Origin of the sequence: Acidaminobacter sp. JC074, assembly GCF_022496765.1 — a bacterium.
In the GTDB taxonomy this organism is placed as follows: domain Bacteria; phylum Bacillota; class Clostridia; order Peptostreptococcales; family Acidaminobacteraceae; genus JABXKX01.
This window is the reverse complement of record NZ_VANV01000032.1, coordinates 1-52,825: the sequence shown is the minus strand read 5'-3', so window position 1 is coordinate 52,825 and position 52,825 is coordinate 1. Positions and strand designations below refer to the sequence as shown.

The following is a 52,825-nucleotide window of genomic DNA, read 5'->3' as shown; positions in this document are numbered from 1 at the left end:
GTTATAGAAGTTATGTGCACTTTCGAAACAGAATACTCATCACACAAGGAATGCTAAAACTAAAAGCGGTTTAAGACTATTAGCCCTAAACCGCAATTACATTTAAATTTGTGAATTACTCTCCACCAACACTATTTGACAAAGAGCCAATAAAAAAAGAGTCTACTAGAAGTAGACTACAGTTGTTTGACAATTAATTTGATAGCGGTTCTTTCTTCGCCGCCAATTGTTATATCCGTAAATGCTGGTATAATAGCAATTTCTATACCTGAAGGTGACAAGAATCCTCTTGCAATAGCGACTGCCTTGATCGATTGATTGATAGCACCTGCACCGACTGCTTGTATTTCAGCAACTTGTTTCTCCCTGATGACACCTGCCAATGCGCCTGCAACAGAATTAGGGCTTGACTTAGATGATACTTTTAAAACGTCCATTATAATGCCTCCTTACTATAAAGTATAGTGTTTCAATTATTTAGTATATTATCACTATTAATTTGTTACCCACATACTTTATGTGTAAACAAATAAAAAGCCAAAAATGGCTTTTTATCTATAAATGCATTATTTTGCATAGTTTACATGTCTTGTTTCACGGATCATATGAATTTTAATATGACCAGGATATTCAAGTTCTTCTTCTACTTGTTTCTTAATATCTCTTGCTAATAATACCATATCATCATCAGTAATTTTATCTGGCATAACCATGATTCTGATTTCTCTACCAGCTTGAATAGCGTATGAATAATCAACGCCTGCTTTATCATTTGCAATCTTCTCTAATGATTCTAATCTGTTAACATAGTTTTCTAATGTCTCACGACGAGCACCCGGTCTAGCTGCTGAAATAGCATCTGCTGCAGTAACAAGTACAGCTTCAATTGTTTCAGGCTCATAATCACCATGGTGTGTACTCATAGCATGGATAACATGCTTAGATTCTTTGTATTTCTTAAGTAGGTTCATACCGATTTCGATGTGTGTACCTTCGATTTCGTGGTCAACTGCCTTACCGATATCATGTAATAAACCAGCTCTCTTAGCAAGTCTTGCATCTGCACCAATTTCTGCAGCCATAATGCCAGCTAAGTAAGCAACTTCTTGTGAATGCTTTAAAACATTCTGGCCATAAGATGTTCTGAACTTCAGACGACCAATTAGTTTAACAAGCTCTGGATGTAGGTTATGGATACCAACATCAAATGTTGCGTTTTCACCCTCTTGTTTGATTTGAGCATCAATTTCCTTTTGAGCCTTGTTAACCATTTCTTCAATTCTTGCAGGATGTATTCTACCATCTACAATTAACTTCTCTAAAGCAACTCTTGCAACTTCACGTCTGATTGGATCAAACGATGAAAGAATAACCGCTTCAGGTGTGTCATCAATGATTAAATCTACACCAGTTAATGTTTCTAATGCACGAATGTTTCTACCTTCTCTACCAATGATTCGACCTTTCATCTCATCGTTAGGTAAGTTTACAACTGATACAGTTGTTTCAGCAACATGGTCTGCTGCACATTTTTGAATCGCGAATGATAGGATGTTTTTAGCATTTTTCTCTGCTTCTTCCTTAGCACGTGATTCAATGTCTTTCATCATCACGATAGAATCATGACGAATGTCTTTTTCAACTTCATTAAGTAGTTGAGTCTTTGCTTCATCTCTTGTTAAACCTGAAATTCTTTCAAGTTCAGTCATTTGAATCTGATGTAGTCTCTCAACTTCCTCTTTTTTCTCATTTGTTTCTTTGATTTTTCTTTGAATTTGATCTTCTTTTTTATCAATAGAGTTAAGTTTCTTTTCTAGATTCTCTTCTCTTTGAATTTGTCTTCTCTCAGCTCTTGAAATTTCATTACGACGTTCTTTAATTTCTTTATCTAAATCAACTCTAGCCTTATGAACTTCATCTTTTGCCTCGATGATCATTTCTTTTTTAGCAGCTTCTGCTCTAAGTCTTGCTGTTTTCACAATCTCTTGAGCCTTATCCTCAGCGCTGCCAATTTGTTTTTCTGCAACTTTTTTCCTTATAACGTAGCCAACTCCGGTTCCGATAACAATACCAGCAACAGGAAGGCCGAACATCAATATTTGATTATCGATTGCATCCACCTCCAAATCTATATTAAATTGTGGGACAAATCCCTATATCTATTCGCCTTAAATGGCTGTAAAATTTAAATAATAAATTATTGTGTAAATTCACATAAAAAGATATATACCAATTCTTTTATATTTTATCTCTTTTAATGTCCAATGTCAAGATAGTTTGAAATAATAGAAAAGTCTCAAAGCGAGTAATTTCAATACTTAAGACTAAAAGGACCTAAAAAAAAGAATCGAGCTAGGCTCGACTCTTACAATTACTCATTTTCAGACGTTTCGCCTGATATATTATAAAATGTTCGTATTTTTTCTTCAAGTTCTTCTAGTAGTATAGGATTGTCATTTAAGAACTTCTTCACATTCTCACGACCCTGTCCAAGTCTTTGCTCATTATAGCTAAACCAAGAACCAGCCTTTTTAACGATTTCAGCGTTTACAGCGGAATCTAAAACACTACCTTCTCTAGAGATACCAACACCATACATGATGTCAAACTCAGCTTGTTTAAATGGTGGTGCAACTTTGTTTTTAACAACTTTCACTTTTACACGGTTACCAACAATTTCACTGTCTTGCTTAATTGATTCAATTCTTCTAATATCTAAACGAACAGAAGCATAGAATTTAAGTGCATTACCACCTGTTGTTGTTTCAGGATTACCGAACATAACACCAATTTTCATTCTTAACTGGTTGATAAATACAACACATGTATTCGATTTTCTGATGATACCTGTCAGTTTTCTTAGGGCCTGTGACATCAGTCTCGCTTGAAGACCCATATGACTGTCACCCATTTCACCAGTAATCTCAGCTTTAGGTACAAGTGCAGCAACCGAGTCAATAACAATTAAGTCAATAGCACTTGATCTTACAAGAGCGTCAACGATTTCAAGAGCTTGCTCACCAGTATCTGGTTGAGAAACGATTAAGTTATCTACATCAACACCAATGGCCTTAGCATATACTGGATCTAATGCATGCTCGGCATCTATAAATGCAGCCACACCACCAGCTTTTTGAGCTTCAGCAATCGCATGAAGTGTTAAAGTTGTCTTACCTGAAGATTCAGGTCCATATATTTCTACAACTCTACCACGTGGTAAACCACCTGTACCAAGAGCAATGTCAAGTTCCATTGAACCCGTTGAAATAGTCTCTACATGAAGTTTGTTGTCTTCATCACCTAGTCTCATGATAGAACCTTTACCAAATTGTTTTTCTATTTGTCCTAATACATTATTTATTGCTTTCGATTTATCATTCATTTAATGTCTCCTTTTCGCGAACGTTTGTTCTAATTAAGTATAAAACATATTACAAACATCGTCAAGTATTTTATTTAATACTATTTTACATAATTTTACAATTTAATACAAGCTTTTAATGTGATTTAAAATCATAGACATGCTAGATAAAAGTGATCTTTTGCGTATGACAAAACGGTCACCTGTAAATTGATACTTCTTAACAGTTACTTGATCCTTTACTTTAATACCGATATAAACCAAACCGACAGGTTTTTCTTCAGAACCACCTGAAGGTCCTGCAATACCTGTTACGGCCAAACAAACATCCGAACCTGTTTGAGCGTACACCCCTTCAACCATTTCTCTACATGTTTCAGGGCTAACAGCGCCATAAGTCTCTAAAGTGGTCTTTGAAACACCGATCATGTCCTCTTTTGCCTGATTGCTGTAGGTGATATAAGATCTATCAAAGAAATTTGAGGCACCAGGGAAATTAACAAACTCCGAGGCAATCATACCACCCGTACAAGATTCTGCAAGAGAAAGTGATAAATCATGCGACATAAGGGCCTCTATGGTATAGTCTACAATTGATTTTTCTCCATAACCAATAATATAGTCACCTAAACGGTCTTTTATTCTTTGGACAGTTGGCTCTAGTAGTTCTTTAGCCTGTTCTTCATTTTCTGCAGAAGCAGTGACTCTTAGACTGACTTGGCCAATATTTGCATAAATCGCAATGGTTGGATTGGTTTGTTCAGAGATGATATCATCAATCTTATTTTCAGCAGTCGATTCACCAATACCGAACAAGTTGATATATTCAGATACAATAGCCATTTGGCTTTTGTCTTTTAAAAATGCTTTTAAACTCTTTTCAAACATATGACGCATTTCACGAGGCGGTCCAGGTAGTGCAGCCACATATTTACCATCATTTTCACTAATAAATCCAGGCGCTGTGCCTTTTTCGTTATACATAACAATGGCATTTTCAGGTAGATAAGACTGTATGACATTGTTTTCAGTCATTTTGACATTAAAGCTTTTAAATCTTTCAAGCATCATGTCATGGGCTTTCTGGTCAAGAACCAGTTTTTTATCCATGACAGAGGCGATGGTTTCTTTAGTCAGATCATCTTGGGTAGGACCTAGTCCTCCAGTTGTAATGACCATATCTGAAACAGAGAGTAAAAACTCAAGTGTTTGTTTTAAACGTTCAGGGTTATCACCTATGGTCAAGTGGTATCTGACACCATGACCTAGTTGGTTAATTGCCTTTGACAGTTCTGTAGCATTGGTATTTAAAGTTTTTCCCATAAGAAGTTCTGTACCAACTGCTAATATAGAAATATTCATAAAACCTCCAAAAAAACTCGGCCTAGACCGAGTGATTAGTTTTCTTTTAAAACTTCTTTATTCTTAAGGATATAATCCAAGCCAGATAAAATTGTTAATATGGCACAAAGATATAAGAAGAATTGATCGACTGGGATATTTAAGCTGTTAAATGGGAAGTTGCCAAAACACAATAAAATGATAGCAATCATTTGAGTTGTAGTTTTGTATTTTCCAAGCTTACCAGCTGCTATGACAATACCTTCAGATGCTGCAATAGCCCTAAAGATAGAAACAATGAATTCTCTAGCTAGAATAACAATTACAATCCATGATGGAACAATCTGTAGTTCTACCAAACAGATAAAAGCTGACATCACCAAGAGCTTATCAGCTAATGGATCCATAAATTTACCGAATTTAGTCACTAAGTTTCTGCTTCTTGCGATATAACCATCAAGGAAATCTGTAATAGAAGCAAGTATAAAAATGCCTCCTGCGATTGCCATGTTTGTAGGATCTCCCTTTAAGAGAAAAAATACAAAGAATGGAATCATAATTACACGTAATAATGTTAGTCTATTTGCTAGATTCATTTGCAAGCCCTCCAATTAAATCATACTCCATGAAATCATTAATTTCAACAGATACAATTTCACCAATTTCAATACTTTCTTTGGTGTTGATATATACTTGACCATCAATTTCTGGCGCATCAAATCGTGCACGGCCCATATATACATCTTCATCTTGAATCTTCTCTTCTACAAGTACTTCTATGACTTTACCCATATAGTTACCATTGTTGTTTAAAGAGATGCCTTGTTGAAGCTCTAATATACCAGCTTGTCTTTCAAGCTTAATGTCCTCATCAACTTGATCTTTCATTCTACCAGCAGGTGTACCATCTTGTTTTGAATAAGAGAAGACACCTAGGCGACCGAACTTCATTTCCTCTATGAAATTGTAAAGATCCTTGTACTCTTCATCCGTTTCACCTGGGAAGCCTACAATTAGAGTTGTACGAATCATCATGTCTGGAATGGCTTTTCTGAATTCCTCCATAACGCTTCTAATCTGTTCTTGTGATGTTCTTCTATTCATACGCTTTAAAACGCTGTTAGAAGCGTGTTGGATAGGCATATCGATGTAGTTGATCAGCTTATCTTCTTTTGCAAAAGTTTGAATAAGCTCAGTGTCGATTTCATCTGGATATGCATACATAACACGAACCCACTGTAAGTTTTCGATTTTACAAATCTCACTTAAGAGTTCAGCCAATCTGTTTTTACCGTATAGGTCCTTACCATATCTAATGGTATCTTGTGCGATAACAATCAATTCTTTAGCACCTGAAGCTACCAGCTTTTTAGCCTCTTCTACAATGTCTTCAAAGTGACGTGATCTGTATTTACCCCTTAATTGTGGAATGATACAGTAAGTACAATTGTTGTCACAGCCCTCTGATATTTTTAAGTAAGCTGTATACGAAGGTGTTGTTTTTACACGAGGTAGGTTTTCAGGTATTAAAATATCAATATCACCAATATTTACAATTGGATCATGACCTGATTCATATTCCTCTATGGCTTTAACGATTAATGGGAACTTTGTTGTTCCAATAAAGATATCTACCTCAGGCAGTTCACTCTTAAGTTCATCTGCATATCTTTCTACTAAGCAACCTGCAACAATAAAGATTTCACATTTTGCTTCTTCTTTTAAAGTCATAAAATCTGTGATTGTCATAATCGATTCCTCTTTAGCAGATTCGATAAAACCACATGTATTGATAATGATAATCTCAGCCTCTTCTGGATATTCTGCAATTCCATAGCTGTCCTTGCTTAGGAGACCTAACATCATCTCTGAGTCGATTTGATTTTTAGGACATCCTAAAGTTTCTATATATACTTTGCGCATTTAAATTCCTTTCTTATAAATATCAAGTATACTTTGTGTTGCTTCATTTATGTTTTTATACTCAATGACATGATCGTAATCATATTTATTTATAGAGTATTGATACATTGGGTCATAATAATCAACCAAGAGGTAATCAACAATCGGTGCCAATTGATTTTTAGATACATAATCAATCAACTCATCAGCCTTTTGGTTGCTGATTCTTTTTCTAAGTTTGTTAATAGCTGTTACCAGGTCCCCATGGTCTCTGTTCTCACCATAATCGTCTATAAGATTTTGTACCCTGTTTTCTACAGAAGTATTGATGAGTATATGTTTGCCTTTTTCAAGTTGTTGCATACAGATTTCTGGAATCAAAACGGTTCCCACACGTCTAGATTCACTTTCTATAAAAATATAGTCAGACTTAGCCGTCATAATGGCATGGAAAACAAGTTCTTCAAAGTACTTTTGAGAAGGTGGTTCTTTTGAAAATAGTATATTACCAAATACTGAGCCTGCATTTTGTGCAAGTGCTTCATAGTTGATGATATCTAAGCCTTCTTGTTTAAGAGCTTCTAGGATACGTGTTTTACCAACACCAGTGTGGCCATGAAGGGTCACAAATGATTTTTTATCAAATAAGTGCTCCAAGTGATCTAATACGTATTGTCTGTGGCCTTTCATGCCACCTTTAAGTCGATAGATTTCTACATCCAGTGCGTTCATTAAGTCACATATAGATTGACTTCTCATACCACCTCTTTGGCAGTAAATGATGACACGGTCATAAGCTTCAGATAATTCTATGAGTCTATGACCAATTTTTTCAATTCGCGTTGAAATATAAGTCATGCCAAGCTTCTTGGCTGCAGTTGTTGATTCTTGTTTATATGTTGTGCCTATATGGCTTCGTTCTTCATTTGTAAAAAGCGGGATATTGATAGCGCCGAAAATGTGATTTTCTTCATATTCCTTTGGCGACCGAACATCGACAATTACTTGATGTACATCTTCATATATTGCTTTATTGGATACAAGTCCAGTCATTTTTACCTCTACATTGTTTCATATTCTGATTTACTTATGAGTACTTCTCTTGGTTTACTACCCATTGAAGGACCGACAATCCCTCTATCCTCCATCTCATCAACGAGACGCGCCGCTCTATTATAACCTATTTTAAACTTTCTTTGAAGCATAGAAATAGAGGCTTGTTCCATTTCTACAACCAATTTAATAGCCGATGCTAAATGTTCGTCGTCTTCACTTGCGTCGTCTGAAGTTGAAATATTAGCACTCACATTTGAAAGGAATGATTCATCGTATGAAAATACTTTAAACTGATTCTTAACAGCATCCACAATGGATTCTACTTCCTCGTCACTGATAAATGCACCCTGAACACGTTGTGGCTTTGTAGAACCAACAGGGTAATAAAGCATATCCCCTTTACCTAGTAATTTTTCGGCTCCAGACATATCTATAATCGTTCTTGAGTCAATAGCCGATGATACAGCAAATGCGACTCTAGATGGAATATTAGCCTTTATAACACCTGTGATGACATCTACAGATGGTCTCTGTGTGGCTACAATTAAATGGATACCAGCAGCTCTTGCCATTTGAGCAAGTCTACAGATGGCATCTTCCACCTGATTAGGTGCTACCATCATTAAGTCAGCCAACTCATCTATAATAACAACAATTTGCGGCATAAACAAGCTTTTATCTTCACCAAAACGTTTATTAAAGCCTTTTATGTCTCTAACACCATGTTCAGCAAATGAATTGTAACGACGTGTCATCTCTTGTACTGCCCAGTTAAGGGCTACTGAAGCCTTCTTAGGATCTGTTACAACAGGTAAAATTAAGTGAGGTATACCATTGTAGGTATTTAACTCTACTACCTTAGGGTCAATCATAAGAAACTTAACTTCATCAGGCTTTGCATTTAAGAGAATAGAGGTAATGATGGTATTGACACATACCGATTTACCTGAACCCGTTGCACCAGCAATTAGCATATGAGGCATTTTTCCTAAATCCGCTATTATTGGCGTACCTGCAATATTCTTACCAAGACCAACACTTAACTTGGCATCGTTGTTTTCAAACTGATCTGTCTCTAGGACTTCTCTTAGAGTAACCAGTGATGTTTGATCATTAGGGACTTCTATACCAACGGCTGCTTTACCAGGTACTGCAGCGATACGTACTTGCTGAGTCGCCAGGTTAAGGGCAATATCATCACTTAGGTTGGTGATCTTACTCATCTTGGTACCCGGCTTTAATTGAATTTCATAACGCGTTATAGCAGGACCCTTTGAAATAGAAATTACTTTTGCATCCACATTGAAGTTTTCAAGGATCTCTTCTAGGTGTTTGGCCTTTTCATAGACAGCAGACTTGTCTTCGCTGTTTAAAGTCGTGTTTTTATTTAAGAGTTTAACAGAAGGAATCTTGTAATTTTCAAATTCCAGTAAAACACTTTCGTTCATATGTTTTTCTATAGCCGCATCTGGTATCTTACTTTCTTCATGTTGAGTTTCAGAAGCCTTTGGCTTAACACCAGTAATCTGGTCAAACATAGAGACTTGGTCTTGTTCTTCTCTAGATAGAGGTGTACCATTTTCAAATATATCATCCTCATGTGTGACGATGATACCTTCTCGACCCTCACTTGCCTTTATAAACTCTTGGTCAAAACTGCTGGTCTTTTCTTCTGTAGCCGGTACATCTAAGGTATTGAAAGCCTCTAACTCCTCTTGAGAAGGTATATCATTTTCTTCCATAGGTGCCATATCAGGCATATCAACTATGCTTGCATCTGTGAAATCTTCAAAGGACTCTTCTTCATAGGCCTTTTGGATATTTTCTTCAACTAATGTACCAAATCCTGTGATTGGAATATCTAACTCTTCTTCAGGAATACTTAGATCCTGGTGGTTGTCAAAGATATCAGGAGATGATTCGATGATCTGATTTTGCTCAAAGTTTTCATCAAAGGCATAACCAGATGTATCGAAAATATCGTAGTCTTTTTCCATAGGTGGTTTTTTAGCTGCTTCAAGAATCTCTTCTTTGGTTGGTACGGAAGTTTTCTTAAAGAGCTTATCCACTAAAGATTTAGTCGGTGACTGCATAAACATGGCATCGTATTCTTCTAATGAACGTTTATGGGCTTCTTCTTCTTGCTTAAGTTTCTTATCTACCTTTTCTAAAGCCTTGGTGAGCTTTTCAGAAGACCTGTCTTCAATCTCTGCTTCTCTTTTTAGTCTGATTTTTTCTTCTTCTTTTAATCGTTCTTCTTCTAGCTTTTCAGATTCCTTTAGATATTCCTCTTTAGCTTTCTTCTTGATTTCTCGATTTTCTTTCATGCTATTTCTACTGTCATGGTACTTGTTCTTGATCCATTCAAGTAGATTGACATTTGTAATCAAAATGAATGAGATGGTCCATAACATAGCAATGACTACTAAGAGGCCAACACGACCAATTAATGAAATAAAGAGTTTACCAATTAAGGAACCGATTAGACCTGATCCTATTAGTTCAATGCCACTTAGGTAAGTGTCTTGTAAAGATGATAGTTTTAATAAACTGATACCTGGTTCTATATACTTGGTATTTAGAACATCGTAATTAAGGATATTTACAATAAATAAAATACTTAAAAATAATAAAATAAGTCCTACTATAGTCTTTACCCTATAAGCTATTAAACGATTGTTTATCTTATAGAAAAGCGCTAAAAATATAATATATGGTAAGGCATAACCTGCATATGAAAAAAGTCCGAAATAAATGTTTTGTATAAACTCACCTAAAAAACCTATAAGCTGCGTATGTAGGCCTAAAATAGATAAGACTGTAAAGCCTATGAGGCCTATAAGCTTTATTTCATAATAGTTTACATTTTTGCCTGTAGCTTTTTTGTTAGTTTTCTTACTTGTATTCTTAGCTGGTGCTTTAGATTTTGCTGTGGTTTTCTTACTTGTTGATTTTTTTTGTGTCGCCATATTACCTCCAATATCAAACTTAATTATACCATATATAGTGATTTCTTAAAACAAAGATACAAAATAAAGGAAGTCAAAAAAAACAGCCTTAGCTGTTTTTAGATTTGATTGATAATAATTCTACTGTAAATCTTTCTACAGTCATCTTTTTATTCTCTCCTAAAAGACATAGACCATAGTAGACATCATCCTCTAAAGGAATAATCAGATTTTCAAACTTTCTTTGTCTGTTGACAAAATCAATGTACATATGGTTTTCTTGATAGAAAGCTTTTAAGGTCTGTCGTTTGATGTCATCTGCTTCATCCACTAACTTTTCTTTTAGTTCAGCCAGTGCAATTTGTCTCTTTTCAAGTAAAGACGGATAAGCTTCTACATAAGCTTCCCAAATATCTTTGGTCTCATCTAAATGCTCTCTAATGATGTTTAGAACATAATCCATACGTTCCATGTCTTTTTTTTCTGCTTCTTTTCTTAAATCTCTTTTAAGATTTTTTGATACTTTTAATTTTAATTTCATGACGCCTCTAATCTATTAATGCTGTAATTTCTAAAGAATGATCTTTTGCTAAATCTACAAAAGCATCATCCACCTTAACAAGGGGTCTATAAGGTTCGGCCTTGTTGACCATGACCACTTCCCCGATTGTACCATTATTGAGTTTAACGGTTGTGCCGACATAGAAATTACTGATGTTTGACAAGAAGACATTCACAGCTACCGGATCTAGGTAACCGAAGGAATACTCCATGATCAGTCTCGCCACTTGGAAGGGAGACATTTTTGATCTGTAAACTCTATTAGAAGTCATGGCACTGTAAACATCTGCAACCGCAATGATTCTACCAAACTGGTGGATTTCATCCTCTCTTAATCTGTTAGGATAACCATTGCCGTCAAACTTCTCATGGTGTTGATAAACACCATATAATATTTCATCTGAAAAACCCTTGCCGTTTTTTAAAAGCAAGTAACCTAAAGTAGAATGTGTCTTCATAACTTTAAATTCTTCTTCAGTCAATCTATCCGGTTTCTTTAAAATTTCATCAGGAATGTTACACTTGCCTATATCGTGTAAGAGTCCTGCGGTTGCTAAATCATTGATGGTGTCCTGTGGCAGGTTGAGCCACTTACCCAATAAGGCAGCAGACATGGATACCGTTACTGAATGGTCATAAGTGTATTCATCGCAGGCCTCTATTTGCCATAGGCTTTTTGCAAGAATTTGATTGTTTTTTACTTGTTCAAGCATAGGTGTTAAGAGATCAGATATTTCATCAGCAACCACTTGTTTACCGAATTTTACATTGTTAAAAAGATTTTTAAAGGATGTAACCGTATCCTTATAAGTCGCTTGAACGGTGTTGTCAACTTTTAAAACCTTCTTTTTACCTTCTATGCTCTTTTCATAAATGGCCACATCAAAAACATCCATTTTATCCAATAGATCCATAATGCTTTCATTTATAACACTACCACTGGCCACAACCATAACATCGAAGTTATTATAGATGTCTTCACCAATGACCATGCCTTGTTCTACTTCATGCAAAAGTAGTCTTCGCATACAGCCTCCTGCTAGTTCTCATTTGTATTTTTCTCAAAATGCTGATAATCCTTGATACTTTTCCACTCTCCACCCCAGGTCCATCCCCTTGATGTAAAGGCTTCATAACAGGCATCACCTATCTGAATCATACCTTTTTCATCCAATGACCTATCAGCATATCTTTCACCTTCTAGAGGCTGAACAGAACTTGAGCTGACATAAGGGTTTTGTAAAGGATTGATATCTATGGCCATACCAAAGGCATGGTTTGAAAGTTTTTTACTACCAGCTATGTATCTGAAATTGAAAGCCGATGAATTGTTGTCTATCATTGATAGGTTGTCATCTGCTTGATACTCATCTACTAGTTTTATTTTTTCTATTGGATATTTTGCGTCATACAAGTCTTTAAAAATGTCTATGACTTCTTGAGCTAGGGACGCATGAACGATGAGTTCGCCATAATGTCTCTTGTTATCAAATCCCCAATAGGATACTTTAAGATACCTTAAATCTTCAATTTCTATATAGTCATTCTCCTTGTAAGAGAGCGTGTTAATTCTATTATAGATGATGTCATCTATTTTGTTAACAGTAAATACCTTTTCGAATGTTTTTCCTTCAAATTCTGGGATAATTTCCTTTTCTTCTGGAATGGTTACCCGAATAACTTTTTTTTCAACAGGTGGTTCTTCATCAAGTGGTACCTGTTGTACCTGATCGTAGATGATCATGGTGATTAAGGAGGAAATCATTAGAAAAAATACAATTTGTGCTTTTTTCATTAAAACCACCTTTTTATAAATGGTATGTCTTTTAAGGCAACTACTTTAAATGCCAGCATTAAAATGCCGTATATAAAACCGCCTGAAAGAATTCCTATGAACGTACCTATTATACCAGAAATAGAGGAAACAATCACGTAAACAATTGCTGCCATGATTAGACTAGACACCATAGGTACCATAACCATGTATTTTATATCCACTTTAAAGCCGGCTTTGATACAAGAAAGTAGGTTTAAGACCACTACAATGCCATAAGCAAGACACGTTCCTAGTGCAGCACCATGAATGTTGAGTGACGGTAGGCCCAATAAGACAAAAGTGGCTACAAACTTTAAAAGAACACCAAGGTACATGTTTCTAACTGTTGTTTTTTCAAGTTTATAGGCTTGCAAAATAGCTGTAAGGCCCATATTAATCATCATAAATATTACACTGATGCTTGCAATGTTCATCAAGTAATGGTCTGTAGGCAGTGTTGAGTAAAAGAGGTGGAATAAGTCCCTTCCAACGATAAACAAACCAAGGCCACTTGGTATGGCAATTGAAACAATCATAATCATAGCAGACCGCATTCTTGTTGCCATATAAGCCTTGCCATAGTTTTTAGCAGCAACTATATTTGGTAAGGCATTTAAGCTGATGGCAATGGCTATGGCCAGTGGAATGCTTGTAATGGTATTTATAGAGGATAAGATACCGTTGTAAGTCAGTATGTCTGCAGATGTAAAGCCGATACCAGATAAACGTGACTGTACCAATAAACCATCTATAAAACCCATCATATTGGCACCCAGTGCTGATATGGTGATAGGTAAAGAAGCCCTGAAAAGCTCACTTCTAATGTCTTTTTTATTGTTCTGAGATATGGTTACATTTAAGATTTTATGTGTCCTCTTATGATGTATATAGAGGCATATAAAGCCTGTCATGGCACCTGCTGTTGTACCAAAGGTTGCTCCGGCTGCACCAAGAGGTATAGAAAATTGAATAAGTATAAGTGTCAAACCCAGTCCGAGTATCAGTCGGCCGATGCCATCAGCAAATTGCTGTATGGCTAAAGGTGTCATTTCCTGTAAGCCTTGATGATAACCCTTATAAGTAGTTGTAAGTGCTAAAAATATAGGCGCTGGTAATAAGGCCATATAAGCATAGATGACCTCTTTTGGCCAAACAGTTTGTGTTAGAATCGGTCCCATCACAATCAGAATAAGAGTGACGATAAGTCCATACTGAACCATAAAGCTTCTTGAAACTTTTAAAATTTTAGTCCTATAAACGTCAGAATCTGTTTCTGAAACCATTCTTGCTATAACAACTGATGGTGCTGCAATCATGGCTATTATAGGTGCAAAAAACTGTATTGGAAAAGTAAAGATACCATTACCGACAGCACCAATGATTTTGGTCATTGGAATCCTAAAGAATATCCCTATGAATTTGGATATGATGCTGATAAGGGTTAAAAAAATGGCACCTGATAGTATTGACTTCTTCATAAAAAGACCTCCTCTAAAAATATAACAAAATTTTGCATTGTTTACAATAAAACTAGATGTTTATGTTATAATTTAGTGAAGGGAGATATTATGTTATTATTAGTTATTTTACTAGTCTTGATGGCTGTTTTAGGACTGGTTGTCCACTATTCACGACAAGTTGTGTATCCAAAGGTCCTAACCCATGATTATGTCAAGAATTATGAGTTTGAAAATAAAACTTACGATCCTCTTATTTTTGATCAATTAACTGAAGAGGATATTAAAATTCAGACCTATTACGGCTATAAGTTAAAAGGCAAATTGTATTTACAAGATAAACCTGACAAGTTTGTTCTTATGTGTCATGGTATTACATCTAATTACGATGGTATGAAAAAATACTGTGAAATCTACATTAAAAATGGTTACTCTATCTTGTTATACGATCATAGAAATCATGGCTTTAGCGATAGAAACTATACGACCTTTGGCTATTATGAGAAAAAAGACGCTAAGTCTTGTATTGATTATTTAATGAAAAGATTTGATGAGCCTAAGGTTGGTGTCCATGGTGAATCTATGGGGGCTGCAACTGCCTTGCAACTTTCAACAATAGATTCAAGAGTCAGCTTTTGTGTTGAAGATTGTGGTTATTCTAACCTCTTTGATTTGATGAAATTCAGGTCTTCTGAAGACCATCATCCCCTATTATCTATGATTACTCCACTAGCCAATCAATACATAAAAATGTTTTACAGGTTTTCATTCCAAGATGCCAGTGTGATTCATTCCATGAACAAGATCACCTGTCCTGTTATGTTTATACATGGTGAAGAAGATATGTATGTACCCTATTACATGGTCCATGATCTGTATGAAGCATTTGATGGCAAGAAGGCCCTCTACAGCGTTGAAGGTGCAAGACATGCTGTTTCAATCAACAAGAACCGTGTAAAATACCATGAAGAAGTTCAGAAATTCTTAGATGAATATGTCAATGAGTAAAGGCCTACCAGATGGTAGACCTTTTTTTATAAATCAAATTCCTCATGTAATACTTTAACAGCTGTTTGAGCATCGTCTTTTCCTACTAGGAAAGAAATTGTTGTATTGGAATCTGTAGATTGCAGTATTTCTATATCCGATTTTGTCAGAGCAAATACCGTTCTTTTGATGATGCCAGGCACAACATGGATCTTATAGCCAACAACAGTCAACTTAGAACATTCCTCTGAGTAAGAATACTTTAATGAAAGATCTTCTAAGATCTTGGTTAAATCATCGATACGCTTTTGAGCAACGGTAAAGATTTTTCTATCTTGTGTAAAGTTGATCATGTCCATGGCAATCTGATGATCCTCAAGGGCATTTAATAAAGCTTCACTCTTTGAGCCTTCTTCTTCTATGTTTACCTGAATGACATTGTCATGGCTTGTGATGGCTGTAATGAGTTTTTTACTTTCCTTAAGCATAGCCTTTAACTGAGCTTCATCTGCAATTACCGTTCCTTCTGCAGATGAAAAAGTATTTTTGATAACAAGGGGTTTTCTTGCCCTTCTTGCAATAGCAACCGCATTGTGGTCTACTACCTTAGCACCGTATACAGCCATTTGGTAGATTTCATCATATGTAACAGACTCAAGGACATTTGCCTTTTCAACAATTCTAGGATCTGCCGTCATAATCCCGTCTACATCTGTGTAGATTTCAATCAATTCAGCATTTAAAGCCTCTCCAAGAGCAGCAGCCGTAGTATCACTACCACCACGTCCTAAAGTGGTGATATCACCTTCAGAGTCCATACCTTGGAAACCAGCTACTACAACAACTTTGTTTTTACCTAGAAAGTGAAGAATTCTTTCAGGATTGATGTTGACGATATTGGCAGAATTGAAGTTAGACGTTGTCAAAATCCCCGCCTGAAAGCCAGTAAGAGCAACAGCATCAATACCGTGGAACTTAAGTGTGTTAGCAAGGACAACCGATGAAATGGTTTCACCACATGACATAAGCATATCCATCTCTCTTGGGTTTGCCTCTATACCGATACCGTTGACCATATTGATGAGTGTATCAGTTGCATAAGGAGCACCATTTCTACCAATGGCAGAAACAACCAAGACAACTTGTTTATCTTTCTTAATCATTGATTTTACATTATTGATGATCATCTCTCTTGATGATTCAGTTCTTACAGATGTACCACCATATTTTTGAACAACTATACTCATTATTACTTACCAGTAGATCCGAATCCACCTGCTCCTCTCTTTGTATCATTTAAAGTCTCTTCTGCCTGCCATTCAACCATGCCATGTGCAGCTAAAACAAACTGTGCAACTCTTTCACCGTGTTCGATTGTAAAGGCTTCATTTGATAAGTTGATCATAGGAATCTTTACTTCTCCCCTGTAATCACTGTCAATTGTACCTACACAATTGATAAGTGATAAACCATGTTTTATAGCCATACCACTTCTTGGTCTGATTTGACCTTCATAGCCCATAGGAATCTCCATAAAAAGACCTGTTGGGATGAGTTTTCTTTCCATTGGTTGTAAGGTAATTGGTTCTTCTAGGTTGGCTCTTAAGTCCATACCTGCAGATCCAGCAGTCTCATAAGATGGTAGTGGATTCTTAGATCGATTAATTACTTTAACAAGTTGTTTCATGTTCTCCTCCTAAAATTTCTATGCATTTATTTAATATTGATTCATTTACCCTTCCAACAAGTGCTAAGGCAGGTAAGTTGGTAAATAACTTTTTAATGAGTGCATCAACTTTTTCATTTGTAACACCATTGATTTCTTCTTCAACTTGTTCAGGTGTACGTATTTTTGTATGAAACAGACAACCTTTACCTGTTAAGTTCATATAGGCTTCTGTACCTTCTAAATCTAAGATATAATTGCCCTTTAACTGTTCTTTGGCTCGGTTTAACTCTTCTATTGTAACACCATTTAAAAGAAGATCTGAAATTTCTTTTTTAACAAGATAACAGACACGCTCTAAATTAGAAACATGCATGCTTGCGTAGACTGAAAATAAACCTGATGCTTCATATTGGGTAACATAAGAGTTAATGGTATAAGTTAAGCCTTCAGCTTCACGAATGTTCTGAAATAAGCGTGAACTGACACTCGCACCTAAAATATTGTTTAAAACAGCCAAGGTAAAAACATCTGTACTTGCATAAGGCATACCTTCATAAGCAACTTCTAAATGTACCTGTTCAATATCTCTTTTAATAAAGTCAGCTCCAGCATAAAAAGCATGACTGTGTGGATTTGGGATATGTTTAGAAGATTCTAACGTAAAAGCGTCTTCTAAAAGACCTATTACTTGGTCATGATCATAAGAACCAGCAATTGAGATGATCATGTTATCTGTTGTATAGAACTTTTTCATATGTTCTAGAATCATAGCCTTATCAAAATGCTCCAAAGTTGATTGGTTGCCTAGGATAGGTCTTGATAAGGAACCGTCTTTATAGATGGTTTTGGCTATCAAATCATATGAAACATCATCTGGTGTATCCTCAGCCATCATAATTTCATCTAAAACAACTGTTTTTTCCTTCTGAATGTCTGATTCATCCAGTAGTGGATTCATAATCATGTCAGCAAGTACCTTAATTGGTATATCGATATGCTGGTCTAATACTTTAGAATGAAAACATGTACATTCTTTAGATGTAAATGCGTTTAAATCGCCGCCTACTGAGTCAAATAACTCAGCTATGTCTCTTGCGCTGTAATGCTTGGTGCCCTTAAAGAGCATGTGTTCTATAAAGTGTGAAAGACCATTTGTTTTGGAATCCTCATCTATAGAACCGGTCTTTACCCAAAGACCGATAGAAACAGATCTATATTGAGAAAGTGGCGTTAAAATTACCTTCATGCCATTTCTCAAAGTGTGTGTTGTATACATACATCACTTCCTTCTTTTAATATTCAATAACCTATTATATCAGAACACCATAAAAAAATACAACCATTAAGGTTGTATTCTCGTAATTAATATTATTAAAGTGATGACGATGAGCAGTCCGATATAAAAGTGGACAGGTTTTAACCGTTTACCCAAGTCATATCTTCTTCTTTTTTCAGCCAAACGCTTGTTTTTATCCTTACGTTTTTCAGCTTCAAGCTTTTTACGCTCAGCATCTTCCTTGGCCTTATTAAAGTCTACCACATCGCCCATTATTTCACCTATTCTTCTGATTTCTTTTCTTCAGTCTTTTTCTCTTCAGCATCCTTTAAAAGAACTTTTCTAGAAAGATTTACTCTACCTTGCTTGTCAATCTCAGTTACCTTAACAGTAATTTGATCACCAACCTTGAAGTGGTCTTCAATCTTTTCAATTCTCTTAGTATCTAATTGAGAAATATGGCACATACCATCTTTACCTGGTAATAACTCAACGAAAGCACCAAACTTCATGATACGAACGATTTTACCAGTGTATACTTCACCAACTTCGATGTCTTTAACGATCGCTTCAATACGCTTCTTAGCTTCTTCGCCACCCTTGCCATCTACTGCTGTGATTAATACTAAACCTTCATCAGTAATTTCAATCTTAACATCACATTCAGTTGTGATCTTAGTGATAACTTTACCACCTGGTCCAATAACGTCTCTGATCTTATCAGGATGGATTTGCATGCTAAATACTCTAGGAGCGTATGGAGACATTTCTTCTCTTGCTTCTGAGATTTCCTTATCCATTTCGTTAAGGATGAATAATCTACCTTTTCTAGCTTGCTCTAAAGCATTCTCTAAAAGTTCTCTAGATAAACCATCAATTTTAATATCCATTTGGATAGCAGTCATACCATCTTTAGTACCAGCAGCTTTAAAGTCCATGTCGCCCATGAAGTCTTCTACTGCTTGGATATCACTTAAGATAGCGATCTTGTCGTCTAACTGCATAAGACCCATAGCAATACCAGCAACAGGTGCTTTAGTAGGTACACCAGCATCCATTAATGACATAGATGAACCACAAATTGAAGCCATTGAAGATGAACCGTTACAAGTAACAATCTCAGATACTAAACGAATAGCATATGGGAATTCTTCTTCACTTGGAAGGACTGGTACTAATGCTCTTTCAGCTAAGGCACCGTGACCGATTGCTCTTCTGTTAGGACCTCTCATGAAACCAGTCTCACCTACTGCAAATGGTGGGAAGTTATAGTGGTGCATGTATCTCTTAGTTTCTTCAATACCTAAACCATCAATTCTTTGCGCTTCAGATAAAGCACCTACAGATGTGATTGTTAAAGCCTGAGTAACACCTCTTGAGAATAATGCAGAACCATGTGTTCTAGCTAATAATGAAGTTTCACATTCGATTGGTCTTACTTCATCATGAGCACGGCCATCAGGTCTCTTACCTTCTTGAATGATCATCTTTCTTACAGTTTCTTTTTCAATTTTCTTAAAGAAACCAGCAATTTCTCTTTCTCTTTCAGGGTAATCTTCAGCAAGGTGTGCTAACAAGTCTGACTTGATAGTATCTACTGCCTTGTTTCTTTCTTTTTTACCTTGAACTCTAATAGCTTCATTCATTTTGTCATATGCAAAATCAAAACAAGCTTTCTTTAATTCTTCGTCAACAACGATTTCTGGAACTTCCATCTTTTCTTTACCAGATTCAGCCTTGATCATATCAATGAACTTAACAAGTTCTTTAATAGCTTCATGACCGAACATGATACCTTCTAAGATTTCTTCTTCTGATAAAATATCAGCGCCAGCTTCAACCATTACGATTGCTTCTTCAGTACCAGCTACTGTTAAGTTAAGTCTAGATCTTTCCATTTGCTCAACAGTTGGGTTGATCACATATTGACCATCAACGTAACCTACTACAACACCAGCGATAGTTGCTTCAAATGGAATATCTGATACAGCAATCGCTAAAGATGCAGCTGTAATAGCAATTGATTCAGGTGCGTTGTCTTGCTCTACTGATAATACAGATACAATTAATTGTACTTCATTGAAGAAACCATCTGGGAACATAGGTCTCATTGGTCTGTCAATTAGACGAGCATTTAAGATTGCCTTTTCAGATGGACGACCTTCTCTTTTAACAAAGCCTCCTGGAATCTTACCTACTGAATACATTTTCTCTTCATAATCCACACTTAGTGGGAAGAAGTCAATACCTTCTCTCGGTTTAGCTGAAGCAGTTGCTGAAGCAAGTACTGCAGTATCGCCGTAACGTACAATTGCAGAACCGCTTGATAAGTTAGCCACACGACCTAATTCTACTACAAAAGGTCTGCCGCCAAGTGTCGTTTCATACACTTTAATATTTCTTTTCATAAATCCTCCTTGAGAGCTGTTCTCTCATCAAATACTGGATTAGAATTTATCCTACTTACTCTAAAAAACACTTATACACATAAGTCCTCTTTACAATAAGTAGGTCTCACTCCAGTGAGATTGTACAAATAAATTCTAATCACTCCAATTATTATAACATAATTAGGGCAGATAACAAACCAAATCATCCAATATTTACCCTAATTAAAACATAAACAAACAGAAAAAGAGCGCTAAGCGCTCTAGTAGTCATTATCTTCTTAATCCAAGTCTAGAGATTAACTCTCTGTATCTATTTACGTCTTTACCTTTAACGTAAGCAAGAAGGTTTCTTCTTTGACCAACCATCTTTAAAAGACCTGCTCTTGAGTGGTGATCTTTCTTGTGGATCTTTAAATGCTCGTTTAAGTCATTAATCTTGTAAGTTAATAACGCAACTTGAACCTCTGCAGAACCAGTGTCGCCTTCTTTTGTTTTGAATTCTTCAATAATTTCCAATTTCTTTTCTTTAGTAATCATGCTAAAGCACCTCCATAATAATATATGCCATAAGCCAGGAACAACGTCGGTGATTCGAGAGTCTTAGCAAATGGTCGACTTAAAGTCTATCACACTTACATTCTTTTGTAAATATTATAGACCAAAAAATTCTCTTGTTAATTGTACATCAGATTCTATCTTTTCTATCAAAGCATCAAGAGAGTCAAATCTGATTTCTTTTCTTATAAAACGTATAAATAAAACATCCAAAGTTTCGCCATACAGATCGCCATCAAAATCTAAAATATAGGTTTCAATGTTAAAGTCAGTTTGGTTAAAGGTTGGATTAAATCCAACATTGGTAACACTAGGATAAACCTTTTTATCAATAATGGTTTCTGTCATGTAAACCCCAGGTCTAAGCACACTCATTTCATAGTCCGTCTTTAGGTTTACTGTAGGAAAACCAAGTTTTCTCCCCATGTGTTTACCATGAATAACCTTGCCTCTGATGTCATATTTTCTGCCTAAAAGCTCATTTGCAGAAGCGACTTGACCACTTAAAAGATGTTGCCTGATAAGTGTTGATGAAATCAAAATACCATCTTTTCTGATAGGATCAATGATTTCAAGTTCATAGCCATATTCTGCTTGATACTGCTTAAGCATATTGACACAGCCCTTGGCATTTTTACCAAATCGGTAATCATAGCCTACTATGATATGCTTGGCATTGATGTTTTTTAGTACAATATCTACTAAAAAGACTTCTGCCTGCATATTGAGTTGAGTCTCATCAAAAGGCACCATAATCAATATGTCTACACCAAGCTTCTTAATAATAGATATTTTCTGCTCAGGTGTGATCAACCTTTTAGGTGTTTCTACATCAGAAAGCTCTTTAGGATGATTCGAAAAGGTATAAACAACACTTTGTAAGCCCTTTTCTTTTGCGGTTTTAACCACCTTTTCAATAACCTTTTTATGTGCTATATGAACACCATCGAAGGTCCCTAATGCGACAACTGATGGTTCTAATTTGAATTCACTTAGAGAACGAATGACTTTCATCTCTACCTCTTAATATCAAATAGTTTAGTTACCCTTAATGCACCATCTGTAAATTGTGACAGTGCAAGAAATCTGTCTTGATTATATACCAATACATGCTCACCATCTTCGAAGTTAAAATCTACATAGCGCATCAAGTCAATTTTAACACCATTTTGAATCAGTTCCTTTGCCTTATTAGATACATGAACAGATTTTTTGAAGCCTAAAGACAAATCAATGGGCCTCATGCACTCTTTTAAACTTAAACCGAGTGACTTTACTTCCTCGATAGTCAGACTGTCAGCCTTGTTGAACTGACCACTACCTGTTCTTTCAAGTCCTGTCATATGTGCAAGCGTGTTTAATTTCTTACCAATATCTGTACATAGTGTTCTGATATAAGTCCCTTTGGCACATACAACTGTAAAAGTTGCCTCATGACCATTAATGACAATATCGCAAATATCATAAATTGTACGTATTCTTGGCTTTCTTTCAACTATTTTACCTTGTCGAGCAAGTTCATAAAGCTTCTTGCCATTGACTTTTAAAGCTGAATACATAGGTGGTATTTGCTCAATATCTCCTATGAATGATCGAATAGCCTTTATATAATCTTCATCCGTCACAGAAACAGGCTTGGTTTCTATGACTTCTCCCCAACAATCTTCTGTGTCCGTTGCAGCACCCAGTATCATTGAAGCCCTGTAGATCTTTCTATCATTTTGAATAAAATCTACGATTTTTGTTGCTCTTCCCACACAAATGGGCAAAACGCCAGTAGCCATAGGATCCAAAGTCCCAGTATGACCCACTTTTTTTGTATTTAAAGCCTTTCTTACAATGGCTACAACATCATGGGATGTCATATTTTGTGGCTTATAAATATTTAAAACACCATCCATTTACAACCGACTCTCAATTTCCTTAATTATAGTTTGTTCAGCTTCCTGTAAGTTCATGTTAAGTGTACAACCAGCTGCTCTAATATGGCCGCCACCACCAAATAACAATGAAATTTCAGAAACATCTAAATAAGATTTAGATCGCATGCTGACTTTTATTTCCTTATCAGATATTTCTTTTAGAAGTACTGAAACTTCTATACCAGAAATATCACGTCCTGCTTCAACAATACCGTCACTATGATACATTTCACATTCAAGTTCACCTAACATAGTCTGAGTCACTTTTAACAAAGCCATTTTATTTTGACCATGTAACTCAATACCAGACAAGGCGTTAGACTTTAAGATCACCTTTTTAAGTTCTTGATTAGAAAAGATCTCTTGACTGATTTTTTCAAAGTCAAAGCCTGTTTCAAATATACGAGCAGCGACTTTTAATGTTTCACTGGTCGTATTAGAATATCTAAACTCGCCAGTATCGGTCACTATAGATGTATAAAGACCAATGGCATCGTTTGTATCTATTTTATAGTCGATTTCTTCATATAAGCCAAATAAAAGCTCTCCAACAGAAGAAACCATTTTTACAATATTGGTATCACCAAAGTAAGCATTGGTCTTATGGTGGTCGATAACAAGGAGATGAGAACATCTACTCAATACCTCATCCGTTGTACCTGCACGGTCTTTGCTGGATGTATCTAAGATAATACCATAGTCATAAGTACCACTTACCTGATCACTTTTGATCATATTGTCTTTTTTTAAGAATAAATAGTTGCTTGGAATCAAATCATCCATAATAATATGGTGTTCAATGCCATGTCTATCTAAGCAGTGAGATAAAGTAAAAGAAGATCCCAAACAGTCACCATCTGGTGACTGATGTGGGATAATCAAACATTTACCTTGAGAAGATAGAATTTCTTTTAGAATATTATTCTTCATCCTCTTCCTCTAATTCAATGTCATATTCGTCCTCGTCAGGTACTTTGACCTCATTAAGGATTTTTTGAATATGCATAGCATTTTCTACTGAATCATCTTCTTTGAAGATAGGTTCAGGTGTATATCTAAGATCGATATTTTTTCCGATTTCGTTTCTGATGAAACCTTTAGCTCTGTTAAGTGCCTCTACAGTTTCTGCACGATTCGCATTTGGATCATAAACACTAATATAGATGTAAGTAAATCTTAAATCCTTAGTTGTTTTTACATCTGTTACAGAAGCAAATCTAGAAATACGCGGATCTTTTAAACCGCCTCTAATAAGAAGGTCACTTACCACTTTTCTGATTTCTTCCGAAATTCTTCTATTTCTAGTAGATCCCATTTATGCTCACCTCTTTCTAAAGGCCTTGCCTTATGATTTTCTTTTGATTTCTACCATTTCGAAGGCCTCGATGATATCGCCCTCTTTCATATCGTTATAGTTCTCGAAGCTGATACCACACTCAAAACCTTTTTGAACTTCTTTAACGTCGTCCTTGAAACGCTTAAGTGATGCAATCTTACCTTCGTGTATAACAATACCTTCTCTAACAAGTCTGAACTCAGCATTACGAGTAACTTTACCTGTTAATACATAAGCACCAGCAATTGTACCAACGTTAGGTACCTTGATTAACTGACGTACTTCAATAGAACCGATAACTTCTTCTTTGTACTCAGGATCTAACATACCGATTAAGGCATCCTTAACATCGTTGATAGCCTCGTAGATAATTCTATAAGTCTTTAACTCAACACCTTCACGTTGAGCAATACCTTCAACCATGATTGTTGGTCTAACGTTGAAACCGATGATAATCGCATCAGAAGCTGATGCTAATAATACATCTGATTCAGTGATTGTACCAACAGAAGAACGGATGACATTTACAGTTACTTCTTCGTTAGATAAGTTCTTTAATGACGTCTTAAGTGCTTCTAGTGAACCTTGAACATCTGCCTTAAGGACAATCTTGATTTCCTTCATTTGACCTGCTTGAATTCTATCAAATAGATCTTCAAGAGTAACATGTGAAGGTGTATCTTTAAGAAGCTCGTTACGCTCGTTAACAGACTTCTTCTCAGCAATCTTTCTTGCAACTCTATCATCTTCAGCAACAAAGAATCTATCACCAGCCACTGGTACTTCACTTAAACMAGTGATTTCTACTCCTGTAGATGGACCAGCTGTTTTGGTTCTCTTGCCTAAATGGTTGTACATTGCTCTAACTCTACCGAAAGTAGAACCACATACAATTGAGTTACCAACTTCTAATGTACCATTTTGTACAAGTAAAGTTGCAACAACACCACGGCCTTTATCAACTCTAGCGTCGATGATTGTACCGTTAGCATCTCTATTTGGATTTGCTTTTAATTCTAATACTTCAGCTTGAAGTAAGATCATTTCTAATAATGTATCGATGTTTAACTTCTTAAGAGCTGATACCTCTACAGAAATTACATCACCACCCCAGTCTTCAACAAGTACGCCATGCTCAGAAAGCTCAGACTTTACTTGATCAGGGTTGTTACCAACCTTATCAATCTTGTTGATGGCAACGATGATTGGTACACCAGCAGCCTTAGCATGGTCTATTGCCTCAATTGTTTGTGGCATAACACCATCATCTGCAGCAACAACAAGAACAGCAATATCTGTAACTTGAGCACCACGGGCTCTTAATGTTGTGAAGGCCTCATGACCCGGTGTATCTAAGAATACGATTCTTTGATCGTTAATAACTGCTTCAGATGCACCGATATGCTGAGTGATACCACCCGCTTCTTTATCTGTTACAGCAGATTCTCTAATCGCATCTAGTAATGAAGTTTTACCATGGTCAACGTGACCCATAACAGTTACAACTGGTGGTCTTGTTTCAGTTGCTTCTTCTTCATCATCTTCAAAGTACTTTTCAACCATTACTTCAGCTTCATCAACTGGTACTAAAAGCTTAGCAGGAATGTCATATTCCATGGCAATTAATTCAGCTGTTTCAAAAGCAATTTCTTGGTTAAGGTTAGCCATGATACCAGTAGCCATTAACTTCATAATGATGTCAGCAGAAGATTTGCCTAACATTTCAGCGAAGTCACCTACAGTAACTAGCTCAGGAATCATTAAGTTACCTTCAGCATCATAGTACTGAGAAGTATCAACTGCCTTAACTTCCTTCTTCTTCTTTTTACCCTTAACTTTTTTACTGAACTTATCTTCTAATGAAGCATTGTGATCATAACGCTTCTTATCTTTTTTCTTCTTAGACTTATTATAAGTGTTCTTCTTATCAGGATTAGTCGCAGGTGCAGCAGATGCAATCTTTTGAATATCCTTCTTAATATCGTTTGGCTTATTATAAGGCTTGTTTTGAGCTGGTCTAGATTGGTTGTTTCTAGACTGATTGTTTCTATTGTCTCTAGACTGGTTGTTTCTGTTGTCTCTAGACTGGTTGTTTCTGTTGTCTCTAGACTGGTTGTTTCTGTTGTCTCTAGACTGRTTGTTTCTGTTGTCTCTAGATTGGTTGTTTCTGTTGTCTCTAGACTGGTTGTTTCTGTTGTCTCTAGACTGGTTGTTTCTGTTGTCTCTAGACTGGTTGTTTCTGTTATCTCTAGATTGGTTGTTTCTGTTATCTCTAGATTGTGTGTTTTGAGAAGGCTTTTGTTCAGTCTTTTGAACTGGCTTCTCCTCCACCTTTGGTGCTGGCTTTGGTTGCTCTACCTTTTTAGGTGGTTTTACTGGTGCTTTTTCTGGAACAGAAGACTTAATCGCTTCAAGTTTTTCAAAGTGAGCAGGCTTTGGTGCCTTTCTTTGATTGTTCTTGTTTTGAGATCTGTTCTTTTGGAAGTCACTCTTTCTTTTAGGTCTATTTACCTTAGGTGTACCTACAGTCCAGCTTGTTTTCTTTTTCTTTGGCTGTTCTTCAGCTGTATCCTTAGTAAATATCTTTTTAATCATAGCCACTTCATTATCTTCTAATGTAGACATATGATTGTTTACTTCTATTTTCATATCTTCAAGTTTAGTAATAATATCTTTACTTGAAATGTTAAGTTCTTTTGCTACTTGATAAACTCTTATCTTTGACAATTCTACTCCTCACTTTCTTTAGTCAGGGCTGTTTGTCATCTCCTCATAGATTTTTCGAAGTTCACGAGAAAACTTTTTATTGGAAATACCGTAAACAGCTCTATTATACTTACCTATCGCGTGAGATAGACTTTCTCTGCTTCCCCATATGATATAAGGGACTTGAAAGCGTGTCGATAATTGAACAAAACGTGATTTGGTATTTTCTGAAGCATCTTCGGCAATGATAACCAGTGAAATCTTCTTCTTTGGAATATAGAGTTCCAAAGTGTTTTCTCCACTCATAAGATTGCCTGACTTTTGTGCAAAGCCCATCATTGTAAGAAACTTATTTTGCATCTTCAAGCTCCTTACGCATGCTTTCATATACCTCTTCTTCGATTTTTGTCTGTAATGCTCTTTCTAAAGCCTTTCTTTTATAAGCTTTTTCATAACATTCAAGTGATTTACAGATATAAGCACCACGTCCGTTTGCTTTCCCTGTTAAATCCATAAAAATCTCACCGTCTTTATTTTTAACAACACGAATTAATTCGCGCTTGTCCTTTTGTTCATTACATCCCAAACACTTTCTTAAAGGAACTTTTCTAGTTTTCATTAGAATATCTCCCTATTGGAAATCAAATTCAGCTTCTAAATCAAATTCGTCGCCTAAGTCGATTTCACCTGAATTAACCGCTTCTTTAAATTGAGTTTCACTCTTGATATCGATTTTCCAACCTGTAAGCTTGGCAGCTAAACGTACGTTTTGGCCTTCTTTACCAATTGCCAATGATAATTGGTAATCTGGTACAACCACTAGTGCCGCTTTTTCTTCGTCACTGTACAATACTTTTTCAACCTTTGAAGGTCTTAAAGCATTGGCAATGTACTCAACTGGGTCATCTGACCATTCAATGATATCAATTTTTTCATCGTTTAATTCATCAACGATGTTTTGTACTCTAGTACCTTTTGTACCAACACATGAACCTACTGGATCGATGTCTTCGTTTACTGAGAATACTGCAAGTTTCGTTCTTGAACCTGCTTCTCTAGAAATACCACGAATTTCAACAATACCGTCTCTGATTTCTGGTACTTCAAGTTCAAATAATCTTCTGATAAAACCAGGATGCGTTCTAGAAACTAAAACTTGTGGACCTTTTGTCGTATTCTTAACTTCAAGAATAAATGACTTAATACGGCCACCTTGGTCATATCTGTCTGTAGACATTTGCTCACTCGGTAATAAAATGGCTTCTGTTCTACCTAAGTTGATGTGAACAACACCCTTTGATACTCTTTGGACAGTACCATTTACGATTTCAGATTCTCTGTTAGAGAACTCTTCAAAAATTAGATTTCTTTCTGCTTCTCTAATTCTTTGAACAACGACTTGCTTAGCAGTTAATGCAGCAATTCTACCGAAGTTATTTGGTGTAACCTCTACGTCCATGAAATCGCCTACTTCATAGATTGGGTTTGTTTTCTTTGCTTCTTCAACAATTACCTGAATTTTATCATCTTCAAAGTCATCATCTTCTACAACGATGTATCTTGCAAATACTTGGTACTCACCTGTTTCTCTATCCATATTTACAATAACATTTTGAGCTGTTTCACTAAAGTTCTTTTTATAAGCTGTAATTAATGCAGCTTCGATTGTTTCGAATAAGATATCTTTAGAGATGCCTTTTTCTTTTTCAATCTGATCCAAAGCGTTTAATAATTCGCTTGACACTGTTTTCCCTCCTTTATAATTGAATAACTGGCTTGATTAATGAAATTTTATCCTTTGGAATTACAACAACTTCATTGCCAATATCTATACTTACATTATTATCTTCAAGTCCAAGTAAAATACCTTCAACGATTTTTCTACCATTGATTGGTGAGTATAGTTTTGCTTGCACTTCTTTGCCTTGATTTCTTTCATAATCCTTTGGCTTCTTTAAAGGTCTCTCAAGACCTGGAGATGAAATCTCTAAGAAATAGTTTTCTTTGATTGGATCAAGTTCATCTATTTTAAGATTTAAGTGATCACTTACTAATTTGCAATCATCTAAAGAAATCTTTTCTTCGCCTTTGTCAATGAATACACGTAAATATCTGTGTTGGCCTTCTTTGACAAACTCTACATCTACTAATTCCATGTCATGGTCTTTTAGAAAATCAGTTACAATTTCTTCAACCAGCTGGGTTACGCTCTTTTTCGCCATATGTCCTCCTTTATTCAGTTGTAAAATATACGTATAAAGAGTGGGCCAAAACCCACTCTTTTAAAATAATACCTTATATTCGTGTATATTATAGCATAATAATTAACATCATGCAAACTACTGATTTCGTTTTAATCTCTTTTCGGCCTTCTTTTCTTTTCTTACATAGTCTCTTACTAAGTCTATGGTCTTGGTGTTAACAAAGAACATAGTCAATACTGATGCAAGCGGTACTAAGAAACTTAGTGCCATTTGTGAAGCAGATAAGAGTATGGTCAATATGAAGTAAACATACAAACCTGGTTGCATGTTGTAGAAAATGATCTTGAACTTTCTGTCTCTAGACAGTTCAAAGTCATGTCTCTTAAGCAGTGAACGCATGACAAAGTAAACAACTAAATAGTACATAGCGAACAAGAACAAACTTGTTAAACCAGAAAACTGTAACATCATGCCTTTGTTGACATAGTTTTCATTTAAGAAATGATAGATGCTTTCTGTTGTATCAAAGTCTTTTGTATAACCAGATAAATCGTAGTTATAAATACCACCCTTAACACTTAAGATTGCAAAATCATCAGCTACGTAAACAACCATATTTTTCTGTTTGAAGCCCAAAAGTTCCTTAGTTTCAGTTGAATACTCTCTATCTTCATTTAAAGCAAGTTCATAGGTGTTGTTGCTATCGATAATGATTCTATAGTTGACATCATCTTTTGTGATAGCTTTATCAAGTACCTTTGACTGCTCTAATACAAGCTTACTGTCTAGAAACTGAATATTTACTGTATCATCAGGTGAAACAGTCCAAGGTGAAACTTCACCTTCTTCTAATTCTTCAAAGTCTATGATTTCTTCATAAGTCGTGTTAGAGATCAAATCATAGTATGGATCAAAGCTAGACTGAATAAAGTCTGGTGTTTGAATGGTCCCCATATAAGTGAGAATCGTAAATGCTATAAACATTGGTATAACAAATAGCACAGCTAATAGTTTTGGCTCTTTAAAATAGTCTCTAAAAAGATCGTATTTAAAGATGCACTGGTAGTATCTTTTTAAGTAGTTAATTAATTTCTTCATGTCATCCTCCTGTAAATAAAGATACCATAAGAGACCTTAAAAAACCAGTTATTCTTTAATTGGAGAAAGGATTAATGTGATGATTGTACCCTTATCTAGTTCTGATTTAACTTCTAGTTCACCCTTATGTTGATTAACGATCCATTTGGCAATAGACAGTCCCAGACCGTGACCGCCGCTTTCTTTAGAACGTGATTTATCCACACGGTAGAAACGGTTGAAAATATTGGCCATGTCTTCTTTGCTGATACCAATACCATTGTCTTCTATTTCAATGTATATTTTGTTCTTCATTATAAATGAGTTGATGTAGATTGTACCACCATCGGGCGTATACTTAACGGCGTTATCTACAAAAATACGAATAGCCTGCTTAAGTGATTCTCGGTCTGCAGTAATTGTCTTTACATCATTGATGCGATTAGTCACAGTATGATTAGAATCTATCATGATGGTCTCTTTGGTGATTTCATCAATCAGGTCATTTAGAGCAAATGGTTTAAATTCAAGTTCTAATATACCCTTATCAGCCTTAGCCAATAAAAGAAGTTTCTCAGTAAGACGCTTCATGTTTTTAGATTCAGACTTGATGGCTTCAATGGACTCATCTAAAATAGCTCCGTCTGCCTTGCCCCACCTGTCAAGCATGTTGATATAACCTTGGATGACTGAAATTGGTGTTCTAAGTTCATGTGATGCATCTGAAGTAAAACGGTTTTGCGTTTCATAGGAGTTTTCTATACGATCAAGCATTTCATTAAATGTTGTAGCCAGCTCCTTTAACTCATCATGAATACCTGTTACATTCAGCCTTCTGTCCATATCATTTGCGTTGATTTCCTGAACGATCTGTGTCATTTCATTGATTGGACTGACCAGTTCTCTTGATGCCTTAGTACCAAATGAAACACATATGAGTATGGCGGCCATATCGAAAATAATCAATAAGACAATTAGAACATCTCTAAAGAATTGAATGTCTTCAATTTTACCCTGTTCCTGTAGGACCAGTACATAGTCAATCCCTAAGTAAAATGCGACTGATAGAGAAACGACCGTTAAAATAATCAAGACCATAAATACAAATGACAATTTAAAGGATAAAGAAAACCTAAACAAACGTTTTATAGACTTCTTTTGCTGTCCGATGATAGAGTCTTCAAGCTCAATCTTCATTTGTTTGCCAAATTTCATTCTCTTTCGGCTTTTATAGTATTTCTTGCTCTTATGAATTTCATCCTTGGTATAAGAATGAGAAGTAGGATTTACGTCTTTTTTACTTGACTTAGGATCCTCAAGAATCTCATGGTCTTCATGCGTAAAGTTTTCTTTACTAGGATCTAAGGTAACTTCAACAGGATCTATTTCAACTTCTTCTAGAATAGGCATAACTTCAACTGAATCATTAAGATCATCTTCCTCGATGTTTTCCTGACTAGGCTTTGAATCATCTTGATCTATAGATATGGTTTCAATATCTTCAAGAAGGTCACCAGTATTAATATCTTCTATTGTAGAATCTAGCTCAGTGTGGCTTAAAGATTCATTTTCATGTGCTGACTCAAACGTTTTCTCTACAAAGTCTAACTCTATATCCTTTTCTTCTGGTGTGATAGTCTGAACTTGATCAAAAGAAGAAAGTTGGTCCATAGACTCTGAAGTATCATCAAGCTTATTTTTCTTGTCACTGTGTCTTTGATCGGCCTCTTCATACTTTTTCTGTATGTTCTTCTTTGTCTTTTCGATAATAGAGTTTTTATAGTTATTTTGATTGTTTAAATAATCATCTATATTAAAGTTCTTAACTTTGGATTCTATTTTTTCATCAAATTCTTTAGATCTTTTAGCGCGTTCTTCAGGCGTTAGGGTACGTGTCATCTTAGGCATCTTATTATCAATGACTTTATTGACACGGTCAAATAAGGCATCGTAATCATAATCAGCTACCTTTTCTACATTGTCTAAGACTTTCTTTGCTACAGAATAGGTTTTATCTGAAAACGCCTGGTCAAATGCCTTTGCACGCTTTTCATTTTCTTCATCTCTTATCTTCTTGTTCTTAGCAGACTTATTTTTTGTAAAGCCCATGAACATATAATTAATAAAATTTTTACTCATCTTTAATGGTATAACCTACCCCTCTTACAGTATGGATGAGTTTAACTTTGTACTTGTCATCTATCTTAGATCTTAAGTATCTGATATACACATCCACAACATTGGTATCTCCGTAATAGCTATAACCCCAAACTTTTTCTAGTATCTGGTCTCTATTTAAAACAAGATTTCTATTTTGAATCAAACACTTTAAAAGATCAAACTCTTTTTTCGTGAGTTGAATCAGTTCGCCATCGTATTTGGCTTCAAAAGTCAGTTCGTCTAAGCTGAGTTTACCAACATTCAAGGTATCATGTTTGTTGGCACCTAACTTGACTTTTCTCTTTAAAATAACTCTGATTCTAGCCAGTAATTCTTCTATTTCAAAAGGTTTAGTCATATAGTCTTCTGCACCCATGTCAAGACCCATAACCTTGTCCATGGTCTGGTCTCTTGCAGTTAATAAAATAACCGGGATATCAGAAACTTCTCTTAAACGTCTTAAAACCTCAATACCATTCATCTTAGGTAACATGATATCTAGAATCACCAAAGAAGCATCTGTTTCCTTGGCCATCTCTAAACCCTTACGACCATCAAATGCTACTTCTACTTCATAACCCTCGTATTTTAACTCTAATTCCACAAATCTTGAAATCTTTACTTCATCTTCTATTAGTAATATCTTTTCTTTCATCTCAGTCTCCTTTTTTCCTTATAATTATAACTTATATTGCATGTGGATAAAAGGAAAAAGAGGCCTACTTAATAGACCTATGCTTTAACCTCATCTGACATTTCATCATCTTCTTTTACTTCATTTACTTTCTCTTTAAAAGTATCAGCGACGTTTTGACCAAGATCAGCTGCCTTGTTAAGAACAGAATTGACACAGTCAGATTTGTTATCTTTTCTTACAACCTTAAAGCGATTACCAGTTAACATACCAACAACTAAAATTGCGGCTGCTACAGGGAATGCAAATACGGCTGCAATCAGTGTAATGGTCAATGAGATATCAAAGACAACTCTTTGATTGTTGTACATAACCACTCTTGTTTCATTTAATGAATCTAAAACTGACTTTGAAGTCTGTACAAATTCATCAGCATTGGCCTTGTACTTTTCCTTACGCTCTTTAGCACGTTCTTTTTCACTAGCTCTAGCCTGCTCTTTTTTAATTCTATCGTAAATGGTCTTGTCTTCACTTTCTAAAGCGATGATGGCATCAATCATATTGCCGTTTGATTTTTCTAGTGCTTCCTTTGCCTCTTGATATGAAACGTTTGCTCTTTCTCTTAAAGAATCAATTTGTTCTAATGTAATGTTCATAATTTCCTCCTTCGTATCTTACACTTTAGATAATAAAGCATGGTGATTAATGGGTATTTAGAGCAATATTAAAAGAAGATTAGAAAATACTGTTTTCACTTTAATAAAAAGAGATTATAATAGACCCTAAAGGGGGAAACTTACATGGAAATAAATAAGAAGTATATTATGGACTCTATGGTGACACTTCTAACAACACCAAGTCCAACTGGAGACACAGAAGCTGCAATTGACTTTGTAGACGAAAAATTCAAGGGTCTTGGTATTGAAACAAGACGTACAGTAAAAAATGCTTTGATAGCGACGATACCTGGTGAAGACGATTCTAAACACCGTCTTTTATCTGCACATGTAGACACATTAGGTGCGATGGTTAAAGAGATTAAAGCCAATGGTAGACTTAAGGTTACACAAATTGGTGGTTATGCTTGGAACTCTATTGAAGGTGAATATTGTACCATTTCAACTGATGAGAACGGTGAATTTACAGGTACCATTTTATTAAGCCAAGCATCTACGCATGTTCATGGTGGTAAAGTAGGCGATCAAAAACGTACGGGTGACAACATTGAAATTCGTATTGATGAAAAAGTAAAAAATAAAAAAGACGTTGAAGACCTAGGTATTCAAGTTGGGGACTTTGTTTATTTAGATACTAGAACAGATGTCACTGAAAGTGGTTTTGTTAAGTCAAGACATTTAGATGATAAGGCTTGTGTGGCTTGCCTACTTGGTATGGCTGAACACCTGGTAACCAATAAGATTAAACCTAAATACACAACTCATTTTTATATTTCAAACTATGAAGAAGTTGGACACGGTTCTTCTGCTGCTATTCCAGAAAAGACATTTGAGTTTTTAGCTGTGGATATGGCTGCACCTGGTGATGGTCAAACATCAACAGAATATGCTGTTACAATTTGTGCAAAAGATTCATCTGGTCCTTATGACTTAGAAATGAAAAGAAGACTTGCTAAATTGGCTAAGGACAATGAACTGGATTATGTGATTGATATTTATCCATTCTACGGATCGGATGCAAGTGCTGCCCTTAGAGCTGGTTGGGAAGTTAAACATGGTCTAATTGGCCCAGGTGTAGATGCTTCTCACTCTTATGAGAGACTTCATGAAGATTCTATAGAGGCAACTGTTAAATTAGGTATTTTATATATTACAAATTAAAGGTGATGATTCACCTTTTCTTTTTTTACCTTGTATTGTCAGAATATTCGGGTTAATATAGATAAAAGGAGGCTTTATGGAGCATTTATTTTCGCATATTGGCGTGAGAGTTTTTATTGTTGATCAGCAAAATCGACTCTTGCTAGTTAAACATACAGTAACGAATGAGGATACTGAGTTTTGGATATTACCAGGTGGCGGTTTAGAGGAAAATGAATATTCCTGGGACGCAGCCATACGTGAAGTAAAAGAAGAAACCAATCTGGATATCAAAGTTGTCGACCTACTCTACACTTTAGAAGAAAAGACAGAGTGTGGTTTAAGATGCACCAACTACTTTTTAGGTGAAGTAACAGGTGGTGAAATAAATTTAGGTATGGATCCTGAATTTGACGAAGACAATCAAGTGCTTTCTGATGTAAGATATTTTACTCAAGATGAAATCAAAGACCTATGTCGTGTTTATCCTGAAATCATAAAAGATGAATTCTGGGACACGCTTGAAGACTACATGCCTAAGTACAAAATATGGAGAAAACGCCCTTCTAAAGGGTTTGGAAAATAGTTATCCTTCTGGGATAGCTTTTTTTAGTTAAAAAAAAAAGCCTCACATATATGAGGCGATTCTTATTGAACTTTTACAATCCAGCCTTCTGGTGCTTCAACGTCACCTGATTGGATACCACATAATGTGTCGTAAAGTTTCTTAGTTACAGGACCTACTTCTGTTTCACTATGGAAAACAGTCATATTGCCTTTGTAGTCAATACCGCCAATTGGTGTAATGACTGCAGCAGTACCACAAGCACCTGCTTCGATAAACTCGTCAATTTTCGCAATTTCACAATCTCTTTCAATAACATTCATCTTTAAGTAATTCTCAGCGATGTGCATTAAAGAGTATTTCGTGATACTTGGAAGAATTGAAGGTGACTTTGGTGTGATGAACTCATTGTTCTTAGTAATACCAAAGAAGTTTGCTGCCCCTACTTCTTCTATTTTTGTATGTGTTGCTGGATCAAGGTAAATACAGTCTGCAAATCCTCTCTCAACAGCTTTCTCATGAGCTAGTAAACTACCTGCGTAGTTACCACCAACCTTTGCTGCACCTGTACCGTATGGAGCTGCTCTGTCAAATTCAGAAATTGTGAAGTTAACTGGCGCCATACCACCTTTGAAGTAAGGACCTACTGGTACTGCAAATACAGAGAAAATAAATTCTGGTGCAGGTTTAACACCAAGGTTGTCACCAACACCAATAATAAATGGTCTTAGGTATAATGTTGCACCAGTACCGTAAGGAGGTACAAAATGCTCATTAGCTTTTACAACCTGAACGCATGCATCAATAAATCTATCTACTGGGAACTCAGGCATCATAATTCTGTTACAAGAATCAATCATACGCTTGGCATTTTGATCTGGTCTAAATAATTGGATACCACCATCTTTAGTACGGTAAGCCTTTAAACCTTCAAAACACTGTTGTCCATAATGTAGAGATGTTGAAGCTTCGCTAATTGTTAGATTGTTGTCTTCTACAAGTTGACCGTCATCCCACTTGCCATCCTTGTAACGAGAGATATATCTAAAGTCTGTCTTTATGTAAGAAAAACCTAATGCTCCCCAATCTAAATCTACCTTTTTACTCATAATAGTCCTCCCATAACGTATTCTTGCTATGAAAAAAGTATTGCCCAAAGATATTCTACCATAATTATTCACCTTTTTGTATACAAATTAAAATATTTTCACCTGTAAATACTTTATAGTATGACCTTAAACTAAGGATTTATGAGGGTTTCTGGTGTATATAAATATGTATGAATATGCAAAAGAAGTAGTGATTATACACTACTTCACATCAAGTAAGTCTTGACTGATACCAAGAGTTTCTTTATATATCCTTTCCACAGCCAAGCCAAAATATTCAGATGAATAAGTTCTTGCCTTATCCAGGGCATTTTTAGATAAGTAGTGATTAACCAGTTCATCTTCTAAAATACCCGATAGGATTTCAGGTAACTCGTCGTCGTCATAGAAAAAACGTCCGTTGATACCATCATCAATGGTTTCATCTAAATTGGTATCGTACTTGGCAACCACTGGCTTTTTAGCAGCCATGGCTTCTATATAAGTCAGACCCTGAGTTTCTGACAAGGAAGCAGATACAAATACATCTGCCAGTTGGTAATAGAGGCCTACTTGGTCCCATGGTACCTTACCTGTGAAGAACACTTTTTCTTCTACAGCAAGTGATTTAGCTAACTCTCTTAACGCTTGTCTTTCAGGTCCGTCACCAACAATAACGATATTAGCATGAGGCGACTTTTCAAGTGTCTCTGGCAATGACTTGATCAAGACATCAATGGACTTTTCTTTGGCCAGTCTACCGACAAATAAGATGATCTTATCTTTTTTATCAAGACCGATAGAGGTCTTAAGTTTCATAACCTGGTCAGATTTAAATCTTCTGTAATCAAAAGGTTTTAAGTCCACCCCTGTTGGAATAACATTGATGTTTTTCTTAAATCCATAGGCTGAAAGCTTTTCTTCTACTTTTCCAGTAGGCACTATAACATTGTCTACTGTATTACAGATAAAACACGATAATTTACGTGTGATTTTTTTAGCTGTTTTATCAAACCTTCTAGGTGCTATATAATGTGTATAGTCTTCATACATTGTATGATAGGTATGCACTAGGGGAATATCAAGCTGTTTGGCAACGATTCTTGCAAAAGCACATAAGGTAAACTCTGTTTGTGTATGAATGATATCAAGCTTAAGTGACTTGATTTCCTTCATAATTTTATGGCTGTAAAACTGCCCTACCCTAAAGTTTGGTAAGATGGCAAATGGTATAGATTTAAGTCTGATGACATTAGGCTGATCTTCAGTAAGTTTAGGATCCGATACTGTAATGATATAGACGCGGTGGCCTAATCTCTCTAACTCATTTTTTAGTGTTTGTGTTGAAATAACAACACCATTTATTTGTGGATAATAAGCATCTGTAAAAATACCGATATTCATGATTAACTCCTTGCAAAACTTGTCTTTGAAGATAACATCCATATGCCACCGACAAACATCCATAGATAATAAGTGATGATACGCCATAATAATATGGCTGGTACAATTAGCTTTGGTAAAAAGAACATACCAAATATAATGTAAAAGCCGCCTTCAGCACCACCTGAACCGCCCGGCATAGGTATAAATGACGTTACCATAAGTACAAAGGCTGTTGCGGCGATGATGTTGATAACTGGTACCCCTGATAGGCCAAAGCCCTTATATAGGAAATATGGTACGGTGAAGTAAGATGTCAGCTGTAAAATTGTTAATAAGATGATCTTAATCATCAATCCTTTATGATTTTTCATTAAAGTTATTTGATTATGAAAGTCCTCCATATGATGGATGACCTTTGACTGGGCTTTATCTATATCCTTGATAAGTTTAAGCTTATATAATACATTGATAAGAAAAAATATGATTTTCTTGTTTGAGTTTCTGGCAAAGCTGATAAAGAGCAAACCTGAAATAACGAGTAAATTGATACCAAAACCCAGTATAACCAGTGAAAAAATATTGTTGACTTCCGATATAAAAAACTTGCCTTTGATAATTAATAAAATAGCGGCATATAAGACCAAAACACTTTGATAGATGATAAATTTACTCATTAAAATAGATGAACCGATACCAACTGACACTTTAATCTTATTTAAAAGTAGTAATTGGGCTGGCTGTCCACCAGTTGCAAATGGTGTGATACCTGAAAAAAACTGACCAATCATAGATACCCTGAGAGAGTCTTTAAAGGCCCTCTTTTCATAGAGTTGATTGATTAGAGTATGTACAATACCAGATTCTATTAACCAGTAGATACATATAAATACAAAAGCAGTTAAAAGCCAGCCCTTATTAATGCCTGATAAGGCATTTATCACATTTAGATATTGTCCCGATGTGTATAAATAAATGGTGGCTCCTATTATGAATAGAAAACTAATAATCAACCAAAACTGATTTTTTTTCATATGTCTCTTCCTTACTTAGTCTGTTATATAGTTTTTTCCAAGAGTTCAAGACATGTTGTCTTGAATAGAATATTGAACCTGCTCTAGACATGTCTACTGCTTCCTTGTAATACTTTTTATCAAATGACAGTTGATTGATGATAGCAGAGAATGAATTGATACAGTCTCCTTTTAAGTAGTAACCCTCTAAGATAACTTCATAAATATCTAAGTCTCTTAATAATATTGGCTTGCCAACACTCATAGACTCTAGTATGGCCATTGGAAATAGCTCACTGTAAGAAGGCATAAAGAGTAGATCTGACATATTATAAATATCATTCATATCTTTTCTGTCTATAATGCCTAAAAACTTTACATTTTCAGGAGGATTTTCTACCATCTCCTTTAACTCTGAATAACCGTCAGTAATAGCACCAAAGGAAAAACCACCTGCCCATATAAAAGTTTTATCTGAATTTCTCTTAGCAATATCTATAAAATCAACAACGCCCTTACGTGTTTGAACTTGTCCAACACCAAGTACAACAAAATCCTCAGGATAAATGCCATAAGCTTCTTTTAATTTAATAATCTCTTCTTTTGACTTAGCATAAAACTTTTCTTCTGATACAAAGTTAGGAATGTAGTCAACCTTATTTCTATCCACACCATGGGCTTCCAGTAAATCTATGAAATAAGGATTAACCGTTACTAGGTAATCCATCTTTTTATAGAAAGAAACGATGTATGCATCAAAGATCTTTCTTATAGGTTTTGGTAGTTTGATAGAACCACTGATTGTTTCTGGTAGGAAATGAACATAACCTAAATGAACGGGTTTCTTTGAAAATGTAGCTCTTAAGTAATGTTTTAAATCGATTGTATGGTAATGGTTGATATGGCCATCTGACTTGCTGTTTATTTCTATATTGTAATCGTGTAGTTCCTTTACTAATGCAACTTGTTCTAAGTAAGCTGAACCTACACCCTGTCCTTTAACTTTATCTGCACTTGATAACATATTGATAATTTTCATAACGAACCTCTCTTTCTAAATACATTCTATACAAGCTATATGAATGTATTCTTATATCAAGGTTAATATTAGATTAATCAATTCTTACGAAAATCTTACAAAACGAAAGAAATGTGCTGCCATAGTTAACAATATAGTTGATTTTAAATAAAAAAAGAACCTCTCATTAGAGAAGTTCTGTAATTGAATCTATTATATTTTGATAGAAGTTGAGCAATTCGTCGCCAAATAAGGCAAGAGCACCAATGACACCAATAATTACAAGTGATATTAGAAATACATATTCTACAAGTGCTACTCCCTTGTCATTCTTTAACATGGAATCACCTCTTTCTTCATCTATAGACTTGTACAATTCTATTATACCATAGATTTAGATTTTTTCCTTAGGCTCATACTTTGTATGAAGAAGTTCATGTGCTTTTTCACCATAAGGTTTACCGAGATACTCTTCATAAAGAGCAATGATCTCTTTGTTTTCATGAGATTTACGTCTCTTCATACCAGCATCTTCTTCATAAATGGCCTGACGACGTTTCTCGATGATTGACATATCACCATGATGGTAAGGTTGACCACCACCACCGATGCAACCACCTGGACAAGCCATGATTTCAATGGCATGGTACTTAGATTTACCTGAACGTATGTCTTCTAGAAGTTTTCTAGCATTACCTAAGCCATGTGCAATACCAATGTTTAGCGTTAGATCTCCTACTTGGACAGAAGCTTCTCTAAGACCTTCAATACCTCTTAAAGCATGGAAGTCAACAGATTCAAGGGTTTCACCAGTAATCCACTCATAGGCTGTACGAGTAGCAGCTTCAATTACACCACCAGTCGCACCAAAGATGACACCAGCACCTGTAGATTCACCTAAAATGGAATCAAATGTAGAAGGTTCTAATTTTGCAAAGTCGATCCCTGCTTCTCTAAGCATGCCAGCGAACTCTCTTGTAGTAATAACAATATCCACATCACTATTGTCGTCTTTAGATAATTCTGGTCTAGAAGCCTCAGCTTTTTTAGCAACACAAGGCATGATAGAAACGACTGTCATGTTTTCTGGATTAATCTTTTTCTTCTCAGCATAATAAGTTTTTGCGATAGCACCAAACATAATCTGTGGAGATTTACAAGATGATGGTATATCAAGCATATCTGGGAATTGATGTTCAAAGAACTTAACCCATGCAGGACAACAAGATGTTAACATAGGAAGTGTGCCACCATGCTGGATTCTATGTACCAGTTCTGATGCTTCTTCCATAATTGTTAAGTCTGCAGCAAAATCTGTATCAAAGATGCCGTCAAAGCCTAACTTTCTAAGTGCCGCAGCCAATTGACCGGTTGTGATAGCACCTGGCTCCATACCGAATTCTTCACCTATTGCCACACGAATAGCTGGTGCAACCTGAACAACAACATGTTTGTCTTCATCAGCTAGAGCTTCCCATACACGACGTGTATAGTTAACTTCTGTAAGAGCAGCCGTTGGACATACTGCAACACACTGACCACAGAATGTACAAGATGAGTCTACCATATCCATATTGAAGGCTGGTCCTACAAATACATCAAAACCTCTGTTTACAGCAGATAAGATGTTACAGGTTTGTACATCGTTACACATCGTTTCACAACGTCTACACATAACACATTTATTAGGGTCTTTAACGATTGAGTATGAGGACATATCTTTTTCATATGCCATCATTTCACCCTCGTAGCGAATTTCTCTAACACCAAGTTCATTAGCAAGTGCCTGTAAATCACAGTCTAAGTTCTTAGGACATACCAAACAGTCTTTCGGGTGATTAGATAAAAGAAGTTCTACAGCCATACGTCTAGCATTGATTGCCTTTATAGAATCTGTTCTTACTTCTAACCCTTCATAAACCTTTTCAGAACATGCTGTAACAAGTGTTGGTCTACCAACAGCTTCAACCATACAGACACGACATGAAGAAACTTGATTAACAATACCAAAGCCTTCTAAATTTAGATGGCACAATGTTGGAATTTTAACATTGATTTTCTTTGCTGCTTCTAAAATAGTTGTACCAGAAGGTACCTGAAGCGGCACATCATTTATTTTAATATTAACAAAATCCATCATTACCTCCTATGGTTTTACAACAGCATCAAACTTACAAGCATCGTAGCATGCACCACAAGCTATACAAGCATCCTGATCAATTACATGCATCTCTTTAACTTTACCTTCGATACAATTAACAGGACATACCCTAGCACAAGCCGTACAGCCAATACATTTTTCATTGATTGAATATTTAGCAAGGGCCTTACAAGTACCCGTTAAACATTTTTTGTCATGAATATGCGCTTCATACTCGTTCATAAAGAAATGCATAGTTGATAGTACAGGGTTTGGAGCAGTTTGACCTAAACCACATAGTGATGATCCTTTGATCATATTACCTAATTCTTTTAGTTTGGTTAAATCTTCCGGTACACCTTCACCTTCACAGATACGCTCAAGAATTTCATACATTCTCTTTGTACCTATACGACATGGTGTACACTTACCACAGGATTCGTCTTGGGTAAAGTCTAAGTAGAACTTAGCGATATTTACCATACAGTCTGTTTCATCCATAACGATCATACCACCAGAACCCATCATTGAACCAATTGCCTTTAATGATTCATAATCAATTGGTGTATCTAAGTCTTCTACAGTGATTACACCACCTGATGGACCCCCAGTTTGAACAGCCTTGAACTCATGACCATCTAATATACCACCACCGATATCATAGATGATTTCTCTAAGTGTTGTCCCCATTGGTACTTCAACCAAACCAACATTGTTGACCTTACCTGCAAGTGCAAATACCTTGGTACCCTTAGATTTTTCTGTACCAATTGAGTTAAACCACTCAGCACCCTTTAACATGATAACAGGGATATTAGCGTAAGTTTCAACGTTGTTTACACAGGTTGGCTTACCGTTTAAACCACTTGCTGCTGGATAAGGTGGCTTTTTAGTTGGCTCACCTCTTGAACCTTCAACTGAATGGATCAGTGCTGTTTCCTCACCACATACAAATGCACCAGCACCTAGTTTTAATCTGATCTTGAAGTTAAAGCCTGAACCGAAGATATCTTCACCTAACAACCCATTTTCATAAGCTTGTTCAAGTGCGATTTCTAAACGGTTAATAGCCAGTGGATACTCAGCTCTGATGTAAATAATACCTTCAGAAGCCCCAATACCATAACCAGCAATTGCCATAGCTTCTAATACACTATGAGGGTCACCTTCAAGAATTGAACGGTCCATAAATGCACCAGGGTCACCTTCATCTGCATTACAGATAATGTATTTTTGATCTGCTTCATTTTTAGCAGCCATTTCTAATTTGATACCTGTAGGGAATCCCCCACCACCTCTACCACGAAGGTTAGAGTCTTTGATCACCTGGATAACATCTTCAGGTTTCATTGTTGTTACTGCAGTAGCAAGTGCCTCATAACCTTGGAATGCTATGTATTCAAAAACATCTTCAGGGTTAATAAGACCACAATTTCTTAAAGCGATTCTGAACTGCTTCTTATAGAAGTTCATTCTTGAGTGTTCAGCTATCTTTTCATCAGAAATTGGCTCATTAAATAATAATCTGTCTACCACACGTCCTTTTACGATGTGCTCAGCAACAATTTCTTCTGCATCTTCAGGTTTAACCTGTACATAGAAAACATTGTCAGGATGAACCTTAATAATCGGTCCTTGTCCACAGAAACCGAAACAACCTGTTTTAACTACATCTATCTCTTCATCATAACCATGCTTTACAAGTTGTTCATTTAGTTTATTTATAATCTCATCTGATTGAGAGGCAATACATCCAGTACCACCACAGACCATGATGTGACTTCTAATTTTACTCATTACAAACCTCCTTAAGCCTTATCAAATGATTTAATCAGGATATGATTGTCTACCATCTTACCATTCATAACATGTTCTTCAATGATTCTCTTGGCAACGTCTTTGTCAACATTACCATAAAGTGTTGGTTCTTGATCTGGAACATTTACTTGAACAGTCGGTTCACTATGACAGAATCCTAAACAGCCAACTTGAACGAGCTTAACATTTGTAAGACCCTTCTCTTGAATGATTTCCATTAAGGCTTGAAGTGTTTCTCTAGCACCAGCAGCAATACCGCAAGTTGCCATTCCTACCATTAATTCAATCGTATCACCAGCATCTTCGCCAGTTTCTCTTAAATTAACTTTTTTAATAGAATCTTCTCTTAGTTTTATCAACTCATCTAAAGACTTTATTTTCATTGTTGATCCGCCTTTCTGTATTGTTCAATTATTCCCTCTACATCATCAACTGTAACATGACCAAATACTTTGTCTCCAATGACAACAACTGGTGCGAGACCACATGCACCTACACAACGGATATCTTTTAATGTAAAGAGACCATCAGGCGTTGTTTCACCATTATCAACTGCTAATAACTCTTTGAATTTGTCAAAGACTGGTTCGATACCTTTTACATAACATGCAGTTCCTGTACAAAGGTTGATCACATGTTTACCAACAGGATTTGTTGTAAAGTAAGAGTAAAAGCTTACAACACCAAATACTTTCGCACCTGATACATTAAGTTTTCTTCCTACATACAGTTGTACTTCTCTTGGTAAATAACCAAAAATACTTTGAGCCTTATGTAATACTGATATTAAAGCAGATTCATCACCAGCACTAGCTGCAATGAACTTATCTAAAGCTTCATATCCTTCTTGAGGCAAATCAGGTACACTAATTGTCGCTTTTTGAGCTTCCGGCTTCATTGAGTAACACCATCCTTTCTAATCTTCAAATTTCCACTTTAAACTCATACCCAAGTAGCAAACACTTCAATCGAAATTTTCTAATAATTGTGAAAAAAATATTTATATTGTAAACTCCAAAAGAAAGGTAAAAAAAATACTGCTTATGCAGTATCAGTTTTCCCATTCCCTCATAGGCGTAAACTCACCATCCCTCAATTGATACAGAAGATATCTTTTGTCATTGTCACCATATTGATCTATTGAAAAAGTCTCTTGAAGTCCTGTGTACTCCCTATTAATAATGTAAGACTTAAGCCCTTGAGGTGAAAGCTCATCAGCATGTTTCAAGCCCTCTTCTAAAATAACCATAATGTCATAGGTGATAGCAGAAATAAAAGAAGGTTCATAGTTAAAAGTATCCCTATAATTATCTACAAAATCGTTATAAAGGTCACTAGGTGTTTCTGGTACGTATATGCCAATAAAAATACCGTCTTCTACAGCACTACCACCTGTTTGAATCAAGTCTTGAGTCATAGACCATGAAACAGAAAGTAAATCTATATCATGTGTTCTTTCAATGCCCTGTGTAATAAATGCTGTATCATTGGCTTGCGAAATCATAAAAACAGTTGTTGGGTTCAAATCAACGATAGCCTTTACGACATCTTGCAAATTATCTTCTTTGGAATTAAAGGCAACAGTTTCTCTTACCTTATACGAGCCATTTTCATAAAAGGAAATAAAGTAGTCCATCAGATTTTTTGTATACTCTTCATTGGAAACATCATAAAGGATGATGATATCATCAATATCCTTAACATGACAATAATCTGACATGATCTTCCCTTGTCTGCTAGAAATGGGTGATGTTCTTATAAAGTAATCATCTAGATTGCTCATACCGTCCGTTGACATGGATGGTGATAAAAAAAGTAAAGATTCATCTTGTGATTTTAAAACAGCATCAGACATATCACTGGTTAGATGACCAATAACAAATTGAATGCCTTCATCTTTAAACTCATTGTGCATGCTTATAGCCTGGTCTTGATCAGAACCGTCATCTTTAATAATCAGTTCTAACATTCTGCCATTAATACCACCATTTTCGTTGATGTTCTTTATATATAGTTCAGCTGAATTTCTTGCATCCACACCTAGTTGTGACTGCTTTGTAGAGATATCAGCAATAAATCCTATTTTAATGGGTTCTTTCTCACATGCGACTAAAAACACAGCCAATAAAATAATAATAATTGTTTTCTTCATATCTTACCTCCCTTCCTATCATACCCATTTATTGACTATAATAACGAAAAAAACTGCCAAGGCAGTTTATATAAGTGATAATAAAATTCGCATGATATTGGCATCATCAAATTGTTTGATATCTAAATTGGTTAACTGAAGAATTTTATTCAGTCTATAGACCAAGGTGTTTCTATGAAGAAATAATGCATTAGCAGTATCTGTCACATTTAAATTATGATTGAAGAAGCCATAGATGGTTTCAATAAGCTCTTCATTAAGCTGGTGAACAGGATAGATCTTAAGATAATCCTCCATTAAAGAAACCTTGTTTTCTTCAGATAAATGATGTAAGACCTTTAGATAGAGCACATCCTTGAAGCGAATGATCCTATCGGTATTCTTAACAGATAATGATATAAGCTGCTGGGTCTTTTCATATGCAGTCTTTAAGTCCTCAATAGCATTTACTGACGGACCAACATAAACCTTGGCTGATATCATTGCCTCAGCCTCTAAATGACCAATAACATTTTCAGGTGTGATAGATTCATTTTCATTGACAATGAGTAATAGCATGTCTTGATTTAAGACTAAAACTTCTGCCACTTCCATAATTACCAATAACATTTCAATAGAATCAGATATATGGTGTCCCTTAACCAACCAAGTCTCAAAATATTGACAAGATTCAAAGGACTTTGGTAATTCATCTATGGAATAAGGTAAATCTTTTAAGACTCTGTACCAAAAGGGCTGCTTTTGCTCGTTGGTATCAATAATCAATTTAATCAGTTGAACTTGATTTTCATCTAGTGGTCTAGAAGAAGTTATTCTATAGGAATCGTTCTCATACTCATGGGCATTGTCTGAACCACATGAATAGATACATTGACTATGTTTGTAAATGTTAAGACGTGTGTCTAATATTTGCTCTAAATTGTTATATTTAAACATAATGCCTCCTACTTCTAGTATACCCAATAAAATAAGAAAAGCCTAGATTGACATCTAGGCATCTATTAGAAAATTGAATTTTCATTTTCTTTATCAAAAGCATGTACATTAGACTTGAATGAAATCTTAATCTTATCGCCACGACCTTTAGTAAAGTTCTTACCTTCTTTTGCAATATAAGTCTTACCAAATGCATTAAAGTAAATATACGTTTCAGAACCTAATAATTCTAATACATCGATAACAGCTTCGAAACCTTCTTCAGAATCGATTTCAATGTCTTCTGGTCTACAACCGATGACAACTTCTTTACCAACATAACCTGACTTTTTAGCCATTTCAGCTTTCTCATCAGCTAACTGCTTCTTGTAACCTTCGAATTCAACAAATAACTTGCCACCTTCTTCAACTACCTTACCATCCATAAAGTTCATTTGTGGTGCACCAATGAAAGATGCAACGAACATATTAGCTGGGTGGTTGTATATTTCTCTAGGTGTATCTACTTGCTGGATCAAACCATTGTTCATAACACAGATACGTGTACCCATTGTCATGGCTTCTGTTTGGTCATGTGTTACGTAGATGAAAGTAGTATCTAACTCTTGGTGTAATTTGATAAGCTCAGCTCTCATCTGTACTCTTAACTTAGCATCAAGGTTTGATAGTGGCTCATCCATTAAGAATACTTCTGGCTCTCTTACGATTGCTCTACCTAAGGCAACACGCTGTCTCTGACCACCTGATAACTGCTTAGGACGTCTCTTTAATAAGTTTTCAATACCTAAGATTTTAGCTGCTTTTTCAACTTTTTCAGTAATTGTAGCTTTAGGTACTTTTCTTAACTTTAGACCAAATGCCATATTCTCATATACAGTCATATGTGGGTAAAGTGCATAGTTCTGGAATACCATTGCGATATTTCTGTCTTTTGGTAAAACATCGTTTACCATGTTTTCACCGATATATAATTCGCCATCAGAGATTTCCTCTAAACCAGCGATCATTCTTAAACTTGTTGTTTTACCACAACCAGATGGACCAACAAATACTAGGAACTCTTTGTCTTGAATTTCTAAATCGATACCTTTAACTGCGTGGAATCCGTTTGGGTAAACCTTGTTAATTTTTTTCAGTTCTAAACCTGCCATAATTGCCTCCATTTCGTTTTCTGATACCATTATAGCTTTTATAGGTTCTAACATCTATTGACAAATCGTACAAAGTCTTTTGTAACAAAAAACAAAAGGCGATTAAATCGCCTTTTGACTATGTAACATTACTATCAAACTTTTAAGATTTGTTTAAGCCCCCTATGATTAAACAAATAAGTTTGAAAGCAACAAGTTATTTCAAATCCATAATTATCATACCACACTAGGTGAATTATTTCAATTAATTTTGTATTTTATCAAACGTTTGCATAAACATGCACTATAGGCAATATCTATAAAGAAGTTCTATGGTTGCATCGATGGCTTTCATATGTGTTCTTTCATAGTGATGTGTACCTTCAACACCTGGGCCTAAACAAGCAAAACGAACGTCTCCACCTGCCATGATATGTTGGCTGGCATCGGAACTGTAATGATTAAAGACATCGATATTATAAGGAATTTGGTGGGCCTCACATATATCAGCCAGTCTTGTAACGAACTCATAATCATAAGGTGTTCTGTTGTCTTTAGCAGCAATTGATACTGCAAACTCACTTGAAGTTTGTTCAAAGCCAACAGGTGCTATATCAATGGCAATAAGCTCTTCAGTATTTTCTGGCAAAACAGATAAACCATGACCACACTCTTCATAGTTTGAAATGATAAAATGTACTGTTTGCTTAGGAGGTGTTTCTTTAAACATCTTAGCCAGTACAAATGTCATGGCAACAGCAGCCTTATTGTCAATGTATCTAGTTTTAATAAAGTCAGTTTCAGTAAACTCTGTTCTTGTATCCATGGCTATGATATCTCCAACTTGTATACCAAGTGCTTGAACATCTGCTCGTGAAGTAGCAATTTCATCAAGTCTGACAGCCATATTTCTTTGATCACGCTGCTGATGAGCAGTCATACCATGTATATGCGTTGATGCAATCGTTGGAATGATAGAACCACGATATACCTTGCCTGAACGTGTAAAAACTTGACAGTTCTCTCCTTCTACTGCTGACCATGAACCACCACCAATACGGTGATAAGTTAACTTACCGTCATTTGTTATAGATTTTACCATAGCACCTAATGTATCCATGTGAGCAGTAATGGCAATAGCTGCATCAGAATCACCTTCAAAAGTCGCTATTAATGCACCTTTTTTAGTCATAGAAGTTTGAAGGCCTAAGTCTTCAAAGTCTTTTTTAGCCACCATAATAGCCTCTTTAGTAAAAGAACTAGGGCTTGGAATATCCAAGTATTTCATAAAGGTTTCTTTAAAATAAGTCATAATTTATCACTCCATTGTAAAAACTAAATTCCATTCATCTGACATTTCAGGTTTATACCTGTAACCAGCTTCATCAAAGCCTTTGATACCTTCTACGTCTGAAATCATATTGGTAATCATATAATCAACCATTAAACCGCGTGCTTTTTTAGCTCGAACAGTGACGATCTTATAAGTATCATCATGAAGCTCCTTAAAATGAATGTTGATCATGTCCTTTTTTATCATCTTAGAAAACTCAACAGATGCAAGATTGATAATGACTTCATCTTTAAAGTAGTCGTTGATTTCCTTGTCCCAGTAGTGGTAAAGATTCTTTTTTTCAGGTTTCATGGTCATGTCCAAACGGTATGGCTTGATACCTGTCAATGGTTCTAAGACACCATACATGGCAGACAAGATACGCAAATGTTCATTCATATACATAATCTGAAGATCATCATATAAGTTGGTGTTGATCTCTTTATAAACAATACCATTGTATAAGTTAACAGCATGTTTCGTTTCCTGTGGTTCTTGATAGATTTTATAGGTAGTATCTAAAAGTTTGTTCTTTATTTTCATCAACTTTCCCATTTGCTCCTTGGTATGATCTTTAATCAAACCATGTAGTTCATTCTTTTTCTTAGGAAAGCAGACCTTTGAATAGGGTCTTTCAAACTGAAAGCTACCATCTTGTACCTTTGCAGGTGAAATAATTATTTTCATATAAATCCTCCAACATCAATTATAAGTAAAATCATAAGAAAATAAAAGACCTTCTAGCATTTCTTAATAGTAGGCTTTATAATAGATTTCAAGGAGGCATTATGAGCTATTTAATTTTTTTTGATATCAATGGAACTATTATAGAAAGAGATGAAAGGACAGATCTACCCTTCTCACATGCTATGGTCAACCTCATAGATGTAGATGATCCTATGAAGGGGGTTGACACTTCAGCTAGATCAGATAAAGACGTCTTTATGGAAGTTCTGGACAACCATAATATGAGTTTTACTGAGGACTTGTGGGAGGAGTTTCTAAAACTCTATGAAGAACAACTAGAAGCCTTTAAGGATACTGATGTATGGCGTGACAATGTAGATGCTGTAGACTTTATTAAATGGTTGTCAACGACAGATCATCACCTTTCGTTAATTACTGGAGAGCTTTCAATAGGCGCAAAGTACAAGTTGGAAAAGATAAATGTTTGGAAACATTTTAAGACAGGTGGATTTGGTGAAGACGGATTAAGAAGATTTGATATAGCTGATTCAGCATTAGAAAAAGCAGATAAACTATTTAATTATGATAAAATCATAGTGATTGGTGATACCCTATTAGATATTCAAACAGCCCGTCATTTAAAGGCTGAAATTATCTCTATAACAACAGGTTCACATTCAAGAGAAAAACTACAAACACTAAACCCAGATTATTTAATAGATCGATTTGAAGAAGTTAAAGATGTATTTAAATAGAAATGACACTGTTAGCATTAGTTAACAGTGTCATTTTTTATTCTCTAATACAAGATTAAAAAAATCAACTAAGAACTGCCATACATCTTTCAATATGTCGGTGAGTTTCATATCAGTATTACTATACGTAATCTCAAGTAATTTGTCATTCTGGAGACGTTGCATAGATTCCATACTAACATCTGGCTTAATCCATAATTATTATTAAGTCTCCATATGTTTGACTAGGATCTGTTAATAAAACTCCATCACTCGTATATCCCAAAACTCTCATCCCAATATAAAAATCTTTAAACTTATATGCATTATAATCTATGTCTCGTATTATAGTATTATCATCTATTGAAAACCATGTGGAAGTTTGTGCATACTTTGTATACTCATTACCAATACCGCTTACTAAAATTCTTTTTTCTTTATTATCTATTTCTTCTATAACTCCATTTGTTTCTGCTTTAGATGCGATTGCCAATCTAAAAGTTGAATAAGAATAGTCTATTGATTTCATTATAGGATTTATCTTTGATAAGTATTTATAAGGATATAAACGCCTCACCTTATTCATTATTATCTCAAATTGTTTTGCCTCATTAAAAAGTTTAGAACTTGGAATGTTTTCAAATACAACTTCATTCGTTGAAATTAATCTTTGTATTATTTCGATTTTATTGTCTGTTAGATCCTTAACTCTTATTGTTTTCTTATTGGTATCAATATCAAAATAAACACTCATCACTTGTATACCATTTTCGTACAGTTCTTGAACGTTATTTGCAATAATCTTATCTACATAATCGAACTCTGTGTATGAATAATCTACTTTTATAAACTCGACATGCTCGTAGTTTAACACTTCTCTTAAAGTACTCTTCAGTTCAGAATCATCAGATGTTAAATAGATAATTAACTTATTATCGGAATCTAGACGGCATCCAGAGTAATAATCGGGAAAACTTACATCACCATCTTCTTTAATCCCAAAATAATCCATTAGTCTTTGAAATGCTTCTAGTGCTTCACTTTGATCATCTTCGGCATACGAGTTATTCATCAGATTAAAACTCAATAAAAAAGCAAAAAATAACAAAATAGTCATTAACAAAGTTTTGGTATTTATCATTTCTACCTCCAGATGGTATTTCAACTATCATTTATATCTCTGAATCAGTTTGCTAACTTATTACTAATAATCATACAATACAATTCCATATTATTACATTACTCAAGCATTAAATCCACCACATTAATCATAAATGCATTTTTATATTGATGACATCTATAAATCGAAGTCTTATTATTTACCAAATGATTGGTATGAATGCAAAAAGTACTACCGCATATATTAATAACTTATAGAAAGGATGAGGTGAGTCTCTTCTTATTCTATATATGATATAAATAATTAAGTGTGCAACCATAGAAAACGAATAAACCTGTAGAGGTCTTTGATGCATATCAATATCTAGAAACTTTAAAACAATATCTAGTGTTTCTGCCTAATAGATTTGGCATTGCCTAGCTCTTAGGCATTGTCTTTAATCATATATATTTGCTCTCTTGATTTGTCATAGTTTATATAATAGACTTACATAAAATTATATGTAAGTAGGTGAAAAGGAAAAACACCACTAT

50 protein-coding genes are annotated in these 52,825 nt (G+C 35.4%); 4 read left to right on the top strand and 46 right to left on the bottom strand.

Annotated elements, in window-relative coordinates; translation table 11 throughout:
- Positions 1–176: 176 nt before the first annotated feature.
- From EZV73_RS25560 to EZV73_RS25505, 12 genes are all read right to left on the bottom strand, one after another.
- Entirely contained in the window at positions 177–437 is a 261-nt protein-coding gene (locus EZV73_RS25560) for a stage V sporulation protein S (protein WP_240843299.1), read from the bottom strand.
- 129 nt (positions 438–566) lie between these two features.
- Positions 567–2,120, bottom strand: a complete 1,554-nt coding sequence (gene rny, locus EZV73_RS25555; RefSeq protein WP_240843298.1) for a ribonuclease Y — start codon at positions 2,118–2,120, stop codon at positions 567–569.
- A 251-nt stretch (positions 2,121–2,371) separates the two neighbouring features.
- Positions 2,372–3,382, bottom strand: coding sequence for a recombinase RecA (gene recA, locus EZV73_RS25550; protein WP_240843297.1), 1,011 nt, complete (start codon positions 3,380–3,382; stop codon positions 2,372–2,374).
- Positions 3,383–3,484: 102 nt separating this feature from the next.
- The gene (locus EZV73_RS25545) at positions 3,485–4,723 is read right to left on the bottom strand and encodes a competence/damage-inducible protein A (protein WP_240843296.1); all 1,239 of its coding nucleotides are present in this window, start codon (positions 4,721–4,723) and stop codon (positions 3,485–3,487) included.
- 35 nt (positions 4,724–4,758) lie between these two features.
- Entirely contained in the window at positions 4,759–5,298 is a 540-nt protein-coding gene (pgsA, locus tag EZV73_RS25540) for a CDP-diacylglycerol--glycerol-3-phosphate 3-phosphatidyltransferase (protein WP_240843295.1), read from the bottom strand.
- The gene (gene rimO / locus EZV73_RS25535) at positions 5,282–6,625 is read right to left on the bottom strand and encodes a 30S ribosomal protein S12 methylthiotransferase RimO (protein ID WP_240843294.1); all 1,344 of its coding nucleotides are present in this window, start codon (positions 6,623–6,625) and stop codon (positions 5,282–5,284) included. The genes pgsA and rimO overlap by 17 nt, the downstream gene beginning before the upstream one ends.
- Complete coding sequence (gene mnmH, locus EZV73_RS25530) at positions 6,626–7,657, bottom strand: tRNA 2-selenouridine(34) synthase MnmH (protein ID WP_240843293.1); 1,032 nt, start codon at positions 7,655–7,657, stop codon at positions 6,626–6,628. It abuts the gene before it with no gap.
- A gap of 8 nt (positions 7,658–7,665) precedes the next feature.
- Positions 7,666–10,629, bottom strand: coding sequence for a DNA translocase FtsK (locus EZV73_RS28800; RefSeq protein WP_305037123.1), 2,964 nt, complete (start codon positions 10,627–10,629; stop codon positions 7,666–7,668).
- Positions 10,630–10,717: 88 nt separating this feature from the next.
- Complete coding sequence (locus tag EZV73_RS25520) at positions 10,718–11,149, bottom strand: hypothetical protein (RefSeq protein ID WP_240843292.1); 432 nt, start codon at positions 11,147–11,149, stop codon at positions 10,718–10,720.
- Between the two features lie 7 nt (positions 11,150–11,156).
- The gene (locus EZV73_RS25515) at positions 11,157–12,197 is read right to left on the bottom strand and encodes an HD-GYP domain-containing protein (RefSeq protein ID WP_240843291.1); all 1,041 of its coding nucleotides are present in this window, start codon (positions 12,195–12,197) and stop codon (positions 11,157–11,159) included.
- Positions 12,198–12,208: 11 nt separating this feature from the next.
- Complete coding sequence (locus EZV73_RS25510) at positions 12,209–12,964, bottom strand: M15 family metallopeptidase (protein ID WP_240843290.1); 756 nt, start codon at positions 12,962–12,964, stop codon at positions 12,209–12,211.
- On the bottom strand, positions 12,964–14,463 hold the full coding sequence (locus EZV73_RS25505; protein ID WP_240843289.1) for a polysaccharide biosynthesis C-terminal domain-containing protein: 1,500 nt from the start codon (positions 14,461–14,463) through the stop codon (positions 12,964–12,966). Before EZV73_RS25505 ends, EZV73_RS25510 begins: the two co-directional genes overlap by 1 nt.
- 90 nt (positions 14,464–14,553) lie before the next feature.
- Between EZV73_RS25505 and EZV73_RS25500 the strand changes: the two genes are divergently transcribed.
- A complete protein-coding gene (locus EZV73_RS25500; protein WP_240843288.1) occupies positions 14,554–15,450 on the top strand; it encodes an alpha/beta hydrolase in 897 nt (298 codons plus the stop codon).
- A 26-nt stretch (positions 15,451–15,476) separates the two neighbouring features.
- Here the strand turns inward: EZV73_RS25500 and dapG are convergent, their stop codons facing one another.
- The 19 genes from dapG to EZV73_RS25400 all read right to left on the bottom strand — a co-directional run bounded on the left by dapG (position 15,477) and on the right by EZV73_RS25400 (position 34,014).
- The gene (dapG, locus tag EZV73_RS25495) at positions 15,477–16,676 is read right to left on the bottom strand and encodes an aspartate kinase (protein ID WP_240843287.1); all 1,200 of its coding nucleotides are present in this window, start codon (positions 16,674–16,676) and stop codon (positions 15,477–15,479) included.
- A 2-nt stretch (positions 16,677–16,678) separates the two neighbouring features.
- On the bottom strand, positions 16,679–17,116 hold the full coding sequence (gene dut, locus EZV73_RS25490; protein WP_240843286.1) for a dUTP diphosphatase: 438 nt from the start codon (positions 17,114–17,116) through the stop codon (positions 16,679–16,681).
- Positions 17,100–18,374, bottom strand: a complete 1,275-nt coding sequence (locus EZV73_RS25485; RefSeq protein ID WP_240843285.1) for a pitrilysin family protein — start codon at positions 18,372–18,374, stop codon at positions 17,100–17,102. The genes dut and EZV73_RS25485 overlap by 17 nt, the downstream gene beginning before the upstream one ends.
- Before the next feature lie 66 nt (positions 18,375–18,440).
- Positions 18,441–18,647: a hypothetical protein gene (locus EZV73_RS25480; RefSeq protein WP_240843284.1), complete on the bottom strand. Its 207-nt coding sequence runs from the start codon at positions 18,645–18,647 to the stop codon at positions 18,441–18,443.
- Between the two features lie 8 nt (positions 18,648–18,655).
- The gene (pnp, locus tag EZV73_RS25475) at positions 18,656–20,782 is read right to left on the bottom strand and encodes a polyribonucleotide nucleotidyltransferase (RefSeq protein WP_240843283.1); all 2,127 of its coding nucleotides are present in this window, start codon (positions 20,780–20,782) and stop codon (positions 18,656–18,658) included.
- Between the two features lie 252 nt (positions 20,783–21,034).
- A complete protein-coding gene (gene rpsO, locus EZV73_RS25470; RefSeq protein ID WP_240843282.1) occupies positions 21,035–21,301 on the bottom strand; it encodes a 30S ribosomal protein S15 in 267 nt (88 codons plus the stop codon).
- Between the two features lie 114 nt (positions 21,302–21,415).
- Complete coding sequence (locus tag EZV73_RS25465) at positions 21,416–22,333, bottom strand: bifunctional riboflavin kinase/FAD synthetase (protein ID WP_240843281.1); 918 nt, start codon at positions 22,331–22,333, stop codon at positions 21,416–21,418.
- A 2-nt stretch (positions 22,334–22,335) separates the two neighbouring features.
- Positions 22,336–23,220 (bottom strand): tRNA pseudouridine(55) synthase TruB, encoded by an 885-nt coding sequence (gene truB / locus EZV73_RS25460; protein WP_240843280.1) that lies wholly within the window; start codon positions 23,218–23,220, stop codon positions 22,336–22,338.
- The gene (locus EZV73_RS25455; RefSeq protein WP_240843279.1) at positions 23,221–24,171 is read right to left on the bottom strand and encodes a bifunctional oligoribonuclease/PAP phosphatase NrnA; all 951 of its coding nucleotides are present in this window, start codon (positions 24,169–24,171) and stop codon (positions 23,221–23,223) included. It abuts the gene before it with no gap.
- Positions 24,161–24,556 carry a 30S ribosome-binding factor RbfA gene (gene rbfA / locus EZV73_RS25450; protein WP_240843278.1) on the bottom strand — a complete coding sequence of 132 codons (396 nt, stop codon included), beginning with the start codon at positions 24,554–24,556 and terminating at the stop codon, positions 24,161–24,163. The genes EZV73_RS25455 and rbfA overlap by 11 nt, the downstream gene beginning before the upstream one ends.
- 30 nt (positions 24,557–24,586) lie before the next feature.
- On the bottom strand, positions 24,587–27,304 hold the full coding sequence (gene infB, locus EZV73_RS28740; RefSeq protein ID WP_255814083.1) for a translation initiation factor IF-2: 2,718 nt from the start codon (positions 27,302–27,304) through the stop codon (positions 24,587–24,589).
- Positions 27,305–27,322: 18 nt separating this feature from the next.
- Positions 27,323–27,643 (bottom strand): ribosomal L7Ae/L30e/S12e/Gadd45 family protein, encoded by a 321-nt coding sequence (locus tag EZV73_RS25435; RefSeq protein WP_240843277.1) that lies wholly within the window; start codon positions 27,641–27,643, stop codon positions 27,323–27,325.
- Positions 27,633–27,902 carry an RNase P modulator RnpM gene (gene rnpM / locus EZV73_RS25430; protein WP_240843276.1) on the bottom strand — a complete coding sequence of 90 codons (270 nt, stop codon included), beginning with the start codon at positions 27,900–27,902 and terminating at the stop codon, positions 27,633–27,635. The genes EZV73_RS25435 and rnpM overlap by 11 nt, the downstream gene beginning before the upstream one ends.
- Before the next feature lie 12 nt (positions 27,903–27,914).
- Complete coding sequence (gene nusA / locus EZV73_RS25425; protein WP_240843275.1) at positions 27,915–29,027, bottom strand: transcription termination factor NusA; 1,113 nt, start codon at positions 29,025–29,027, stop codon at positions 27,915–27,917.
- 13 nt (positions 29,028–29,040) lie between these two features.
- Entirely contained in the window at positions 29,041–29,505 is a 465-nt protein-coding gene (rimP, locus tag EZV73_RS25420; RefSeq protein WP_240843274.1) for a ribosome maturation factor RimP, read from the bottom strand.
- A gap of 117 nt (positions 29,506–29,622) precedes the next feature.
- On the bottom strand, positions 29,623–30,585 hold the full coding sequence (locus tag EZV73_RS25415; RefSeq protein WP_240843273.1) for a hypothetical protein: 963 nt from the start codon (positions 30,583–30,585) through the stop codon (positions 29,623–29,625).
- Positions 30,586–30,633: 48 nt separating this feature from the next.
- A complete protein-coding gene (locus EZV73_RS25410) occupies positions 30,634–32,703 on the bottom strand; it encodes an ATP-binding protein (RefSeq protein ID WP_240843272.1) in 2,070 nt (689 codons plus the stop codon).
- Entirely contained in the window at positions 32,696–33,379 is a 684-nt protein-coding gene (locus tag EZV73_RS25405; protein WP_240843271.1) for a response regulator transcription factor, read from the bottom strand. The genes EZV73_RS25410 and EZV73_RS25405 overlap by 8 nt, the downstream gene beginning before the upstream one ends.
- A 77-nt stretch (positions 33,380–33,456) precedes the next feature.
- Positions 33,457–34,014: a DUF4342 domain-containing protein gene (locus EZV73_RS25400; protein ID WP_240843270.1), complete on the bottom strand. Its 558-nt coding sequence runs from the start codon at positions 34,012–34,014 to the stop codon at positions 33,457–33,459.
- A 144-nt stretch (positions 34,015–34,158) separates the two neighbouring features.
- Here EZV73_RS25400 and EZV73_RS25395 point away from each other — a divergent pair, with 144 nt between their 5' ends.
- Both EZV73_RS25395 and EZV73_RS25390 read left to right on the top strand, forming a co-directional pair.
- On the top strand, positions 34,159–35,196 hold the full coding sequence (locus EZV73_RS25395; RefSeq protein WP_240843269.1) for a M42 family metallopeptidase: 1,038 nt from the start codon (positions 34,159–34,161) through the stop codon (positions 35,194–35,196).
- 76 nt (positions 35,197–35,272) lie between these two features.
- Positions 35,273–35,761, top strand: a complete 489-nt coding sequence (locus EZV73_RS25390; protein WP_240843268.1) for an NUDIX domain-containing protein — start codon at positions 35,273–35,275, stop codon at positions 35,759–35,761.
- Between the two features lie 62 nt (positions 35,762–35,823).
- Here EZV73_RS25390 and EZV73_RS25385 read toward each other — a convergent pair whose 3' ends face one another.
- From EZV73_RS25385 to EZV73_RS25320, 14 genes are all read right to left on the bottom strand, one after another.
- The gene (locus tag EZV73_RS25385; protein WP_240843267.1) at positions 35,824–36,849 is read right to left on the bottom strand and encodes a branched-chain amino acid aminotransferase; all 1,026 of its coding nucleotides are present in this window, start codon (positions 36,847–36,849) and stop codon (positions 35,824–35,826) included.
- A gap of 201 nt (positions 36,850–37,050) precedes the next feature.
- The gene (locus tag EZV73_RS25380) at positions 37,051–38,232 is read right to left on the bottom strand and encodes a glycosyltransferase family 4 protein (RefSeq protein WP_240843266.1); all 1,182 of its coding nucleotides are present in this window, start codon (positions 38,230–38,232) and stop codon (positions 37,051–37,053) included.
- Between the two features lie 2 nt (positions 38,233–38,234).
- On the bottom strand, positions 38,235–39,245 hold the full coding sequence (locus tag EZV73_RS25375) for a lysylphosphatidylglycerol synthase transmembrane domain-containing protein (RefSeq protein ID WP_240843265.1): 1,011 nt from the start codon (positions 39,243–39,245) through the stop codon (positions 38,235–38,237).
- Positions 39,214–40,263, bottom strand: a complete 1,050-nt coding sequence (locus tag EZV73_RS25370; RefSeq protein ID WP_240843264.1) for a glycosyltransferase family 4 protein — start codon at positions 40,261–40,263, stop codon at positions 39,214–39,216. The genes EZV73_RS25375 and EZV73_RS25370 overlap by 32 nt, the downstream gene beginning before the upstream one ends.
- Positions 40,264–40,429: 166 nt before the next feature.
- Positions 40,430–40,582 carry a hypothetical protein gene (locus EZV73_RS25365; protein ID WP_240843263.1) on the bottom strand — a complete coding sequence of 51 codons (153 nt, stop codon included), beginning with the start codon at positions 40,580–40,582 and terminating at the stop codon, positions 40,430–40,432.
- 54 nt (positions 40,583–40,636) lie between these two features.
- Positions 40,637–42,379: an NADH-dependent [FeFe] hydrogenase, group A6 gene (locus EZV73_RS25360; RefSeq protein WP_240843262.1), complete on the bottom strand. Its 1,743-nt coding sequence runs from the start codon at positions 42,377–42,379 to the stop codon at positions 40,637–40,639.
- Between the two features lie 9 nt (positions 42,380–42,388).
- Positions 42,389–44,179 carry an NADH-quinone oxidoreductase subunit NuoF gene (locus tag EZV73_RS25355; RefSeq protein ID WP_240843261.1) on the bottom strand — a complete coding sequence of 597 codons (1,791 nt, stop codon included), beginning with the start codon at positions 44,177–44,179 and terminating at the stop codon, positions 42,389–42,391.
- An 11-nt stretch (positions 44,180–44,190) separates the two neighbouring features.
- Complete coding sequence (locus EZV73_RS25350; RefSeq protein WP_240843260.1) at positions 44,191–44,583, bottom strand: ferredoxin; 393 nt, start codon at positions 44,581–44,583, stop codon at positions 44,191–44,193.
- Positions 44,580–45,098: an NAD(P)H-dependent oxidoreductase subunit E gene (locus EZV73_RS25345; RefSeq protein ID WP_240843259.1), complete on the bottom strand. Its 519-nt coding sequence runs from the start codon at positions 45,096–45,098 to the stop codon at positions 44,580–44,582. Before EZV73_RS25345 ends, EZV73_RS25350 begins: the two co-directional genes overlap by 4 nt.
- A gap of 153 nt (positions 45,099–45,251) precedes the next feature.
- On the bottom strand, positions 45,252–46,352 hold the full coding sequence (locus tag EZV73_RS25340) for an ABC transporter substrate-binding protein (RefSeq protein WP_240843258.1): 1,101 nt from the start codon (positions 46,350–46,352) through the stop codon (positions 45,252–45,254).
- 66 nt (positions 46,353–46,418) lie between these two features.
- Entirely contained in the window at positions 46,419–47,288 is an 870-nt protein-coding gene (locus tag EZV73_RS25335) for a CdaR family transcriptional regulator (RefSeq protein WP_240843257.1), read from the bottom strand.
- A gap of 65 nt (positions 47,289–47,353) precedes the next feature.
- Positions 47,354–48,439: an ABC transporter ATP-binding protein gene (locus tag EZV73_RS25330; RefSeq protein ID WP_240843256.1), complete on the bottom strand. Its 1,086-nt coding sequence runs from the start codon at positions 48,437–48,439 to the stop codon at positions 47,354–47,356.
- A 283-nt stretch (positions 48,440–48,722) separates the two neighbouring features.
- A complete protein-coding gene (locus EZV73_RS25325; RefSeq protein ID WP_240843255.1) occupies positions 48,723–49,730 on the bottom strand; it encodes a M42 family metallopeptidase in 1,008 nt (335 codons plus the stop codon).
- Between the two features lie 6 nt (positions 49,731–49,736).
- Positions 49,737–50,438 (bottom strand): YaaA family protein, encoded by a 702-nt coding sequence (locus EZV73_RS25320; RefSeq protein ID WP_240843254.1) that lies wholly within the window; start codon positions 50,436–50,438, stop codon positions 49,737–49,739.
- A gap of 101 nt (positions 50,439–50,539) precedes the next feature.
- Between EZV73_RS25320 and EZV73_RS25315 the strand changes: the two genes are divergently transcribed.
- On the top strand, positions 50,540–51,193 hold the full coding sequence (locus tag EZV73_RS25315; protein WP_240843253.1) for an HAD family hydrolase: 654 nt from the start codon (positions 50,540–50,542) through the stop codon (positions 51,191–51,193).
- A gap of 187 nt (positions 51,194–51,380) precedes the next feature.
- On the opposite strand, the gene EZV73_RS25310 is transcribed toward EZV73_RS25315, so the two are convergent.
- A complete protein-coding gene (locus EZV73_RS25310; protein WP_240843252.1) occupies positions 51,381–52,313 on the bottom strand; it encodes a hypothetical protein in 933 nt (310 codons plus the stop codon).
- Between the last annotated feature and the right edge of the window lie 512 nt (positions 52,314–52,825).

Coding starts and splice junctions, on each gene's coding strand:
- EZV73_RS28800 (WP_305037123.1), bottom strand. CDS start 10,629: ATGGCGACACAAAAAAAATCAACAAGTAAGAAAACCACAGCAAAATCT.
- EZV73_RS25360 (WP_240843262.1), bottom strand. CDS start 42,379: ATGGATTTTGTTAATATTAAAATAAATGATGTGCCGCTTCAGGTACCT.
- EZV73_RS25355 (WP_240843261.1), bottom strand. CDS start 44,179: ATGAGTAAAATTAGAAGTCACATCATGGTCTGTGGTGGTACTGGATGT.
- EZV73_RS25515 (WP_240843291.1), bottom strand. CDS start 12,197: ATGCGAAGACTACTTTTGCATGAAGTAGAACAAGGCATGGTCATTGGT.
- EZV73_RS25340 (WP_240843258.1), bottom strand. CDS start 46,352: ATGAAGAAAACAATTATTATTATTTTATTGGCTGTGTTTTTAGTCGCA.
- EZV73_RS25310 (WP_240843252.1), bottom strand. CDS start 52,313: ATGATAAATACCAAAACTTTGTTAATGACTATTTTGTTATTTTTTGCT.
- EZV73_RS25390 (WP_240843268.1), top strand. CDS start 35,273: ATGGAGCATTTATTTTCGCATATTGGCGTGAGAGTTTTTATTGTTGAT.
- EZV73_RS25375 (WP_240843265.1), bottom strand. CDS start 39,245: ATGAAAAAAAATCAGTTTTGGTTGATTATTAGTTTTCTATTCATAATA.
- EZV73_RS25510 (WP_240843290.1), bottom strand. CDS start 12,964: ATGAAAAAAGCACAAATTGTATTTTTTCTAATGATTTCCTCCTTAATC.
- EZV73_RS25520 (WP_240843292.1), bottom strand. CDS start 11,149: ATGAAATTAAAATTAAAAGTATCAAAAAATCTTAAAAGAGATTTAAGA.
- dut (WP_240843286.1), bottom strand. CDS start 17,116: ATGAAACAACTTGTTAAAGTAATTAATCGATCTAAGAATCCACTACCA.
- EZV73_RS25370 (WP_240843264.1), bottom strand. CDS start 40,263: ATGAAAATTATCAATATGTTATCAAGTGCAGATAAAGTTAAAGGACAG.
- rimP (WP_240843274.1), bottom strand. CDS start 29,505: ATGGCGAAAAAGAGCGTAACCCAGCTGGTTGAAGAAATTGTAACTGAT.
- EZV73_RS25405 (WP_240843271.1), bottom strand. CDS start 33,379: ATGAAAGAAAAGATATTACTAATAGAAGATGAAGTAAAGATTTCAAGA.
- EZV73_RS25505 (WP_240843289.1), bottom strand. CDS start 14,463: ATGAAGAAGTCAATACTATCAGGTGCCATTTTTTTAACCCTTATCAGC.
- rnpM (WP_240843276.1), bottom strand. CDS start 27,902: ATGAAAACTAGAAAAGTTCCTTTAAGAAAGTGTTTGGGATGTAATGAA.
- EZV73_RS25335 (WP_240843257.1), bottom strand. CDS start 47,288: ATGTTTAAATATAACAATTTAGAGCAAATATTAGACACACGTCTTAAC.
- EZV73_RS25455 (WP_240843279.1), bottom strand. CDS start 24,171: ATGAAGAATAATATTCTAAAAGAAATTCTATCTTCTCAAGGTAAATGT.
- EZV73_RS25465 (WP_240843281.1), bottom strand. CDS start 22,333: ATGAAAGTCATTCGTTCTCTAAGTGAATTCAAATTAGAACCATCAGTT.
- EZV73_RS25315 (WP_240843253.1), top strand. CDS start 50,540: ATGAGCTATTTAATTTTTTTTGATATCAATGGAACTATTATAGAAAGA.
- recA (WP_240843297.1), bottom strand. CDS start 3,382: ATGAATGATAAATCGAAAGCAATAAATAATGTATTAGGACAAATAGAA.
- rpsO (WP_240843282.1), bottom strand. CDS start 21,301: ATGATTACTAAAGAAAAGAAATTGGAAATTATTGAAGAATTCAAAACA.
- dapG (WP_240843287.1), bottom strand. CDS start 16,676: ATGAGTATAGTTGTTCAAAAATATGGTGGTACATCTGTAAGAACTGAA.
- EZV73_RS25485 (WP_240843285.1), bottom strand. CDS start 18,374: ATGTATACAACACACACTTTGAGAAATGGCATGAAGGTAATTTTAACG.
- EZV73_RS25345 (WP_240843259.1), bottom strand. CDS start 45,098: ATGAAGCCGGAAGCTCAAAAAGCGACAATTAGTGTACCTGATTTGCCT.
- EZV73_RS25435 (WP_240843277.1), bottom strand. CDS start 27,643: ATGCAAAATAAGTTTCTTACAATGATGGGCTTTGCACAAAAGTCAGGC.
- EZV73_RS25325 (WP_240843255.1), bottom strand. CDS start 49,730: ATGACTTATTTTAAAGAAACCTTTATGAAATACTTGGATATTCCAAGC.
- rbfA (WP_240843278.1), bottom strand. CDS start 24,556: ATGGGATCTACTAGAAATAGAAGAATTTCGGAAGAAATCAGAAAAGTG.
- EZV73_RS25410 (WP_240843272.1), bottom strand. CDS start 32,703: ATGAGTAAAAATTTTATTAATTATATGTTCATGGGCTTTACAAAAAAT.
- pnp (WP_240843283.1), bottom strand. CDS start 20,782: ATGAAAAGAAATATTAAAGTGTATGAAACGACACTTGGCGGCAGACCT.
- EZV73_RS25330 (WP_240843256.1), bottom strand. CDS start 48,439: ATGGCAGGTTTAGAACTGAAAAAAATTAACAAGGTTTACCCAAACGGA.
- EZV73_RS25480 (WP_240843284.1), bottom strand. CDS start 18,647: ATGGGCGATGTGGTAGACTTTAATAAGGCCAAGGAAGATGCTGAGCGT.
- EZV73_RS25320 (WP_240843254.1), bottom strand. CDS start 50,438: ATGAAAATAATTATTTCACCTGCAAAGGTACAAGATGGTAGCTTTCAG.
- EZV73_RS25545 (WP_240843296.1), bottom strand. CDS start 4,723: ATGAATATTTCTATATTAGCAGTTGGTACAGAACTTCTTATGGGAAAA.
- pgsA (WP_240843295.1), bottom strand. CDS start 5,298: ATGAATCTAGCAAATAGACTAACATTATTACGTGTAATTATGATTCCA.
- EZV73_RS25350 (WP_240843260.1), bottom strand. CDS start 44,583: ATGAAAATAAAGTCTTTAGATGAGTTGATAAAACTAAGAGAAGATTCT.
- rimO (WP_240843294.1), bottom strand. CDS start 6,625: ATGCGCAAAGTATATATAGAAACTTTAGGATGTCCTAAAAATCAAATC.
- EZV73_RS25380 (WP_240843266.1), bottom strand. CDS start 38,232: ATGAATATCGGTATTTTTACAGATGCTTATTATCCACAAATAAATGGT.
- mnmH (WP_240843293.1), bottom strand. CDS start 7,657: ATGACTGGACTTGTATCCAATAAAGCAATATATGAAGATGTACATCAA.
- EZV73_RS25500 (WP_240843288.1), top strand. CDS start 14,554: ATGTTATTATTAGTTATTTTACTAGTCTTGATGGCTGTTTTAGGACTG.
- EZV73_RS25365 (WP_240843263.1), bottom strand. CDS start 40,582: ATGTTAAAGAATGACAAGGGAGTAGCACTTGTAGAATATGTATTTCTA.
- truB (WP_240843280.1), bottom strand. CDS start 23,220: ATGGATGGTGTTTTAAATATTTATAAGCCACAAAATATGACATCCCAT.
- EZV73_RS25415 (WP_240843273.1), bottom strand. CDS start 30,585: ATGAAGAAATTAATTAACTACTTAAAAAGATACTACCAGTGCATCTTT.
- EZV73_RS25560 (WP_240843299.1), bottom strand. CDS start 437: ATGGACGTTTTAAAAGTATCATCTAAGTCAAGCCCTAATTCTGTTGCA.
- EZV73_RS25385 (WP_240843267.1), bottom strand. CDS start 36,849: ATGAGTAAAAAGGTAGATTTAGATTGGGGAGCATTAGGTTTTTCTTAC.
- EZV73_RS25395 (WP_240843269.1), top strand. CDS start 34,159: ATGGAAATAAATAAGAAGTATATTATGGACTCTATGGTGACACTTCTA.
- EZV73_RS25400 (WP_240843270.1), bottom strand. CDS start 34,014: ATGAACATTACATTAGAACAAATTGATTCTTTAAGAGAAAGAGCAAAC.